The organism is Mesorhizobium sp. NBSH29 (assembly GCF_015500055.1).
GTDB lineage: Bacteria > Pseudomonadota > Alphaproteobacteria > Rhizobiales > Rhizobiaceae > Neomesorhizobium.
In genome coordinates this window covers 2,995,285-3,051,866 of record NZ_CP045492.1, presented here as the reverse complement: position 1 = coordinate 3,051,866, position 56,582 = coordinate 2,995,285, and the positions used below count along the sequence as shown (strand labels likewise).

Annotated in this window: 54 protein-coding genes (2 of these 54 only partly in view); 18 read left to right on the top strand and 36 right to left on the bottom strand. The window is 60.3% G+C overall.

Going from position 1 to position 56,582, the window contains the following annotated elements; all coding sequences use genetic code 11:
* Together folP and folK are read left to right on the top strand one after the other, a co-directional pair.
* Window positions 1-739, top strand: the 3' portion of a protein-coding gene (folP, locus tag GA830_RS15210; RefSeq protein WP_195162637.1) for a dihydropteroate synthase. 107 nt of this gene lie to the left of the window's left edge; the window shows 739 of its 846 coding nt (coding positions 108-846); the start codon falls outside the window, past its left edge; the stop codon is at window positions 737-739.
* Window positions 740-798: 59 nt separating this feature from the next.
* Window positions 799-1,308, top strand: a complete 510-nt coding sequence (gene folK / locus GA830_RS15205; protein ID WP_374939277.1) for a 2-amino-4-hydroxy-6-hydroxymethyldihydropteridine diphosphokinase — start codon at window positions 799-801, stop codon at window positions 1,306-1,308.
* Between the two features lie 7 nt (window positions 1,309-1,315).
* Here the strand turns inward: folK and GA830_RS15200 are convergent, their stop codons facing one another.
* The 4 genes from GA830_RS15200 to GA830_RS15185 form a co-directional block, all read right to left on the bottom strand.
* Window positions 1,316-1,855 (bottom strand): hypothetical protein, encoded by a 540-nt coding sequence (locus GA830_RS15200; protein ID WP_195162636.1) that lies wholly within the window; start codon window positions 1,853-1,855, stop codon window positions 1,316-1,318.
* Window positions 1,856-1,964: 109 nt separating this feature from the next.
* Complete coding sequence (locus GA830_RS15195; protein WP_195162635.1) at window positions 1,965-3,035, bottom strand: YcjF family protein; 1,071 nt, start codon at window positions 3,033-3,035, stop codon at window positions 1,965-1,967.
* Window positions 3,032-4,540: a YcjX family protein gene (locus tag GA830_RS15190; protein ID WP_195162634.1), complete on the bottom strand. Its 1,509-nt coding sequence runs from the start codon at window positions 4,538-4,540 to the stop codon at window positions 3,032-3,034. Before GA830_RS15190 ends, GA830_RS15195 begins: the two co-directional genes overlap by 4 nt.
* Window positions 4,541-4,627: 87 nt before the next feature.
* Entirely contained in the window at window positions 4,628-5,140 is a 513-nt protein-coding gene (locus tag GA830_RS15185; protein WP_195162633.1) for a SixA phosphatase family protein, read from the bottom strand.
* A 248-nt stretch (window positions 5,141-5,388) separates the two neighbouring features.
* Here GA830_RS15185 and dksA point away from each other — a divergent pair, with 248 nt between their 5' ends.
* A complete protein-coding gene (dksA, locus tag GA830_RS15180) occupies window positions 5,389-5,805 on the top strand; it encodes an RNA polymerase-binding protein DksA (protein WP_195162632.1) in 417 nt (138 codons plus the stop codon).
* A 65-nt stretch (window positions 5,806-5,870) separates the two neighbouring features.
* Here the strand turns inward: dksA and GA830_RS15175 are convergent, their stop codons facing one another.
* Both GA830_RS15175 and GA830_RS15170 read right to left on the bottom strand, forming a co-directional pair.
* Window positions 5,871-6,299 (bottom strand): hypothetical protein, encoded by a 429-nt coding sequence (locus tag GA830_RS15175; protein WP_258045466.1) that lies wholly within the window; start codon window positions 6,297-6,299, stop codon window positions 5,871-5,873.
* A gap of 11 nt (window positions 6,300-6,310) precedes the next feature.
* Entirely contained in the window at window positions 6,311-7,048 is a 738-nt protein-coding gene (locus GA830_RS15170) for a flagellar biosynthetic protein FliO (RefSeq protein ID WP_195162631.1), read from the bottom strand.
* Between the two features lie 224 nt (window positions 7,049-7,272).
* Between GA830_RS15170 and cckA the strand changes: the two genes are divergently transcribed.
* The 3 genes from cckA to GA830_RS15155 all read left to right on the top strand — a co-directional run bounded on the left by cckA (window position 7,273) and on the right by GA830_RS15155 (window position 10,487).
* A complete protein-coding gene (cckA, locus tag GA830_RS15165) occupies window positions 7,273-9,837 on the top strand; it encodes a cell cycle histidine kinase CckA (RefSeq protein ID WP_195162630.1) in 2,565 nt (854 codons plus the stop codon).
* Window positions 9,838-9,893: 56 nt separating this feature from the next.
* The gene (locus tag GA830_RS15160) at window positions 9,894-10,142 is read left to right on the top strand and encodes a ParB N-terminal domain-containing protein (protein WP_195162629.1); all 249 of its coding nucleotides are present in this window, start codon (window positions 9,894-9,896) and stop codon (window positions 10,140-10,142) included.
* Between the two features lie 144 nt (window positions 10,143-10,286).
* Entirely contained in the window at window positions 10,287-10,487 is a 201-nt protein-coding gene (locus GA830_RS15155; RefSeq protein ID WP_195162628.1) for a hypothetical protein, read from the top strand.
* Between the two features lie 125 nt (window positions 10,488-10,612).
* Here GA830_RS15155 and GA830_RS15150 read toward each other — a convergent pair whose 3' ends face one another.
* Both GA830_RS15150 and GA830_RS15145 read right to left on the bottom strand, forming a co-directional pair.
* On the bottom strand, window positions 10,613-11,350 hold the full coding sequence (locus GA830_RS15150; protein ID WP_195162627.1) for a hypothetical protein: 738 nt from the start codon (window positions 11,348-11,350) through the stop codon (window positions 10,613-10,615).
* 913 nt (window positions 11,351-12,263) lie between these two features.
* Window positions 12,264-12,467, bottom strand: a complete 204-nt coding sequence (locus GA830_RS15145; RefSeq protein WP_195162626.1) for a hypothetical protein — start codon at window positions 12,465-12,467, stop codon at window positions 12,264-12,266.
* Window positions 12,468-12,697: 230 nt separating this feature from the next.
* On the opposite strand from GA830_RS15145, the gene GA830_RS15140 reads away from it, so the two are divergent.
* Entirely contained in the window at window positions 12,698-13,345 is a 648-nt protein-coding gene (locus tag GA830_RS15140) for an OmpA family protein (protein ID WP_195164983.1), read from the top strand.
* Window positions 13,346-13,389: 44 nt separating this feature from the next.
* On the opposite strand, the gene GA830_RS15135 is transcribed toward GA830_RS15140, so the two are convergent.
* Both GA830_RS15135 and GA830_RS15130 read right to left on the bottom strand, forming a co-directional pair.
* A complete protein-coding gene (locus tag GA830_RS15135) occupies window positions 13,390-14,322 on the bottom strand; it encodes a pseudouridine-5'-phosphate glycosidase (RefSeq protein WP_195162625.1) in 933 nt (310 codons plus the stop codon).
* 16 nt (window positions 14,323-14,338) lie between these two features.
* On the bottom strand, window positions 14,339-15,286 hold the full coding sequence (locus GA830_RS15130) for a carbohydrate kinase family protein (RefSeq protein ID WP_195162624.1): 948 nt from the start codon (window positions 15,284-15,286) through the stop codon (window positions 14,339-14,341).
* Window positions 15,287-15,335: 49 nt separating this feature from the next.
* Here GA830_RS15130 and GA830_RS15125 point away from each other — a divergent pair, with 49 nt between their 5' ends.
* From GA830_RS15125 to alaS, 3 genes are all read left to right on the top strand, one after another.
* Complete coding sequence (locus tag GA830_RS15125; RefSeq protein WP_195162623.1) at window positions 15,336-15,617, top strand: hypothetical protein; 282 nt, start codon at window positions 15,336-15,338, stop codon at window positions 15,615-15,617.
* Window positions 15,583-16,674: a recombinase RecA gene (gene recA / locus GA830_RS15120; protein ID WP_195162622.1), complete on the top strand. Its 1,092-nt coding sequence runs from the start codon at window positions 15,583-15,585 to the stop codon at window positions 16,672-16,674. Before GA830_RS15125 ends, recA begins: the two co-directional genes overlap by 35 nt.
* A gap of 171 nt (window positions 16,675-16,845) precedes the next feature.
* Window positions 16,846-19,509: an alanine--tRNA ligase gene (alaS, locus tag GA830_RS15115; protein WP_195162621.1), complete on the top strand. Its 2,664-nt coding sequence runs from the start codon at window positions 16,846-16,848 to the stop codon at window positions 19,507-19,509.
* A gap of 226 nt (window positions 19,510-19,735) precedes the next feature.
* Here the strand turns inward: alaS and GA830_RS15110 are convergent, their stop codons facing one another.
* The 3 genes from GA830_RS15110 to GA830_RS15100 form a co-directional block, all read right to left on the bottom strand.
* Window positions 19,736-20,947 carry an NADP-dependent isocitrate dehydrogenase gene (locus tag GA830_RS15110; protein WP_195162620.1) on the bottom strand — a complete coding sequence of 404 codons (1,212 nt, stop codon included), beginning with the start codon at window positions 20,945-20,947 and terminating at the stop codon, window positions 19,736-19,738.
* Window positions 20,948-21,068: 121 nt separating this feature from the next.
* The gene (locus GA830_RS15105; RefSeq protein WP_195162619.1) at window positions 21,069-21,470 is read right to left on the bottom strand and encodes a ribbon-helix-helix domain-containing protein; all 402 of its coding nucleotides are present in this window, start codon (window positions 21,468-21,470) and stop codon (window positions 21,069-21,071) included.
* 64 nt (window positions 21,471-21,534) lie between these two features.
* Window positions 21,535-22,143: a DJ-1/PfpI family protein gene (locus GA830_RS15100; RefSeq protein WP_195162618.1), complete on the bottom strand. Its 609-nt coding sequence runs from the start codon at window positions 22,141-22,143 to the stop codon at window positions 21,535-21,537.
* A gap of 212 nt (window positions 22,144-22,355) precedes the next feature.
* Here GA830_RS15100 and GA830_RS15095 point away from each other — a divergent pair, with 212 nt between their 5' ends.
* The 3 genes from GA830_RS15095 to rpsD all read left to right on the top strand — a co-directional run bounded on the left by GA830_RS15095 (window position 22,356) and on the right by rpsD (window position 24,844).
* A complete protein-coding gene (locus GA830_RS15095) occupies window positions 22,356-23,198 on the top strand; it encodes an RNA methyltransferase (RefSeq protein WP_258045465.1) in 843 nt (280 codons plus the stop codon).
* Window positions 23,195-24,004: a glutamate racemase gene (murI, locus tag GA830_RS15090; RefSeq protein WP_195162616.1), complete on the top strand. Its 810-nt coding sequence runs from the start codon at window positions 23,195-23,197 to the stop codon at window positions 24,002-24,004. Before GA830_RS15095 ends, murI begins: the two co-directional genes overlap by 4 nt.
* Window positions 24,005-24,226: 222 nt before the next feature.
* Window positions 24,227-24,844, top strand: a complete 618-nt coding sequence (rpsD, locus tag GA830_RS15085; RefSeq protein WP_195162615.1) for a 30S ribosomal protein S4 — start codon at window positions 24,227-24,229, stop codon at window positions 24,842-24,844.
* 60 nt (window positions 24,845-24,904) lie between these two features.
* On the opposite strand, the gene GA830_RS15080 is transcribed toward rpsD, so the two are convergent.
* Complete coding sequence (locus tag GA830_RS15080) at window positions 24,905-25,384, bottom strand: class I SAM-dependent methyltransferase (protein WP_195162614.1); 480 nt, start codon at window positions 25,382-25,384, stop codon at window positions 24,905-24,907.
* A complete protein-coding gene (locus GA830_RS15075) occupies window positions 25,381-26,397 on the bottom strand; it encodes an NAD-dependent epimerase/dehydratase family protein (protein ID WP_195162613.1) in 1,017 nt (338 codons plus the stop codon). Before GA830_RS15075 ends, GA830_RS15080 begins: the two co-directional genes overlap by 4 nt.
* A 164-nt stretch (window positions 26,398-26,561) precedes the next feature.
* Between GA830_RS15075 and GA830_RS15070 the strand changes: the two genes are divergently transcribed.
* Entirely contained in the window at window positions 26,562-27,905 is a 1,344-nt protein-coding gene (locus GA830_RS15070; protein ID WP_195162612.1) for a UDP-glucose dehydrogenase family protein, read from the top strand.
* Window positions 27,906-27,973: 68 nt separating this feature from the next.
* Here GA830_RS15070 and GA830_RS15065 read toward each other — a convergent pair whose 3' ends face one another.
* The 7 genes from GA830_RS15065 to GA830_RS15035 all read right to left on the bottom strand — a co-directional run bounded on the left by GA830_RS15065 (window position 27,974) and on the right by GA830_RS15035 (window position 38,143).
* Window positions 27,974-29,353 (bottom strand): hypothetical protein, encoded by a 1,380-nt coding sequence (locus GA830_RS15065; protein ID WP_195162611.1) that lies wholly within the window; start codon window positions 29,351-29,353, stop codon window positions 27,974-27,976.
* 27 nt (window positions 29,354-29,380) lie between these two features.
* Entirely contained in the window at window positions 29,381-30,559 is a 1,179-nt protein-coding gene (locus GA830_RS15060) for an ABC transporter permease (protein ID WP_195162610.1), read from the bottom strand.
* Entirely contained in the window at window positions 30,556-31,554 is a 999-nt protein-coding gene (locus GA830_RS15055) for an ABC transporter permease (protein WP_195162609.1), read from the bottom strand. The genes GA830_RS15060 and GA830_RS15055 overlap by 4 nt, the downstream gene beginning before the upstream one ends.
* Before the next feature lie 2 nt (window positions 31,555-31,556).
* Complete coding sequence (locus GA830_RS15050; protein WP_195162608.1) at window positions 31,557-33,461, bottom strand: ABC transporter substrate-binding protein; 1,905 nt, start codon at window positions 33,459-33,461, stop codon at window positions 31,557-31,559.
* A complete protein-coding gene (locus tag GA830_RS15045) occupies window positions 33,458-35,353 on the bottom strand; it encodes an ABC transporter ATP-binding protein (protein WP_195162607.1) in 1,896 nt (631 codons plus the stop codon). The genes GA830_RS15050 and GA830_RS15045 overlap by 4 nt, the downstream gene beginning before the upstream one ends.
* Window positions 35,354-35,487: 134 nt before the next feature.
* Window positions 35,488-36,834, bottom strand: coding sequence for an adenylate/guanylate cyclase domain-containing protein (locus tag GA830_RS15040; RefSeq protein ID WP_195162606.1), 1,347 nt, complete (start codon window positions 36,832-36,834; stop codon window positions 35,488-35,490).
* A gap of 130 nt (window positions 36,835-36,964) precedes the next feature.
* Window positions 36,965-38,143 carry a DUF3095 domain-containing protein gene (locus tag GA830_RS15035; RefSeq protein WP_195162605.1) on the bottom strand — a complete coding sequence of 393 codons (1,179 nt, stop codon included), beginning with the start codon at window positions 38,141-38,143 and terminating at the stop codon, window positions 36,965-36,967.
* A gap of 95 nt (window positions 38,144-38,238) precedes the next feature.
* On the opposite strand from GA830_RS15035, the gene GA830_RS15030 reads away from it, so the two are divergent.
* Window positions 38,239-39,306, top strand: a complete 1,068-nt coding sequence (locus GA830_RS15030; protein ID WP_195164982.1) for a glycosyltransferase family 4 protein — start codon at window positions 38,239-38,241, stop codon at window positions 39,304-39,306.
* Window positions 39,303-40,058 (top strand): polysaccharide deacetylase family protein, encoded by a 756-nt coding sequence (locus GA830_RS15025; protein WP_195162604.1) that lies wholly within the window; start codon window positions 39,303-39,305, stop codon window positions 40,056-40,058. Before GA830_RS15030 ends, GA830_RS15025 begins: the two co-directional genes overlap by 4 nt.
* 4 nt (window positions 40,059-40,062) lie before the next feature.
* On the opposite strand, the gene GA830_RS15020 is transcribed toward GA830_RS15025, so the two are convergent.
* From GA830_RS15020 to GA830_RS14990, 7 genes are all read right to left on the bottom strand, one after another.
* On the bottom strand, window positions 40,063-40,911 hold the full coding sequence (locus GA830_RS15020; protein ID WP_195162603.1) for an MBL fold metallo-hydrolase: 849 nt from the start codon (window positions 40,909-40,911) through the stop codon (window positions 40,063-40,065).
* A gap of 111 nt (window positions 40,912-41,022) precedes the next feature.
* Window positions 41,023-41,475: a cyclic nucleotide-binding domain-containing protein gene (locus tag GA830_RS15015; RefSeq protein WP_195162602.1), complete on the bottom strand. Its 453-nt coding sequence runs from the start codon at window positions 41,473-41,475 to the stop codon at window positions 41,023-41,025.
* A gap of 24 nt (window positions 41,476-41,499) precedes the next feature.
* Complete coding sequence (locus GA830_RS15010) at window positions 41,500-44,214, bottom strand: ABC transporter ATP-binding protein (protein WP_195162601.1); 2,715 nt, start codon at window positions 44,212-44,214, stop codon at window positions 41,500-41,502.
* A gap of 197 nt (window positions 44,215-44,411) precedes the next feature.
* Window positions 44,412-45,542, bottom strand: coding sequence for a glycosyltransferase family protein (locus GA830_RS15005; RefSeq protein ID WP_195162600.1), 1,131 nt, complete (start codon window positions 45,540-45,542; stop codon window positions 44,412-44,414).
* A complete protein-coding gene (locus GA830_RS15000; protein WP_195162599.1) occupies window positions 45,542-46,792 on the bottom strand; it encodes a glycosyltransferase family 4 protein in 1,251 nt (416 codons plus the stop codon). Before GA830_RS15000 ends, GA830_RS15005 begins: the two co-directional genes overlap by 1 nt.
* Window positions 46,793-46,800: 8 nt before the next feature.
* Window positions 46,801-48,015 (bottom strand): glycosyltransferase family protein, encoded by a 1,215-nt coding sequence (locus GA830_RS14995; protein WP_195162598.1) that lies wholly within the window; start codon window positions 48,013-48,015, stop codon window positions 46,801-46,803.
* 203 nt (window positions 48,016-48,218) lie between these two features.
* Window positions 48,219-48,632 (bottom strand): GtrA family protein, encoded by a 414-nt coding sequence (locus tag GA830_RS14990; RefSeq protein WP_195162597.1) that lies wholly within the window; start codon window positions 48,630-48,632, stop codon window positions 48,219-48,221.
* 126 nt (window positions 48,633-48,758) lie between these two features.
* Here GA830_RS14990 and ttcA point away from each other — a divergent pair, with 126 nt between their 5' ends.
* Window positions 48,759-49,643, top strand: coding sequence for a tRNA 2-thiocytidine(32) synthetase TtcA (gene ttcA / locus GA830_RS14985; protein ID WP_195162596.1), 885 nt, complete (start codon window positions 48,759-48,761; stop codon window positions 49,641-49,643).
* Here the strand turns inward: ttcA and GA830_RS14980 are convergent, their stop codons facing one another.
* From GA830_RS14980 to GA830_RS14960, 5 genes are all read right to left on the bottom strand, one after another.
* Window positions 49,644-50,897, bottom strand: coding sequence for a multidrug effflux MFS transporter (locus tag GA830_RS14980; protein WP_195162595.1), 1,254 nt, complete (start codon window positions 50,895-50,897; stop codon window positions 49,644-49,646).
* 101 nt (window positions 50,898-50,998) lie between these two features.
* Window positions 50,999-51,337: a Grx4 family monothiol glutaredoxin gene (gene grxD / locus GA830_RS14975; RefSeq protein ID WP_195162594.1), complete on the bottom strand. Its 339-nt coding sequence runs from the start codon at window positions 51,335-51,337 to the stop codon at window positions 50,999-51,001.
* 100 nt (window positions 51,338-51,437) lie between these two features.
* Window positions 51,438-51,671 carry a BolA/IbaG family iron-sulfur metabolism protein gene (locus GA830_RS14970; protein WP_195162593.1) on the bottom strand — a complete coding sequence of 78 codons (234 nt, stop codon included), beginning with the start codon at window positions 51,669-51,671 and terminating at the stop codon, window positions 51,438-51,440.
* A gap of 13 nt (window positions 51,672-51,684) precedes the next feature.
* Window positions 51,685-53,910, bottom strand: coding sequence for a phosphoribosylformylglycinamidine synthase subunit PurL (gene purL / locus GA830_RS14965; RefSeq protein WP_195162592.1), 2,226 nt, complete (start codon window positions 53,908-53,910; stop codon window positions 51,685-51,687).
* 101 nt (window positions 53,911-54,011) lie between these two features.
* Window positions 54,012-55,427: an aminotransferase-like domain-containing protein gene (locus GA830_RS14960; RefSeq protein ID WP_195164981.1), complete on the bottom strand. Its 1,416-nt coding sequence runs from the start codon at window positions 55,425-55,427 to the stop codon at window positions 54,012-54,014.
* Between the two features lie 70 nt (window positions 55,428-55,497).
* Here GA830_RS14960 and GA830_RS14955 point away from each other — a divergent pair, with 70 nt between their 5' ends.
* Window positions 55,498-55,722, top strand: a complete 225-nt coding sequence (locus tag GA830_RS14955) for a DUF1127 domain-containing protein (protein WP_195162591.1) — start codon at window positions 55,498-55,500, stop codon at window positions 55,720-55,722.
* Here GA830_RS14955 and GA830_RS14950 read toward each other — a convergent pair whose 3' ends face one another.
* Together GA830_RS14950 and GA830_RS14945 are read right to left on the bottom strand one after the other, a co-directional pair.
* On the bottom strand, window positions 55,723-56,376 hold the full coding sequence (locus GA830_RS14950) for a Pr6Pr family membrane protein (protein ID WP_195162590.1): 654 nt from the start codon (window positions 56,374-56,376) through the stop codon (window positions 55,723-55,725).
* Window positions 56,369-56,582, bottom strand: partial view of a hypothetical protein gene (locus tag GA830_RS14945; protein WP_258045460.1) — the end only. The gene runs 227 nt beyond the window's last position; 214 of the gene's 441 nt are visible here — the last part of the coding sequence; its start codon lies off the right edge, out of view — the gene reads right to left on this strand; its stop codon occupies window positions 56,369-56,371. The genes GA830_RS14950 and GA830_RS14945 overlap by 8 nt, the downstream gene beginning before the upstream one ends.

Sequence of the window (56,582 nt, the reverse complement as noted above, 5' to 3'; positions counted from 1 at the left end):
GTTCGTAAAGGCGGACGACGCAGTCGCGCGTGCTTTGCAGATGATGGACGAAGGCGCAGCCATCATCGACGTCGGTGGCGAATCAACTCGCCCCGGTGCTCTGCCGATTACTGCCGTTGAAGAGCAGGCACGTATCCTGCCAGTGATCAGAGCGCTGGCAGTGCTCGGCAGAGTGATCATCTCGGTCGATACATATCGCGCGGAAACAGCTGCGTTGGCGGTCGCCGCAGGGGCTCATATAGTGAACGATATCAGCGGCCTGGGGGGCGATGCAGCAATTGCGCGCGTGGCCGCGGAAACCGGTGCGGGACTTTGCATCATGCATACCGGGCGCGACCGGCAAAAGCTTGCCGATATCATCGAAGACCAATTTCTGTTTTTGCGGCAATCTTTGGAGATCGCGGCGAATGCTGGTGTCGCGAAAAATCAGATAGTGCTGGATCCGGGGTTCGGATTTGCTAAGGACGGCGCGGAAAATATAGCGCTGATGGCGCGATTTTCAGAGCTTTTGCCGCTTGGTCACCCGTTTATGGTCGGGACGTCTCGTAAACGGATGATCGGCGAGCTCACAGGGCGTGATGCCGGCGGCCGTGATGCAGGAACCGCAGCTACCAGTCATTTTCTGCGGCTCCAGGGTGCGGTGCTTTTTCGGGTCCATAATGTTGCCATGAACGTGGATGCGCTGGCGGTGGCTGATGCTATGCTGAAATTCTCAGGGGAAGCGAAGAATGCCTATTAGAGGTTTGAAATATATTTGTTTTTACCGGTCGGCGGAAAAACGTTGGGCGCGGTGCGATCTTGAGCTCTAGAACGGAAAGGGTATTTCTCAGCCTTGGTGGAAATCTCGGTGACCCCGCCGAAGCAATGGCCACAGCGCTTGCTATGCTCGTTTCAGATCCCAAAGTTCGGGTCGTCGCGGTATCGTCGCTCTATCGCACGCCGCCCTGGGGGAAGATTGACCAGCCTGATTTTCTCAACGCAACAGCCGAACTCGCGACCGAGCATGCTCCGCGCGCACTGCTCGAACGATGCCTCCGCGCGGAACGGCGGCTGAAACGAGTTCGTGCCGAGCGTTGGGGGCCGCGTCTCATTGATATGGATATTTTGGTGTATGGGGACCGTACGCTGCACGAGGATGGTCTGGAAATTCCACATCCGCGCATGCTCGACCGTGCTTTTGTGATGGTGCCACTGGCCGAAATTGCGCCTGATTTCGAGCTTTCGGGGAAGTCCATCCGCGCGCATGTTGCCGGACTGGATGTTTCTGGCATCGACAGGTTGCCAGATCCGGACTGGTGGCGACGGTAGGAGCCGTCTATTTTTTTGCGATAGACCCTACGGCAGTGCTGTCAATCCGCTTGAGGCCCATGCCGATCACCGGCACCATCTGTTTGCCGACGCGTACCGAGATGGTAACATTCAATGTATTGTTGTCGGGCAGTCGCGCAAGCATGGCGCCTTTCAGCTGCGCGCGGTTGAGCGACAAAATAACCTTGTCGCCGTCTACATTACCGGCGATCACGTCCAGCCCCTTGCCGGCAGCGCCGTCCATAAATTTGCCCTTGTAGGTGCGCCCCGCCCGTTCGATGCTCGCGCTCATCTTTTGTGTGAACACGCCCACGCGGCAGGCTCCGTCGAGTGACATGCCAGCCTTGGCGGCCGGCGTGGCGCCGGTAAAAGTGCAGTTGAATTTGGTGCCTTTGTATTTGCCGGCGATGATCTCTCCTGGTCCGGCCCATTCGCCTTCCACCGAGTGAAAGAACGTCTTGTCACTTTCGTCGGCAGCGATTGCCGACGTGACGGGTGCCGAGAGTGCCAGAAGCGGCAGGAAGGCGAATAGCAATGCGCATTTCATCAAGGAACACCCGGCAACGGAGACTGGAAACCAACGTATAGACCATGGCGAAGAATGGTTAATGCTTCGTCTATCGCAGGGTGAGTTGCTTTCCAGAACCGGTGAAGCCCTAACTGTGTTTCCTGCGGTCGTCGGTCTGGCGTGCGGTCGCAAATGTGGTGAGTGCAGACAGGAAATCACCAATGCCGGGGCGCTTTACGGAGGCGAAGGGTAGGGGTCTCGCCGCTTCCATGGCAGCCAGCCCGATGCGTGCCGTCATCATGCCATTGACGATGCCTTCGCCGAGTTTTGCAGAGAGCTTTGCCGCCAGCCCGTGGCCTACAATTTGCTGGACTATGCTGTCGCCCATCGCGATGGATCCGGTGACAGCCAGATGTGCCAGCACACTGCGCGCCAGACGGAAGAAACCCAGAGTACCCGGCCTTCCACCATAAAGCTCCGACAGACGGCGGATCAGCCGCCCCGCTTCGAACATGACATAGCCGACATCTACAAGCGCGCGCGGGCTGACGGCGGTGACGAGCGAAACGCGCTTGGCAGCGTCGAGAACCAATTGTTTGGCGCGGGCATCAAGGGCGGAGAGAAGTTCCACCTCCGCGAGGCGCACCAGGTTGGCGCCGTCGATGATGTCACCGCCAAGGTCGGCCATGGCGCGTCGGCCGGCGGCGGTCTCGGGCTTGGCAGCAAGAAAGCTGCTCAGATCATCGACCAGCGCGCGCGCTGCTTTCGGGTCATCGCTGGCCAGCACCCCTGCGCCGCGCTCACGCAGGCGCTCCACCGATGCTAGCCGCGACAAGGCAAGAATTTCGCGCAGCAGGAGAACCAGTAATGCAGCGACTGCCAAAGCTGCCGCAACCACCGCCAGCCAACCCAGCCAGTCAGCCCGACTGAAAAGGTCCCGGATCAGCCTGTCCGTCCACAGTCCTAGCGCCAGTGAAACCAGCACCCCAAGGGCACCAAAGAACAATGCGGCCAGCCGCGAACGATGCATTTTTGTTGGCAAAGCAGGCGGCGGCACAGCAACTGCGAGGTCCGGCTCGTCGAAGATGTCGATCACGTCCATAGTGACGATGGGTTTTAACGCGCGCGGCTTGCGCTGCAACTCAGTGTCTGCCGAGACTTTTGCCGGGTGGAGTTCGGTCGGCAGACGGAAGGCCGCGGGTTTTCGGTCCTGGCTCATGCGAGATGATCTCCGATCAGGAACTGAAGCGCGCGATCTAGCCGGATATGGGGCAAGGAGAGTGTCAGGCCCTCAGCGGTTTTCTCCAGCCTGGGAGGGCGAAAGCGTACGAAACGCAGCGCTCTATCGGTGCTCGGTTCGCCATCCTGATCAAACAGCGCGTTGATGTTTTTAGGAAGATCGCCTGGGAAGACCGCAGTCTCGGTTTCACCGTCGAATTTCTCGCCTCCAATCGTCTCGCCAGCAAGCGGCGTGCCAATGATCACTGGTAGCGTCTCTCGGCCCTGCTTGACGGTGCCTTCGCGCGTGGCACGGATCGCTGCCATGGCAAGAACATCTACCTTCGCGCCCGAAAAGCTGGCCCGATCCACGGCCCGGTCGGCCAGTCTTCGTACAATCGCCTGCAGCCTGTCATGGCTTTCGTGGTGCAGGTGATCCGCTTTTGTTGCCGCAATGAGGATACGGTCGATGCGGCGGGCAAAAAGGTCCGTGAGAAAACTCCCGCGTCCGGGTCGAAAACAGGCAAGAATTTCCATCACGGCGCGTTCCAGATCGGCCACTGCGCCCGGACCAGCGTTTAGCGCCTGCATGGCATCGATCAGTACGATCTGTCGGTCGAGCCGGGCGATGTGTTCGCGAAAGAAGGGCTTGATCACGTGGGTTTTGTAAGCTTCGTAGCGGCGCTCCATCATGGCGTGAAGCGAGCCGGGTTTCGTACGGCCTTCACCGAGACCCGGGAGGGGTGCAAAGGTCAGAGCCGGTGACCCTTCAAGGTCTCCCGGCATCAGGAAGCGACCGGGCGGAAGCGTTGAAAGCGCGCGCTGGTCATCCTTGCAGGCTTTCAGATAGGTTGCAAAGCTCTCAGCAAGCGCGCGTGCCATCATTTCGTCAGCCGGGGCGGTGGCATCGACCGTTGCCGACAGGTCGCGCCAGGGCTGAGAGAGATCGGCGCGCACATCATGAACGGCCATCTCGAACGCTTCTGCCGAAAATGTCGTGTAAGATTTGCCCAGGAGCGGCAGGTCAAGTAGCCATTCGCCGGGATAGTCAACAATATCGAGCGACAGTTTTCCTCGTGAAAACAAACGGCTCCAGCCGGAGGCGCTTTCATATTCGATTGTCAGGCGCAGTTCGGAAATGGCGCGGGTGGAATCTGGCCATAGCCGGCTCTCCAGAAGTGCAGAAATGTGATCCTCGTACTGGAAGCGCGGCACTGCATCGTCGGGCTGCTCCTCCAGAAACGCGCGGGCGATGCGTCCGGATTTTTGCGCCTCGAAAAGCGGAAGCCGCCCACCATGAACCAGATTGTGCACCAGCGACGAAATGAACACGGTTTTGCCTGCGCGCGACAGCCCGGTGACACCCAGTCGAAGCGAGGGAGACATCAGTCCGGTGGCGCGGCCGGCCAGTGTATCCAGCGCAATCAGCGCCTCGTCGGTGTAGCTCGTGAGTGTTGCCAAATCTGAAATACTCCGAATGGGTATCGGTGACCCCGATATAGGCATCGACGCCGGCATTGGAAATGACGGAGGCGCACAAGACTATACAGCGCGATCGTGCTGCGGGGATAAAGTGGAGCACTGTCCACCGGCCTAGTAATCCGCAGGTGTTAGAAACGCCTCCAGGTACCCCTTGCCCGGAGCGGCATCTGTGAGCGTGGTGTCAAAGCGGAACACCGCCAGCCCAGCGGTGGGAAAGCCTCTCAGGATGGATGCGCGCGCACTCTCTTCGCCGTCGCCGGTCAGCGCCATGCCGAGATCTTCCATCATCGGGTTATGCCCGACCAGCATGAGGCTCGAATGCTCGCCGCCATAATCGTTGACCAGAGAGAGATAACCCTGAGCATCCTCGCTATAGAGCGCCTCCAAGTAGGAAACGCGGCGGCGATCAATGGCCGAATGGGTCAACAGCCCGTGCAATGTGTCGCGGGCCCGCACAGCGGCCGAACACAAAATAACGTCTGGCGTATAGCCTGCCATTCGCATGGCTGCGCCGGTCGCCACTGCGTCAGCCGCCCCGGCTGCATCCAGAGGCCGGTCAAAATCGCGCATGCCTGGCGCTGCCCAGCCGGCTCGGGCGTGTCTGAGTAGTAAAAGTCTCGCCATGATCACCGCCTAGTAGGTCCTGCACACGGTTTTGTGTAAAGCGCGTGGGACGATCCCGCAATACAGCCTTGACCGTGTGTCGATCGCACAGAAACCCTCTGATCGGTTGATTTTCCGCACAGCTGCCTACACGTTTAACGTCACTCGCAGGAAAACCCGGATGCAACCCTTGCGATGATTTGTTCTTGTGCGCTGCATGGTCGCCGAATATATAGCGGCCAATATTGGTGGTTGGGATAGTGAGTCGAATGAACGCAGTCGTCGATGCCAATTACATACCCACGGAAGACGAGCCGTTTATGAACGAACGGCAGAAGTCATACTTCCGCGCAAAGCTTGTCTCTTGGAAAAACGATATTTTGCGTGAAGCGCGCGAGACGCTTGAGATATTGCAGCAGGAAAACGCAAACCAGCCGGATCTCGCCGACCGCGCCTCTTCGGAAACGGATCGCTCGATCGAACTGCGCGCGCGCGATCGCCAGCGCAAGCTGATCTCCAAGATCGATTCCGCGCTCGCGCGTATCGATGAAGGCACCTACGGTTTCTGTGAGGAAACTGGGGAGCAGATTGCGTTGAAACGCCTTGACGCCCGCCCCATTGCAACCTTGTCGATCGAGGCACAGGAAAGGCATGAGCGCCGCGAAAAGGTTTATCGCGACGATTGATGTCTGATGGGCGTTGATTGGTTGAACATAGGGGCCTGCAGCAATCTGCGGGCCCCTATTTTGTCCTATTGCGCGCTATCGTAGGTGTAGGACGCGCACATGTCCTCGTCGCTTTGCGGGGGTTCTTCACCGGTGAAGACTGCGAGCGCCACGAGGCCACTGGAGCTTTCCCAATTGGCGACAAAGGTTACGTCGCCATTGCCGCACAGATTGTTGCCGTTTTCCAGTTCCGGGTCTGATGGTGTTTTCACGCTGTAGACCGAAGCCGGGACAGAGGCGCCGTCGACGACAAAATGATCCGCCACCAGTTCGCCGAACTCCAGGCTCTCGCCATTGGCGAAGGTAATGGAGAAGTCGTCGAGCTGGATATCGCCAGTGATGCTCATCGCTGTTTTGCTCACCGCGATGTAGCTGTCGCCTGGCTGGTAGGCGAAGCTGGAAGCCGCGCAGAGCGTCGCTGCGATGAACGTGGCAAGGGGAAGGTATGATCTCATGGCAAAATTCCTTAGCGCTTGCTCGAAAGCTCGCCCAACAGCTTGGTCATTTCGTCTTCAAGCGACATGTCTGGGCGTGCAGGCGCGCTTGCTGATGGTGTCTTGTCGAGGTTTATCTCAAGGTTATGTGCCAGCGTCTCATCCAGCTTGTCACGGTCCGGCTGTTTTGCCACCACAACTGGGGTAGGCCGCGGGGCGGCGGGGGTAGCTTGAGGGGCGGGTAAGATGCGGGCCGGTGCCGGGCGCAGTTCCGGCGCTGCCGCCGTCGCCGGACGCACCGGCTGCGGCGCAACCTGACGCTGCGGCAAGCGCTGCACCTGGGCGGTGGGATGCTGCGCGCGGGGCGGCTCGGGTCGATTTGCGGGGGCAGGGACGACCTCGGATATTCTTTGGTGCTCCTGGCGCGGCTGGTTGTCATGGTCTGGAGATTGCAGTGCGCGCCGCTGCTGCACGTGCATTCGGATATCCTGCTCCACCACGACGTCGGTCGGGCCGCCGATCAGGATGAGGTGTTCGACATCGTCGCGGCGCACCAGCACCAATCTACGATGGCTGTCGACAGCTGTCGCGTCCATCACCGCCAGTCTTGTCTTGCGGTTGCGTCCGCCCGCCACGAACGTGCCGAAGGTCAGGCTTCGAAAGACCTTGATGGCGAGCAGTACGAGCACAAGAAGCAGCAGCGCGCCGAGCGTCCATGCAAGCGCTGCCGTATATCCCGGACCTGCCAGTCCATCCAGCCATTCTCGCATCGCCAAGCTCCTCGGAATTTTCCCCTGGCGCACTCTATGATGGTGGCGTGACCAACCGCAAGTTCCCATTCGGTTGCAATGCGATCTGATTTAGCGCCGCATGCGGTGCGCTGGCGTCTTTTTCCCGGGCTTTTTCAGCGCAGGCCTTTTCGTGGCCGGAAGAATATGATTCAACCGCACCACGTCAGGGGACACCGGAGTGCCGGGAATCACAGGCAGACAGGATGGCGAGGGAAACCCGCAACGACTTTTACCCGGCGCCCATCGTCGATGAGAATATGCGGCCCGGCGTTATCGCGCGGCTCGTGGTGTTTATCGTCGTTCTGACTGGCTCGGCAATTATATTTGGCATCTTCCGGCAACGGCTGGGAGATCCGTTCCTGCTCGGCATGCTTGGTATCCTGGCGATGATCGGCGTTGGCTATCTGTTTGCCACGGCAGTTGGCTTCATCCAGATCGCGCCGCGCTCCACCGCAGATGAATTGTCGAAGTCCTATGTGGATTCCATGACGCATGGGCTGATTGTCACCGATGTCAAAGGGCGTGTGGTCTACGCCAACCGTGCGTACGCGACGATGACGGGGGCCACGACCGCAGCTGACGTCAAAACCGTGGAGGGTCTGCTTTCGGACGCGCCCGAGGCATCGCCGGTGATCTATCGGCTGGCGTCGGGGCTGCGCGACGGCCAGTCGGGTGACGGCGAGTTCCGCATGCAGCAATCGATACGGCCGGGTTCCGATGCCGGAGCGCATTGGTACCGGGTGGCAGCGCGCGCCTTCAACGTGCCGACCCAGCGCCAGCCGCTTCTGGCGTGGCAGCTCGCTGATATCTCGACCGAGCGCGCCGAGCAGGAGCGATTTTTCCTGGACCTGCAAAAGGCCATCGATCATCTCGACCATGCGCCGGCAGGCTTCTTTGCTGCCGACCAGGAGGGCCGCGTCACCTATATCAACGCAACGCTTGCCGAATGGCTGGGGCTTGACCTTGCCTCGTTCACGCCGGGATCTACCAACCTTGCTGATATCGTCGCCGGCGATGGCATTGCGCTGGTGCGCGCTGTCAAAGCCGATCCGGGCACGACACGCAACGCAGTAATCGATCTCGACCTTTCTACAGTCAAGGGCGAGGCGCTGCCGGTGCGCTTCATGCATCGCGTCAGCGCCACCCGCGAGGGTGCGCCGGGCCCTTCGCGAACCATTGTTCTGAACCGCACCCAGGGCGAGGATTCGTCGGCAGATCTGCGGGCTGCGGAAGTTCGCTTCACGCGCTTCTTTAACTCGACCCCGATGGCTATTGCCGGCGTCGACCATGATGGCCGCATCCTGCGGACCAACGCGCCTTTTCTGTCGCTGTTCTCGACCGTCGTGGACCGCGATGCTGTGGACCGTCGTGCGCGCCTTGACAGCGTCATCCATGAGCGCGACCGGGCGGCCTTCCAGGCGGCACTCGACAAGGCAAAATTGCGGCAGGCAGAAATCTCGCCCATCGATACCATGCTGCCCGGCAATGACGAGCGCCACATCCGTTTCTACGTCAACGCCATTGTCGATGCTGCCGGTGCCGAGGGCGCCGAGGAAGCAGCGATCGTTTATGCCGTCGAAACCACCGAGCAAAAAGCACTCGAGGGCCAGATGGCGCAGAGCCAGAAGATGCAGGCGGTCGGACAGCTGGCAGGCGGCATCGCGCATGACTTCAACAACGTGCTGACGGCGATCATCATGGCGTCGGACCTTCTGCTGACCAACCATCGGCCATCTGACCCGTCCTTCCCGGACATCATGAACATCAAGCAGAACGCCAACCGCGCTGCGTCGCTGGTGCGCCAGCTTCTGGCCTTCTCGCGCAAGCAGACGCTGCGGCCGGAGGTGCTGAACCTGACCGATGTTCTGGCCGACCTCCGGATGCTGCTGCAGCGGCTTGTCGGCACCGACATCAAGCTCAAGGTCGAGCATGGGCGCGACCTGTGGCCGGTGCGCGCCGATATCGGCCAGTTCGAACAGGTGGTAGTCAACCTGGTCGTCAATGCCCGCGATGCGATGCCCGGGGGCGGTGAGATTACCGTGCGCACGCGCAATCTGCCGGCGGCCGAATGCGCGTCCTTCGGCTTCCGCGAACTTGTGGACGCCGACTATTCGCTGATCGAGGTTGAGGATGGCGGCACCGGCATCGCGCCGGAGGTGTTGAAGAAGATCTTTGAGCCATTCTTCACCACCAAGGATGTTGGCAAGGGCACCGGGCTCGGCCTGTCGATGGTCTATGGCATCATCAAGCAGACCGGCGGCTTCATCTATTGCTCGTCGGAAGTGGGCAAGGGATCGGTGTTCCACATTTTCCTGCCGCGCCATATTCCCGAGGCGAAAACTGCCGGCGAGGTGGTCGCTGCCGCGCCCAAGGTTCAGGATACGGCAAAGGACCTTTCGGGTTCGGCCACCGTGCTTCTGGTCGAGGACGAGGATGCGGTGCGGATGGGCGGCGTGCGCGCGCTCCGGTCGCGCGGCTATACCGTCCACGAGGCATCTTCTGGCGTCGAAGCGCTGGAGATATTCAACGCGCTCGAGGGCAAGATCGACATCGTCGTCTCCGATGTGGTGATGCCCGAAATGGACGGCCCGACGCTTTTGGGCGAATTGCGCAAGCTGCAGCCCGACATCAAGTTCGTGTTCGTCTCGGGCTATGCCGAGGATGCTTTTGCCAGAAACCTGCCGGAAGAAGCGCAGTTCGGCTTTCTGCCAAAACCGTTTTCGCTCAAACAGCTCGCCACCGTGGTAAAGGACGTGCTGGAAGGCTGATTTGTCCTGGCCGGGCGGTATTTGCAGCGTAACACAGTGCCGGCGGAGGTGAATAAATGCTGCGTGTCGAACAGTTCGTCATCGATGAGATCTACATCCCGACGGCGCGGCGCAAGACGCTGCACCCGGACACCGTGCGCACGCTGGCCGAGGACATCCTGGAAAACGGCCTCACACAGCCGATCATGGTGCGCCATGACGGCAAGCGGTTTATCCTTGTGGAGGGGCTGCACCGGCTCGAAGCCTGCAAATGGCTTGGCGAGAAAACCGTCGCTGGCTACCGCGTCCAGGCCCGCCGCCATTAAGACATTTCCCGCGTGCGGACAGCCCTTGAACCCTGTCCCCGAAATGCAAGCTCTGGCTGTGAGAAAATCCGGTCTCGCGCAAGCCTCGCGCGCTAGCCTCGAATCAGGCATAGTGTGCCTGGAACTGCATCGAGAGGGACAGCGATGCTTCAAGATATTGACGACAGTGCAAAACAACGGCTCACCGAGCCTGCCGATATTCTCCACGCCATTCTGCTTCTGGTCGATCGCGGCTGTCCGGTGGACCTGCTGATCGTGGAAATGACCAAATATTTCTACGTCGACCTTGATGCCTTCGAGGCTGTGCTGGACGCTGAACAGGACCATTTCAGCGACGCTGCCTGACGTGGTTTTTGAATTTCTCTTTGGGGATTTTCGGTGTTGGCCGCGCGCATCAACAGCCACGCGCGCCGCATCCCGCAGCGTAGCGCAACGTCGTTCCCCGGAAAAAAAAGTACAAAAATAAAAGATCATGACGTGTCTGGGCGGGCCAGCGCGTCGAAGGCGAGACCGTGCAGGTCTGTCAGGGTGGAAAACACGTCGTGGCTCTGGCGCCGTCGCGTGCCGGGTGGCGGGCCGTTGCGTATCGGCCAGCGGCGTTGCTTCTTTTGCTGGATGACGGCTGCCTGCCGGCGCGCGAAACGCATGGCCTGGCGCGGCAGGTCCTCCAGCGTTGCATGAAGGCCGCGCAGGCGCAGCACCAGATTTTTGGCATCAAGCGCATCGTCAAAGGCCGGTGCGCGGCGCGGCGCGATGACAAATGGCACGGTGACGCCGGGCAACGAGATGCGCGGCACGCTGCCGGCTGCGGCCCGGCGCAACATATGCAAACGCCGCGGCGGATCGAAGAGCGGCAGGCTTTTTGCCAGTGGTGCGGGCCGCGATGGTGCGCCTGCCGCGGCCAGCCGCACCCCGGTGCCGCCCGGCCCACGCAGGAACAGCGCTGACGATGTTGGGCACATTCTGTTCCGCACTGCCTGCACCACAAGCCCGCGCGCCATGATGATGATCAATCGGCGCGTCGCCCATTCAGCTGGCCGCAACAGCCGCAACACGGCGCGGTGCAGATGGCGGGGCAGGGTGGGGGTTGGCATTTCCCCTTCATCGAAATGCAGCACCGGGCGCCGCAGCCCGGCCATGCTGATCAGCATGGCCAAAACGCAACTTAGCGCTTCGCGGTGTTTGTCGATCGCCAACTGCCAGTCCATCCACGCCTCCTGACCGCGATTGTGGTGCGGGCACCGGAGGGGGTGGATAGATTTTTGGGTATGTTGCTGGGCTTGGACGGCCGTTCCCCTCTCCGCCTCGCTACGCTCAGCACCTCTCCCCACTTTGTGGGGCGAGGAAATGGCCAATCGCGGGCGCTGTTTCCTCGCCCCCATGACAATGGGGGAGAGGTGCCGAGCGCAGCGAGGCGGAGAGGGGGTTCTTGTTGGTCTCTGTTAAACCACGGGGATCTTGTCGCTGGACGGTTGTTCCCCTCTCCGCCTCGCTACGCTCAGCACCTCTCCCCACTTTTGTGGGGCGAGGAAATGGCCAATCGCGGGCGCTGTTTCCTCTCCCCCATGACAATGGAGGAGAGGTGCCGAACGCAGCGAGGCGGAGAGGGGGTTCTTGTTGTTCTCTGTCAAACCACGGGGCGCTTGGCGCTGATCGGCCGTTCCCCTCTCCACCTCGCTACGCTCAGCACCTCTCCCCACTTTGTGGGGCGAGGAAATGGCCAATCGCGGGCGCTGTTTCCTCGCCCCCATGACAATGTGGGAGAGGTGCCGAACGCAGCGAGGCGGAGAGGGGGTTCTTGTTGGTCTCTGTCGAACCACGGGGCGCTTGGCGCTGGACGGTTGTTCCCCTCTCCACCTCGCTACGCTCAGCACCTTTCCCCACTTTGTGGGGCGAGGAAATGGCCAATCGCGGGCGCTGTTTCATCGCCCCCATGACAATGGAGGAGAGGTGCCGAACGCAGCGAGGCGGAGAGGGGGTGTGGCAAGTTGAGAGCAATGCGGCCAGCGCGCTCTTTTGCGGCGGCTTCTTTGCCATCGTCCTTTACGTCACCGGTCTTGTTGCCGGCGCAATGCGAATGGCGAATGGCTTACCGATCAGGTCGGCGGGCGATTTGGGCCCCTAGCTCCGATTGGCTTCACGCAGTTGCTCCCACTCATGCAAGAGGTCTTCTGTCTCGGCGATTAGCAGGTCTCGTTGGGTATCATACATGCGGCGAGCCGCTTCTCCACCTAGCAGATCGGGCTGAGCCTCTTCTTTCGCTATCACATCTAGACGATGGTGAATTTCCGCGAGGCGTGTCGTGATATGATCGTCGAATGCCATATGTTTTCTCCTGAGCTTTCCGCTTAAGCATATAGAGTTGGGGCCGGATCGCGACAGGTGAGGCTTCAGATTTCAAACTTGAGATGCGTCCCGGCAGTGCGCTAAAAAACCGCTCCCGCTTTTCGCCGCAATTCGTGTTACAAGGCGGCGGGACGTTTTTTGTCGCCTTTGTTTTCATTTTTGGCCGCGTATGGCGCGGCGACCATCATTCTCCGGGGAGTAGATTCATGTTGTTGAAGAAAACCGCAGCCGCGCTGATTGCCACGACCATGCTGGCGGCCTGCACCACAGATCCTTATACGGGCCAGCAAAAGGTATCCAATACCGCCGGTGGGGCGGCGATTGGCGCCGGGCTTGGCGCGCTGGCCGGCATGGCGGCAGGCGGCAATGACCGCCGCAATGCGCTGATCGGGGCCGGCATCGGGGCGCTGGCGGGCGGTGCTATCGGCGCCTACATGGACCAGCAGGAAGCAGAACTGCGGGCGCAGTTGCAGGGCACCGGCATTTCGGTGACGCGCTCAGGCGAGCAGATCATTTTGAACATGCCCTCCAACATCACGTTTGCCTCCGACCAGGATGCGGTGAAGGCAGGCTTCTACCCGACGCTGAATTCGGTCTCGCTGGTGCTGAAGAAATTCAACCGCACCATTGTCGATGTCTATGGCCACACCGATTCGACCGGCGACGACCAGTATAATTTCGACCTGTCGCAGCGCCGGGCGCTGTCGGTCGCCAATTATCTGTCCGGGCAGGGGGTTGACCAGCGCCGCTTTGCGGTGACCGGCTTTGGCGAAACGCGGCCCATCGCCGACAACGCCACCGCCGGTGGCCGCGCGCAAAACCGCCGCGTGGAAATCCAGCTCTCGCCGCTCGAATAGTTTTTGTCCCGGAGCGTCGTGCCGGGTCTTTCCGGTGCGGCGCCTCAGGAATTCTGTTCTGACAGGCTGATGGCGATTTTGGCTGCCAGCCGCGCATTGTTTTCCACCAGCGCGATGTTGGTTTTCAGGCTTTCGCCTCCGGTGAGTTCGAGAATCTTGGCGAGCAGGAATGGCGTGACATTCTTGCCGCCGATCTTTTGAGCGAGCGCGGCCTGTTGGGCGGCGGCGATGTGCGTTGCCATGATATCGGCTGGAATTTCGACATTGGCGGGAACCGGATTGGCAACCAGCATGCCGCCCTGGATGCCGAGTTGCTGGCGGGCGTTGTAGAAGGCGGCGATGGAGGCCGCATCGTCGAGGCGCAGCGGTGCCTGATGCGGCGACTGGCGCGACCAGAAGGCCGGCATCACATCGGTGCCAAAGGCCACCACCGGCACGCCGCGCGTTTCCAGCACTTCCAGCGTCTTGCCAATGTCGAGGATCGCCTTGGCACCGGCTGACACCACGACAACCGGGGTGCGCGCCAGCTCGTCGAGATCGGCGGAAATATCAAAACTCGTCTCGGCGCCCTGATGGACGCCGCCAATGCCGCCAGTGGCAAAAACCTTGATGCCGGCGGCGTGTGCGGCAATCATGGTGGCAGCCACAGTGGTGCCGCCGCTGAGCCTTTGGGCGATGGCAAAGGCGAGATCGGCGCGCGACAGTTTTAGGGCGCCGGTGGTTTGCGCCAGCGCTTCCAGCTCGGTGTCGGACAGTCCGATTTTCAGCCGCCCGCCGACAACGGCGATGGTGGCTGGCACGGCACCGCCCTCGCTGATGAGGGCTTCGACAGTGCGCGCCATTTCGACATTTTTGGGAAATGGCATGCCGTGGGTGATGATGGTCGATTCCAGCGCAACGATAGGCTTGCCGGCGGCAAGCGCTGCGGCGACAGGCGCGTGGAAATCGGTGAAGGCGCGGGCGGTTTCAGGCGTCATCTTGGGCAAACTCCGGTCAGGCGGGCGATAAAAGAGGTTGTGCATGGGGCACCAGCGCCAGTGCGGCGGCAAAGTCGTTTTCAGAAAAACTGGCGACGGCCTGGCGGCTTTCAACGGTCAGATAGGCTGCGGCGAGGCCTTCGCGCAGGGCCTCTCGCAGCGCAAGACCGCGCATTGCCGCGGCCACCGTGACGCCGGCCAAAGCATCGCCGGCACCGGTGACATCGGTGATGTTTCGGGCCGGGGGCGGGGCGATTGAAAACAGGCCGCCTGCGTCGAAGCCGGCAACCGGTGCGCCGCCTGCGGTGACCACTGCTGAGCCAAGGCCGATGGCGCGCAGGCGCTCAAGTGTCGCGGTGAGGGAGCCTGGATGGCCGGTAAGCGCTTCGGCCTCGTGACGGTTCATGAACAGGCAAGTGATGCATTTCAGCATACCGTGAAGCCGAACCACTTTGGCGGGCGAAATGGCAATGGCATAGACCGGCTTGCCGGTGGCCAGCGCCATGACCCGCGCCAGCGCTGCGGGCGGAAGATTGGCATCGCACAGGATGGCATCGCAAGCACCGGCAGACTTGCGCACCGAGGCGCGCGCCAGCTGCTTTGGAAACGCCATGTCGTAGAGCCCCATATCGGCAAGCCCGGCGATCAAATCGCCCTCATGGTCCAGCAGCGCGGTGTAACTCGGCGTGGGGCGGTCTAGGAATATGGCCGACAAATCCGTGATGCCGGCCTGGGCGATGGCGTGCGCCACCGCTGTGCCGGCGCTATCGCCGCCGCGGATCGAGACCAGCGATGCGCTGACGCCACGGCGCACTGCATTGCGCAGCGCATTGAATACCACGCCGCCGACTTCCTCATCGATGACGCCCGGATTGGAAACGCCGGGGACATAGGTTTTTGTTATCCGCCCGCGCCGGTCGATGTGGGCGCCGCCAATGGCGAGAAGATGCGGCATGGTTGTCATGGAAGGCTTTCACAGGCTTGGATGCTGCTGAAACGATAGGGGGGGCAGCGTGGCTGCGCAATTGCCGGATGCGATTCGTCGGTTATGCGAGATTTTGAAACATTGTGCCACCGGCACCGTCTTCGCAGGGCATTTTTGGGGAGGAAACGAAGGTGGCGGAACGGAAAAAGAACAAAGGAGATTTATCAAGACAAAGCAACAGGATGAAACCACTTGCAAAACAGGAACAAAGCAGGTACATCGAAATGAAGACAAGGGATTGGCCGGTCTTATTGACGACCTCGGGGTGATGTATCATGGCTCAGAATTCATTGCGGCTTGTAGAGGATAACTCAGTGGACAGAACAAAGGCGCTCGACGCCGCGCTTTCGCAGATCGAACGGGCATTCGGCAAGGGCTCGATCATGCGGCTGGGTGCCAATGAGCAGATCGTGGAGATCGCAACGGTCTCGACCGGATCGCTTGGGCTCGACATCGCGCTCGGCGTTGGAGGGTTGCCACGCGGCCGCATCGTGGAGATTTATGGGCCTGAAAGCTCGGGCAAGACGACGCTGGCGCTGCACACGGTGGCCGAAGCGCAAAAGAAGGGCGGCATCTGCGCTTTTGTGGATGCCGAGCATGCGCTGGACCCGGTCTATGCCCGCAAGCTGGGTGTCGATCTGGAAAACCTTTTGATCTCGCAGCCGGATACGGGCGAGCAGGCGCTGGAAATCTGCGACACGCTGGTGCGTTCGGGTGCGATCGACGTTCTGGTGGTTGATTCGGTGGCGGCGCTGACTCCGCGGGCTGAAATCGAGGGCGAGATGGGCGATTCGCTGCCCGGCCTGCAGGCGCGGCTAATGAGCCAGGCGCTGCGCAAGCTGACCGCTTCGATCTCGCGCTCCAACACCATGGTCATCTTCATCAACCAGATCCGCATGAAGATCGGCGTCATGTTTGGTTCGCCCGAAACCACGACAGGCGGCAATGCGCTGAAATTCTATGCCTCGGTGCGCCTCGATATTCGCCGCATCGGTTCGGTCAAGGACCGCGAGGAAGTCGTGGGCAACCAGACCCGCGTAAAAGTGGTGAAGAACAAGCTGGCGCCGCCCTTCAAGGTGGTCGAATTCGACATCATGTATGGTGAGGGTGTTTCCAAGACCGGTGAACTGGTCGACCTTGGCGTCAAGGCGGGTGTGGTTGAAAAGTCAGGTGCGTGGTTCTCCTACAATTCGCAACGGCTGGGTCAGGGTCGCGAGAACGCCAAGACATTTTTGCGCGACAACCCGGAAGTGGCCAAAGAGATTGAAACCGTCCTGCGCCAGAGCGCCGGCCTGATTGCCGAAAAATTCATGGAAGGCGGGCCGAGTGACGCCGATAGCGATGAAGATGATGTCGCCGAGATGTGATTTTTTCCGTCCTGATTGAGATGAAGCCGCTGGCATTGCATTGCCGGCGGCTTTTTCCTGGCTTCAGGTTGAGCAGCGCGTAGGTCGAGGTTTCTGGACAGCACAGGGTGCGAGCGATAAAAGGCGCTGTTCCTGCCGCCTGTTCGGGCGGACATTCACAAAGGCATCTGCATGAGTGGCGTCAACGAGATACGGTCGACTTTCCTCGACTTCTTCCAGAAGAATGGACATGAGGTCGTCGCCTCTGGCCCGCTGGTGCCGCGCAATGATCCGACGCTGATGTTCACGAACTCGGGCATGGTGCCGTTCAAGAACGTTTTTACCGGCCTTGAGCAGCGCCCCTATTCGCGCGCCACGACCGCGCAAAAATGCGTGCGTGCCGGCGGCAAGCACAATGATCTCGACAATGTCGGCTATACGGCGCGCCACCACACGTTCTTTGAGATGCTGGGCAATTTTTCGTTCGGCGACTATTTTAAGGAACAGGCTATCTCGCTCGCCTGGAGCCTGCTGACGAAGGAATACGGCCTGGCAGCCGAGCGGCTTCTGGTGACGGTCTATCACACGGATGACGACGCCGCACAGCTGTGGAAGAAGATCGCCGGGCTTTCGGACGAGCGGATCATCCGTATATCGACGAACGACAATTTCTGGGCGATGGGCGATACCGGTCCGTGTGGCCCGTGCTCGGAAATTTTCTACGATCATGGCGACAGCATTCCCGGCGGTCCTCCCGGCAGCCCGGATGAGGATGGCGACCGTTTTATCGAGATCTGGAACCTCGTTTTCATGCAGTTCGAGCAGGTGACGCGCGACGAGCGCGTGGCGTTGCCACGGCCTTCTATTGATACCGGGATGGGGCTGGAGCGCGTCGCGGCTGTGCTGCAGGGCGTACATTCCAATTATGAGATCGATCTGTTTCGGACCCTGATCCATGCCTCTGAAGAGGCGACCGGCGTGAAAGCAGAGGGCAAGTGGGCGGCCAGTCACCGTGTGATCGCCGATCATCTGCGGTCGGTGAGCTTTTTGATCTGCGACGGCGTTTTGCCATCGAATGAGGGCCGGGGTTATGTGCTGCGCCGCATCATGCGCCGGGCGATGCGCCATGCACAGTTGCTGGGCGCTGCTGATCCGCTGATGTGGCGGCTGGTGCCGGCGCTGGTGCGCGAAATGGGCCAGGCCTATCCCGAACTGGTGCGCGCCCAGGCGCTGATCACCGAAACGCTCAAGCTTGAGGAAACACGTTTCCGAAAGACACTGGCGCGCGGCCTTGGGCTGTTGTCGGACGCGACCGAGACGCTTGCAGACGGCGAGCGCCTCGACGGAGAAACCGCGTTCAAGCTTTATGACACCTATGGTTTCCCGCTCGATTTGACGCAGGATGCGCTGCGCCAGCGCAATATTTCTGTCGATCTGGATGGTTTCAATGCAGCGATGGAGAAGCAGAAGGCCGAGGCGCGGGCCAGCTGGTCCGGTTCGGGCGAGGCTGCCACCGAAGCCGTGTGGTTTGCCGTGCGCGATCTCGCCGGCGCCACCGACTTTCTGGGCTACGACACCGAACAGGCCGAGGGCGTGGTGCTGGCGATGGTGCGCGATGGCGCGATGGTCGAGCAATTGGCCACCGGCGAGGCGGGCGCTATCATCACCAACCAGACGCCGTTTTATGGTGAGTCCGGTGGGCAGGTTGGTGACCGGGGGAAAATTTCGGGCGAGGGTTTTGTCTTTGACGTCACCGATACGCAGAAGAAGGGCGAAGGCCTGTTCGTGCATATGGGCACTTTGGTGAAAGGGATGCTGAAGACTGGAACCGCGGTCGAGATGAAGGTGGACAAAGCGCGCCGCTCGCGCATCCGGGCCAACCATTCGGCCACCCATCTGGTGCATGAGGCGCTGCGCGCCGTGCTGGGCGACCATGTTTCGCAGAAGGGTTCTTTAGTGACGCCGGACCGGCTGCGTTTTGACTTTGCTCATCCCAAGCCGATTTCGGCGGAGGAGCTTGAGCAATCCGAAACCATCGCCAACGCCATCATCTTGCAAAACAGCCCGGTCTCAACGCGGCTGATGGCGGTGGACGACGCGCGCGCCGAGGGTGCGATGGCGCTGTTTGGCGAAAAATATGGCGATGAGGTGCGGGTGGTGTCGATGGGCACAGCGCTGGAAGGCGACAAGGCTGGGAAGCCTTATTCCATCGAGCTGTGCGGCGGCACCCATGTGGCGGCGACCGGCGATATCGGCCTGGTGCGGCTGGTGGCGGAAGGTGCGGTCGCGTCGGGCGTGCGGCGCATCGAGGCGCTGACCGGTGAGGCTGCACGGCGCCATCTGGACGAACAGGACCGCCGCCTGAAGGCTGTTGCTTCCGTGTTGAAGGTCGCGCCGGCCGATGTGACGGCGCGTGTCGAGGCGCTGGTGGATGAGCGCCGCAAACTTGAACGTGAACTGACGGAAGCCCGCAAAAAACTGGCGCTGGGCGGCGGTGGCGGCGAAAGCGGCGGCGAAACCGAAACCGTCGCCGGCGTATCGTTCATGGGACGCAGTGTCAGCGGTGTCTCGGCCAAGGATTTGAAGCCGCTGGCCGATGACGGAAAAAAGTCGCTCGGTTCGGGCGTCGTCGTGTTTGTTGGTGCGGCGGAGGATGGCAAGGCAAGCGTGGTGGTGGCTGTCACTGATGACCTGACGGCGCGCTTCAGCGCGGTCGAGCTGGTGCGCGTAGCGTCCGCCGCGCTCGGCGGGCAGGGCGGCGGCGGCCGGCCAGACATGGCCCAGGCCGGTGGCCCCGATGCCAGCAAGGCAGACGAAGCGATTGCTGCGGTGAAGGCCGCGATGGAAGCGGTCTGACGGCTCATTTCCTCGCCCCTCGAAGTGGGGGGAGGAGGCCCAGGACGGAGAAGGGAATTTTTCCCTGGTTCCGAACCGTTCGGATAAATTTCTCTAAACCCCTCTCCGCCTCGCTGCGCTCGGCACCTCTCCCCACTTTCGTGGGGCGAGGAAATGGCCAGTCGCGGGACGAAAAAAGCCGCGGATCGCTCCGCGGCTTTTGCAAACAGTGGTGTTCGGCGAAGCGTTATGCCATCGCTTTTTGTAAATTCTCGTCGATCTTGTCGAGGAAGCCGGTGGTGGAGAGCCAGGGCTGGTCAGCGCCGATGAGGAGCGCCAGGTCCTTGGTCATGAAGCCGCTTTCGACGGTCTGGATGCAGACTTTTTCCAGCGTGTCGGCAAAGTTTTTCAGGGCTTCGTTGTTGTCGAGCTTGGCGCGGTGCGCCAGTCCACGGGTCCATGCGAAGATCGATGCGATGGAGTTGGTCGAGGTTTCCTCGCCCTTCTGGTGCTGGCGGTAGTGACGTGTGACGGTGCCGTGGGCAGCTTCCGCCTCCACCGTCTGGCCATCCGGCGTCATCAGCACAGAGGTCATCAGGCCGAGCGAGCCAAAGCCCTGGGCAACGATGTCGGACTGCACGTCGCCATCGTAGTTCTTGCAGGCCCAGACATAGCCGCCCGACCATTTCAGCGCCGAGGCGACCATGTCGTCGATCAGGCGGTGCTCGTACCAGATTTTGGCTTCCTTGAACTTTTCTGCAAACTCAGCGTCGAACACCTCCTGGAAGATGTCCTTGAAGCGGCCGTCATAGACTTTCAAAATGGTGTTCTTGGTCGACAGATAGACCGGCACCTTGCGCTGCAGGCCGTAATTCAGCGAGGCGCGGGCGAAATCGGTGATGGACTCATCGAGATTGTACATGCCCATGGCAACGCCTGAGGAGGGCGCGTCGAAGATATCGTATTCGATCTCCTTGCCGTCCTCGCCAACGAATTTCATCGTCAGCTTGCCCTTGCCGGGGAATTTGAAATCGGTGGCGCGGTACTGGTCACCGAAGGCGTGACGGCCAACGATGATCGGCTTGGTCCAGCCGGGCACCAGGCGCGGCACATTGTTGGCGATGATCGGCTCACGGAAGATGACGCCGCCCAGAATGTTGCGGATCGTGCCATTGGGCGAGCGCCACATCTTCTTGAGGCCGAATTCCTCGACGCGTTGCTCGTCCGGCGTGATGGTGGCGCATTTGACGCCGACGCCGTGCTTCTTGATGGCATGGGCCGCGTCAATCGTCACCTGGTCGTCGGTTGCGTCGCGGTTTTCCATGCCCAGATCGTAATATTTGAGATCAATGTCGAGATAGGGGTGGATCAGCTTCTCTTTGATGAACTGCCAGATAATGCGAGTCATTTCATCGCCGTCGAGTTCGACGACAGGATTTTGCACCTTGATTTTTGACATTATAGGCTCCGGGAGAATGCTGAGGGGAGGGTCTGCCGGGTCCTATAGCATCGGTGCGCGCGCACGCAAATGCATCGTGGCAGAGTTTTGGTCAACCATGCCAGCGCGGGCGGCCCGTCGGTCAGTGCGACAGGGGAGCGTGGTCGGGTGGCGTGTCCTTGTGGCGGGGACGGCTGGTGCGTGCTGCTGCCTCGCGTGCCAAAATATCGGCAGCGTCGAGCGAGGCGATGGGCGCATGTTTGTCGGTTGGAATCATGCCGCCCAGTTGCAGCGCCAGATAGCGACCGCAGCAGACGCGCAGGAAGGAAGCGAAATTTTCGAGGTCATGGCCTTCGGCGATGGATTCGAGATACAGGCGGCCGATTAATTGTCCAAGCGAGAGCGTGTCGCGCGCGGCGATTTCTTCCAGCGCTGTCCAGAAGAAGGTTTCAAGCCTGACACTGGTTGCCACGCCGTCAATACGGACGGAGCGCGTGACGCTTTGCCAGAGCGCGGGGTCCGCGCCGATAAACAGCCTGCACATGGTTTTCCTCCCGAAAAAAGCACGGCCAGAGTGTACCTGCTGGCCGTGCCTTGCAATGCTTGTCTCAGGCAGCGTTTTTTACGGCCGGCTGGCTGTGGCGGATTTCGGTGCCGAGTACGGCCAAAAACTGCGACAGCCATTGCGGATGCGCCGGCCAGGCGGGGGCCGATACCAGATTGCCATCGGTGTGGGCCGCATCGATGGCGATATCGGCATAGGTGCCGCCGGCAAGCTCAACCTCTGGACGGCAGGCTGGATAGGCCGAGCAGGTGCGGCCTTCCAGCACGCGCGCTGCCGCCAGAATCTGCGCGCCATGGCAGACGGCGGCGACCGGCTTGTCCGTTTCGAAAAAGTGCCGGACCATTGCGATGACCTTTTCGTTGAGCCGCAAATATTCCGGCGCACGGCCACCGGGGATGACCAGCGCATCATAGGTTTCCGGCTTTATCTCGGCGAAGGTGGCATTCAGCGCGAAATTATGGCCGCGCTTTTCTGTATAGGTCTGGTCGCCCTCGAAATCGTGGATCGATGTGGCGATGGTTTGGCCGGCCTTCTTGTCCGGGCAGACGGTGTGGACGGTGTGCCCGACAGCGAGCAGCGTCTGGAACGGGACCATGGTTTCATAGTCTTCGCCAAAATCGCCGCAGATCATGAGAATGCGTTTTCCCGACATGTTTTTCTCCTCCGTGTGGGAGGGGTACTGTGCCATGGGCCGCAACGGGCCGGGTATTAGCTGACTACTACATGACACAAAAGTGCCGGCTCACTTCTCGCAGGCATTGTTTGCCAATGCTTCATTTTCCAATGGGAGTATGTCAGGGACGTATTTTTTTCCGGCAACCGAGAGCCAGCCCGTTCCGCATGTCAGCCCGCGCCCCATCAACCATGACCGCATCGCCCGGACCGGCCGTCATCCTGGTTGAGCCGCAGCTGGGTGAAAACATCGGCATGGTGGCACGCGCTATGGCGAATTTTGGCATGTCGAAACTCAGGCTGGTCAATCCGCGCGATGGCTGGCCGAACGAAAAGGCGCTGGCTTCCGCCAGCAACGCGCACCATGTCATCGACGGCGCGGAAGTGTTTGCAACGCTGGGTGACGCGATTGTCGACCTCAATTTCGTGATGGCGACGACGGCGCGCCAGCGCGACGGGTTCAAGCCGGTGTTCGGGCCGGTGGCAGCGGCACCTTTGTTGCGCGGGCGGGAAACAGGCGGCGAAAAGACCGGCATTTTGTTTGGGCGCGAGCGCTACGGGCTGAGCAATGAAGAAGTCGGTATGGCCGACGCCATCGTTACCTTTCCAGTCGATCCGGCCTACGCTTCGCTCAACATCGCGCAGGCTGTGCTTTTGATGTCTTACGAGTGGATGAAGTCCGGCATGGCAACTGAAACGGATACGCCGTTCACGGGTCCTGTGGTGACGCCTGCGCCCAAGCAACAGCTGCTCGGGCTGATCGGCCATCTGGAAGAGGCGCTGGAGGCGCGTGGCTATTTTCGGCCGGCTCCCAAGAAGCCCAAAATGGTCGACAGCCTGCGTGCAGTGCTGACGCGGGCGGGGTTTTCGATCGCCGAGATCAAGGTTTTGCGCGGGGTTGTTTCGTCGCTTGATTATTTCTCGCCGAAATCGCCGCGCGGCTCGGGCTATCCCGAACGCAAGGCCGAGGCCGATGAGGCGGCGGGCAGCGCCAGGCATGGCGGGGCCGTGAAAGGCAACAAGGAAGCGGAATGAACCAGCGCCCGATCCTGATGTTTGATTCCGGCGTTGGTGGCCTGACGGTGCTGCGCGAGGCGCGCGTCTTGATGCCCGACCGACGGTTTGTTTATGTCGCCGACAATGCGGCGTTTCCCTATGGCGACTGGGAAGAAGATGCGCTGCGGGCGCGGTTGATCCAACTGTTTGGCCGGCTTCTGGAAGAGCATCGGCCCGAACTTGCGGTCATCCCGTGCAACACGGCGTCGACGCTGGCTCTGGGAGATTTGCGAGCGGCATTTCCCGACGTGCCGTTTGTCGGCACTGTGCCGGCGATCAAGCCGGCGGCGGAGCGGACACGCAGCGGGCTGGTGTCGGTGCTGGCGACGCCGGGCACCGTGAAGCGGCAATATACGCGTGACCTGATCACCGACTGGGCCTCAAAGGTCGAGGTCACGCTTGTTGGGAGCACCGTTTTGGCGCGGCTTGCGGAAGTGTACATGCGCGAGGGGTTTGTCGACGAGCAGGCCGTGCGGGCCGAGATCGCGCCATGCTTTGTTGAGAAAGACGGGCGACGCACCGATATCGTGGTGTTGGCCTGCACGCATTATCCGTTCCTGGCCAATCGCATGCGCAAGATGGCGCCATGGCCGGTGGATTGGCTGGACCCTGCCGAGGCGATTGCGCGGCGTGTGCTGTCGCTGGTGGGCAGGGCGCCGACCGATGGTGATCTGCCACAAGGCCGCGATGCCGCTATTTTCACCGCCGGACGCCCGGATTTTGCTACCGCGCGGCTGATGCAGGGTTTTGGGCTGGACGTTGTGGCCGATACGGTAGCCGCCTGACAGCGACCCGTGGGTGGCGATGTTGACTCCAACCGCCTTCTCCACTAGTCACACCCCAGCGCCGGGCAGCAATGTCCGGCGTCTCTATTGACGTGTCCCGTGGGTCTTTTCCGCAAAGCGTGCGTGGAAGATCCTGTCAGGCCCCGAAAACGGGGGCCAGAGGAGGGCGCGTTTCCTTCCCCTGCAGCATAGGGCTGTGGGTGTTTTTTGAAAGGGAATGCGATGAGCAAGCGCGAATCGTCCAAATACAAGATCGACCGTCGTCTGGGTGAAAACATCTGGGGTCGCCCGAAGTCGCCGATCAACAAGCGTGAATATGGTCCAGGCCAGCACGGTCAGCGCCGCAAGGGCAAGCTTTCGGATTTCGGTCTGCAGCTGCGCGCCAAGCAGAAGCTGAAGGGCCACTATGGCGATGTTTCTGAAAAGCAGTTCCGCAAGGTCTATGACGAAGCTGACCGCCGCAAGGGCGACACTTCCGAGAACCTGATTGGCCTGCTCGAGTCGCGTCTGGATGCGGTTGTTTACCGCGCCAAGTTCGTGCCCACCATTTTTGCCGCACGCCAGTTCGTCAACCACGGCCACGTCAATGTGAATGGCCGCCGCGTCAACATCGGTTCGTACCGCTGCAAGGCTGGTGACGTGATCGAGGTTCGTGAGAAGTCGAAACAGCTGGTGGTGGTTCTGGAAGCCGTTCAGCTGGCTGAGCGCGATGTGCCTGAATACATCGAGGTCGATCACAACAAGATGGTCGCCACCTTCGCCCGCGTGCCCGCCCTTTCGGACGTGCCTTATGCGGTGCAGATGGAACCGAACCTGGTCGTCGAGTTCTACTCGCGCTAACGGTTTCAGAGACAGAGTTTTGAAAATGGCCGTCCTTTTGGGGCGGCCATTTTTTTGTGCTCAGGTTTTGCGGTAGAGGAAATAGCGACCGGGTGCCACGGATTCGGGCAGCGGCAGCGGCGACAGGTCCGGGTGGTCGAGCGGCAGGCCGCTGGCGGCAATGCCGCCGTGGCGCAACAGCTGCGCCGCCAGCTGCGGCAGCCAGGTAAGCGTCATCGCGTCCTGTTCCAGATAGCCCGTGCCGATATCGGCATGGACCAATGCAGCCTGCATCTCGCCCATGGCGGTGGCTGTCTCGCGGATTTCGCCGATCACCATGTTTTCGGGCTCCGGCGTCGACAGTGTATGGGCTGCAACGCCACGGTCGAATGCGATGATGCGGCGGCCTGGAAGATGCTCGCGCAGATGATCAAAGGTGCGGCCATTGCCAAGTCCAAGCTCGGCAACCGGCCCTTCGAGGGTGAGAATATCGTCACTCACCGCGTTCAGGATATCGCGCTGCGCAATGACCCGGCGGATAAAACTGTCCAGCCTGCTCATTTGTTTGGAGCCTTGTGCATTGACGCCTCATTGGTTTGGTTGAGTGAAGGCCAGGTTTTGAACCATTGTACGAAGTCGGCGATGCCATCGGCCAGGTGCGTTTTTGGGCGAAAGCCCAGATCGCGCTCGGCAAGGGCGATGTCGGCATAGGTCTGCAAAACGTCGCCGGCGGGTTTTGGCTTCATCACCATTTTGGCCTTGCGCCCGGCTGCGTGCTCAATGGCAGCGATGAAATCGAGCAGCGCCACCGGCTTGTTGTTGCCCAGATTGTAGAGCGGTGCCGTGCCATCCGGGTTGGATACGATGCGGTCTGCTGCGGCCACCACCCCGTCAACAATATCGCTGATATGGGTGAAGTCGCGCTGCATGACGCCGTGGTTGAAGACGTCGATGGAGTTCCCCTTGAGGATCGCATCGGTGAACAGCCAGGGCGCCATGTCGGGGCGGCCATAGCGACCATAGACGGTGAAGAAGCGCAGCCCGGTGGTTTTCAGCCCGTACAGTTCGCCATAGGCATGGGCCAGAAGTTCGCCGGCGCGCTTGGTTGCTGCGTAGACGGACACGGGAGAATCGGCACGCGCCGTTTCGGTGAAAGGCACCGCCTCGGCAGCCCCGTAAACAGACGATGACGAGGCATAGACGAGGGCCGGGCGCTTTGGCAGGTGCGCTGCCAGTTCCAGCAATGCGACCTGACCGGTGACGTTGGAATCGACATAGGCGAACGGGTTTTCGACCGAGTAGCGCACGCCAGCCTGGGCGGCGAGATGGACGATCAGATCCACATCTGAGACGCGGTCGCCGAGGATGGCGGCGAGATCGCGCTGTGCGACATCAAGCTCCAGAAATGCGAAGGCCGGATGGCGCTCCAACAGGGCCAGCCGGGCCTGCTTCAGGCTGGTGGCATAATAGGCGTTGAGGTTGTCGATGCCCAAAACCGTGTCGCCGCGCGCAAGCAGGCGCTCGGTGGTGTGGTAGCCGATAAAGCCGGCAGCTCCGGTGAGCAGGATTTTCATGGCGCTGCGTCAGTCTCGTTGCGCGCTAGGTGTGGCAAATCATTCGCGCGGCGTCTATCTAGGTCGAACGAACGGATAGGATTGTACGGTCAGTTTTGCAATGATTGGTTCCCTGCAGGCCGCTCTGGCTATCGCAGGATGCAGCCGATTCAGGGGCGGGGTTTATGAAGCTTACGATTTTTGGAACGGGCTATGTGGGCCTGGTGACGGCGGCCTGTCTTGCCGATGTCGGGCATACTGTCTGTTGTGTCGACATTGATGCGGCGCGGATCGAGCGGCTGAAAAAGGGCGAGGTGCCGATCTACGAGCCTGGCCTGACCGAACATCTGGTGCGCAACGCCGCCGCTGGTCGTCTGGTTTTCACCACCGACCCGGAATTTGGCATCCAGTTTTCAGATCTGATTTTCATCGCGGTCGGCACGCCGCCCAATGAAGACGGATCGGCGGATTTGCGCCACGTTCTAAATGTCGCGGCAACCATCGGCGAATACATTGATGGCGACAAGATCGTGGTCGGAAAATCGACCGTTCCCGTTGGCACTGCCGAGCGGGTGAGCGAGACCATCAAAGCGGCGATGCAGGCGCGTGGCGTGGCGCATGGGGTGGAAGTCTGTTCCAACCCGGAATTCCTGAAAGAAGGCAGCGCCATCGAGGACTTTACCAAACCGGCGCGCATCATCATCGGGACCGATTCGGAGACCGTGCGCAAACGGCTGCAGCAATGTTATGCGCCCTACAACCGCAACCACGACAAGCTGGTTTATATGGATGTGCGCTCGGCCGAGCTGACCAAATATGCCGCCAATGCGATGCTGGCCACGAAAATCAGCTTTATGAACGAGATGGCCAATATTGCCGAGCGGCTGGGCGCCGACATCGAACAGGTGCGCAAGGGGATCGGCTCCGATCCGCGCATCGGTTATCACTTCATCTATCCCGGCTGCGGCTATGGCGGCTCGTGCTTTCCCAAGGATGTGCGGGCGCTGGCAAGCCTTGCTGGCCAGGTGGGCGTGCCGGCCGACCTGCTCAATGCGGTCGAGCGGGTCAACGACGCGCAGAAGGCAACGTTGTTCAACAAGCTGTCAGTAGTGTTCGATGGTGACCTGAAAGGCAAAACCATCGCGGTTTGGGGGTTGGCGTTCAAGCCGAACACCGACGACATGCGCGAGGCGCCGAGCCGCACGCTGATGGAAGCACTGTGGGCAGCCGGCGCCAGCGTGCGCGCTTACGACCCCGAAGCGATGGGCGAAGCACGCCTCCATTATGGCGCGCGCGGTGACCTCGTTCTGGCGGCGAGCGCCGACGATGCCGTGGAAGGCTCTGACGCACTGGTGATCTGCACCGAATGGAAACAGTTCCGCATCGCCGACTTTGCAAAGCTGAAAGCAACACTGAAAAGCCCGGTGATTATCGACGGGCGCAATCTCTACGACCCCGAACAGGTGCGGGGGCATGGGCTGCTGTATTATGCGGTCGGACGGGGGGATTCTGTCGGGATGGTGGCGTAGGGACTGGTCGGTTAGGTCGTAGACTTGAAAATAGGGAACGCCGGCTCTTTTGAGACGCAGAAGTTGCTTTAACTGGGATACTTGGCAAGGTTATCTGCAACGGCCTGTTCACCTTCGGCAAACACTTGATCGGCATCGCTACGAAACAAGGTTCGGGGGAGCGCCTCGGTGAGCGTTTCTTCCGTAATAACAAGCACACCTAGCCGCTGAGCTTGTTCGAGGTCTGCGCGAACATCTTTGAGACGCTTCGTCGTGACGATGGCTGGAAGGACCCTCAGGTGCTGATTGCCAGATGCAACTAGGCGCTCCCTGATAGTTGCGCTGCGCTCGACAAGGAGCGAAAGCTTGTTTTCGGTCTTGAGCAGCCCGGTTGTGCATTCCACCACTACGACATGCCCAAATGGAGTAGTTGCGACGATGTCAGGAGCCTCTTGCAGGCGTGTAGTGTTGCCGAGATGTGCCGGACTAAACCCGAGCATCCACAACAGCCAAGAAACACCGGCTTCAAGTTCGCGAGCATTGCCGCGCCCTGGTGGTTTCGATAGTAGGTCTCGTAGTATCGCCAATTCGTGATCAAAGGCAGCGTACGCTGCGCGACGTGGACTCTGGCCTGTGGTAGGATCATTAATCCAAGCTTGGTGAAGCACAGTCCCAGCATAGCTGGCGTACGCTTGCACGACTGCAGCATTTGGCACAGTGATCGTGGCGGCACCGCGCTGCAAGCCGCCATCAATAGCAGTCCACTCCAGATCCGTCGTTTCGATGCGCCCTCGCAGCGTTTGGTTGCCATTGAGAATGCGATACCCTATCCCTACGAGTTTAGGATTCCCGAGCTTAGACATTCGAACCGCTACTTCACATTCGGTGCCGGTTATACTGGTGAACAAGTCGACCGCGAGAATACCGAGCGCAGCAACTTCGACGGTTGCAATGTCGGTTCTAACCGCGCTTAGCCCAAAGCGACCGTAGAGCTCTTGTAGCGAGTCGTAAGGATCTGTGGCACCCTTGAGCTCCCAATCCAGACTGAGAACTCGCGGCTGAAGTTCGAGCTGGCGGCCTAATAAAGTGACCACGCTAATCCGCTCACCTCTCGCCATGCCGTCGGGATGAAAAGGCTGGTACTGGCTTTGGTAAATTCCTGAGTCTGTTTTCCCAAAATAAACGTCATCATTTGGGGTAGGGCAAACGCCTTGCAATACACGCTCTAGGTACTGCTCTGGGCTCAATCGAACATCGCTAAGCAGAAAATGTCCCGCTCGAACATTATCTGAAGTGAAAAAACCAAACGGTGCAAAAGGCGTAATAGTCCCGACCAATAGCCGGGCCTGTGTCACCTCAAACCGTTCGCCATTTTTGACCGCAGCGAAAATAAAACTGGGCTCGCCGATGGCATCACCCCAATGCGCAACTGACGCAAAAAATGCCTCGATGTGATTCTTCAAACTCATTTGCTCGGCCTCGCAGATGAAGTCTTACTACCGATACGGATCAGCGGCATCCCTTAATCCGTCGCCGAGGAAATTGAACGCCAGCACGACCAGCACGACCGGGATCATCGGGTAGAGCAGCCACGGGTAGAAGACGATGACCGAGACGCCGCGGGCTTCGGTGAGCAAAATGCCCCAGCTGGTGATGGGGGGGCGCAGGCCGAGGCCGAGGAAGCTGAGGGCTGTCTCGCCCAAAATCATGCCGGGGATAGCGATGGTGGCTGAGGCGATGAGGTGCGACATGAAGCCGGGGACGAGATGGCGGCCGATGATGCGGCTGCTTTTGGCGCCCATCAGCTGGGCGGCCAACACGTAATCTTCCTCACGCAGTGCCAGGAGTTTTGAGCGGACGGCGCGCGCCAGCCCGGTCCAGTCGAGCAGGCCGAGGATCAGCGTGATGCCGAAATAAATGAGGATGGGGCTCCAGGTGACCGGCATGATGGCGGCCAGCGCCAGCCAGAGCGGAATGCTTGGGATCGATTGCAGCACCTCTATGACGCGCTGAACGATGAGATCGAAGACGCCGCCATGATAGCCGGCCAGACCGCCGATGACGATGCCGAGCACGAAGCTGAAGGCGATGCCCAAAAGGCCGATGGTGAGCGAAATGCGGGCGCCGTAGATGATGCGTGACAGCACATCGCGGCCCAGCCTGTCGGTGCCCAAAAGGAACATTTCGCCGCCCTCAGCCGGGCAGGCGAGGTGGAGATTACTCTCGAATAAGAATCCCCAGAACTTGTAGTCGTCACCGCGGCAGAAGAAACGGATCGGCTGCACGGCGCCCTTGACGTCGGAATAGTCGCGCTTGAGGTTTTCCATGTTGAGCGTCATCTCGCGCCCATAGACGAAGGGCCCGACAAATTTTCCCTCGTCAAACAGATGCACGCTCTGGGGCGGGGAATAGATGAAATCCATGTTGCGGGTATGCAGATTGTAGGGTGCGAGAAATTCGCAGACCAGGATCAGCAGATAGATGATGGCGAGAAAAATTCCTGACACCAGCGCCAGCCGGTGGCGCTTGAATTTCCACCACATCAGACGCAGTTGCGACGCCTGATAAACGCGCGCCTGCGCATCGGTCATCGTCTCGGTCGCCATTGGATCGAACGGGGCCGTCGACACGAAATGGCCCATGGGAGCGCCGGAGGCGGGCAGCGGCGTCTTCATTTCGTACTGCCTCCCTGCAGGCGAATGCGCGGATCAAGGGCTGCCAGCGCCAGATCGGACACCAGAACGCCGATCACGGTGAGGAATGCCAAAAACATCAGAAACGAGCCAGCCAGATACATGTCCTGGCTTTGCAACGCCTTGATGAGCATGGGGCCAGTGGTTTCCAGCGACAGCACGATGGCGGTGATCTCGGCGCCCGAAATGATGGCGGGAAGGATCGAGCCGATGTCGGCCATGAAGAAGTTCAGCGCCATGCGCATCGGGTATTTGATCAGGGTCTTGAAGGGATGCAGGCCCTTGGCGCGGGCGGTGACGACATATTGTTTTTGCAGTTCGTCCAGCAGGTTGGCGCGCAGCCGGCGGATCATGCCGGCGGTGCCGGCGGTGCCGATGATGATGACCGGGATCCACAGATGTTCGAGGATCGATTTGGTCTTTTCCCAGCTCATCGGTTCGCCAAGATATTTTTGGTCCATCAGATGGCCGATCGAGGTGCCGAACCAGATATTGGCGAAATACATCAGGATCAGCGCCAGCATGAAATTCGGGATGGCGATGCCAAGCAGCCCGACGAAGGTCAGGCCGTAATCACCCCAGCTGTACTGGTGGGTGGCTGAATACATGCCGATCGGAAAGGCGATGATCCAGGTGAAGATGATGGTGACGAAGGAGACCAGGATGGTCAGCCACATGCGGTCGCCGATGACATCGCGCACCGGCAGTTCATATTCGAAGGAATAGCCGAAATCGCCCTGCAGCATCCCGGTGACCCAGTAAAAGTAGCGGACGACAACAGGCTTGTCGAAACCGTATTCGGCCCGCAGCGCGTTGAGCCTGTCCATGTCGACGCCTTCGCCCTGGGCGCGCAGTTCAGACGCGTAGCTGTCGAAATAATCGCCGGGCGGCAGTTCGATGATGGTGAATACCAGCATCGAGATCACCACCAGCGTGGGGATCATGACAGCGATGCGCCAAAGAATGTAACGCAGCATGATCAGCCCTCATCTCCGAGCCAGAACGTATCGGGCATATAGACACCGAAATAGCTCGTCGGGTCGAACCCGTAGAGCGCTTTGTCAGGCACGTTGCGCAAATGTGCGGAGGCGAGGATCGGCTGCAGCGTGGCGTTGACTAGGCCGATGGTGAAAACCTGGTCGGTGTAAAGCGCCAGCATCTGCTGCCAGACTTTTGCGCGCTCCATGGTGTTGGGCGACTGTTTCCACTGCCCGACGAGGCGAACAAGCTCCGCTGCTTCGGGAAGGTCGGGCTCCGCGCCCATCTTGCCTGCACTGTAGAAATGGACGCCCCAGAGCGGCCATTGCAGCTGTTCTTCGGAGGTGGGGGCAAGTTCGCGTGGGTTCATGTCGGCGGTGGGCACGCCGTTGTCGAGGCCCGGTCCCATCGACATGACGATCTCGCCGCCCATGCCACGGCTGCGCAATACCTCGCGCTGCGAGGTGCGGATGAACAACGCGATGCCAACGTCGCGCCAGTGATCGGTGATCAGCTCCAGCACATCGGTTTCGTCGGTGCTTTCACCAGCGGTCTCGACGATGATCTGCGCGGGGCGCCCGTCCGGCAAGAGGCGGATGCCGTCGTCATTGCGCTTGTCGAGGCCAACGGCGTCGAGCAGGGTGTTCGCCTGCTCGGGATCGTAGGCGATCCACGCATTGGCGAATTCGGGCTTGTAGAGCGGGCTTTCGGGCAGCACCGTATCGGCGCTTTCGGTGCCGAGCCCGTAAAATACGGCCTTGTTGATCTCGCGCCGGTTAATCGCCAGAGACAGCGCGCGGCGCATCCGCACGTCGCGCATCAGATCGCGCCAGACCGGATCAGAGGTGTTCAGGTTGGGCAGCAATGCCAGCCGGGAGCCTTGCGTACGCTTCCACAGCTTGACGCTAATGGGGTGGCGCTTCTCGGCATCCTTCAAAAATGTGTAGTCGGTGAAATCGAGCCCCATCGCCTGAAGATCGGTCTCGCCGGCACCCGCCTTGGCGGGGATGATGGCGGCCGAACTGACACTCAGCACGACCTGATCGATGTAGGGCAATTGCAGCCCGTTCTCGTCGACGCGGTGGTAGAACGGGTTACGCTTGAAGATGAATTGGGATGCCGGCGGCCGGGTGGTGTTGGTCCACGGATCAAGCATCGGCAGATCCGGGTTTTCAGGTCGGTACTGGCGCGCCATGCGAATGTGGAGGGTTGTCCACTTCTTCGCCTTGTACTGGCGCATAAGGCCGGCAAGACGTTGGGAATCCTGATATTTTTCGTGAAACTGCTTCAGATATTCTGCCGGCAGGACGATCGAGAGCGGTGCGGCAGAGGCGAGGCTGGGCAGGAAATCCGGATTGGCGCTCTCCCAGCTGTAGCGAACGGTTCTTGGATCGAGGATCTCGAAGAGCGGACCTTTGCCGTTGACCAGCAGCGAGGTCGAGAGCCCACCGGAAGTCAGGTCCTCGTTGAGCCAGACGTCTTGCAGGCTGTAGCGGAAATCTTCCGGGGTCAGCGGGCTGCCGTCAGACCATTTGTGGCCCTCGCGGATGGTGAAGGTGAAGATGCGGTCCTCCACCACCTCAAAACGCTCGAGAATATCCGGCTGGAGGGCAAAATCTTCGTCGTAGCCGACCAAACGGGCATAGCCGTAGATGGTCATCATGCGGATATCGCGCTGGCCGCCGACGAGGGTGCGTATGATGCCGCCATAACGCCCGGGCTGGCCGCCGCCTTCTGCGACGCGGATGATGCGCGGTGTTTTGGGCAGGCGCTCTGCCATAGGTGGAAGGCTGCGCGCGGTCAGTTCTTCCTGCAGGAAATCCGGCTCAACGCTGGTGGCACGCGCTCCAAACGGCAGCATTGCGGTTGAGGCGAGGGCGCCCAGAAGGGTTCTGCGGCGGATCATGCGCGCAACTCCCGTGCATCGGCATTGCGCCTTGCCAGGACGAAATGACCATCACCGAGATCGGCCGGCGCCAGAGCCTCGCTGTCGTCCGAGCGAAACTGCGGTCCCCATGACTGGGTGTCGGATGCGCCGCTGGCACTCAACGCGGCGAAGTCGAGCGGCCTGTCGAGATCGGGGAATGGCACAGCGCTGAGAAGCGCGCGGGTGTAGGGATGCACCGGCGCACGCATTAGCGTTTCGCGGGGGGCCAACTCGACGATACGGCCACCGCACATCACAGCGATGCGGTCGGCCATATAGTCGACCACGGCCAGATTGTGCGAGATGAACAGATAAGTCAGGCCAAGCTCTTTCTGCAAATCCTTGAGAAGGTTGAGGATTTGAGCCTGAACAGAAACGTCGAGGGCCGACACTGGCTCATCGCAGACGATCAGATCCGGGCCGAGCGCCAGTGCGCGCGCGATGCCGATGCGCTGGCGCTGGCCGCCTGAAAAGCTGTGCGGATAGCGGCTCAGCGCATGTGGATCCAGGCCGATCGCCTGCATCAGGGCCCTGACTTTTGCCAGCCGTGTGCCGGCATCGCCGCGGCCGTGGATCTCAAGTGGCTCGCTCAAAATGTTCTGCACCGTCATGCGTGGCGACAGCGACGACACAGGGTCCTGGAAGACCATCTGGATTTTAGTGCGCAAGGTGCGCAGTGCATCACCTTTTGCGTTGAGGACATCTATCGGACCTTCGGTACCGTTGTAGGTGATCGACCCGGTGTCGGGCGTGAGCGCGCGCATGATGATCTTGCTGACAGTGGTCTTGCCGCAGCCGCTTTCGCCGACAAGGCCAAGACACTCGCCACGGCGGATGTCGAAGGAGACGCCGTCGACGGCGCGAACCTGATGCTTTTCGACCTTGCCTAAGAAGCTGGATTTGCGGGTGGTGAACGTCTTGCCGAGGTTGTTGACCGAGAGCAGCACGTCGCCATCGGCCACCGGGCGGGAGGGCACGTTCTGCTTTCCCAGCAGTTCTTCGAGGTTGACCGGCACATCGCGCAGGCCCTTCAGGCGCTCGCCCGGCTTCATGTCGAAATGCGGCACCGCCGCCATCAGGCCTTTCAGGTAGGGGTGTGTTGGATTGCGGAAAATGTCTTCGACAGGACCGGCCTCGACGATTTCGCCATGATAGATGACGACAACCTCGTCGGCGACATTGGCGACGACGCCGAGATCATGGGTGATCAGCAGCATGGCCATGTCGAGCTTTGCCTGGAGATCACGCAGCAATTGCAGGATCTGCGCCTGGATGGTCACGTCGAGCGCGGTTGTTGGCTCGTCGGCGATCAGAAGTGCTGGACGGCAGATCAGGGCCATCGCGATCATCGCGCGCTGGCGCAAACCGCCCGACAGTTCGAACGGATAGGTGTCGTAAGCGCGCTTTGGATTGGGAAACCCGACAAGGCCGAGCATTTCTTCGGTGCGGGCACGCTGCTCCGACACAGACAATCCGGCGTGGATTTTCAAAACTTCACTGATCTGGTTGCCGATGGTGTGGAGCGGCGACAGCGACGTCATCGGCTCTTGAAAAATCTTGCCGATGCGACGCCCCCGGATAGAGCGGATTTCGCGCCCATCGCGCGGCATTTCGAGAAGATCGACACAACTGCCGGGACTTTCTGGGTCAGCAAACAGAATGCGACCGCTTGTCTGCGCGATGTTCGGGAGAATTCCCATGACGGCCTGGCTGATGACGGATTTTCCGGAGCCTGATTCGCCGACAAGCGCGGTGACCTTGCCGGGCAGGACGCGAAGACTGGCGCCTTTGACGGCGCGGATAGGTCCGCCGACCATGGCAAAGGAAATGCCAAGGTCCTCGATCCGCAACAGGTCCGTGCCAGCTTCCATCCGGTCCCAACTCCCACCGCAGACATGGCTACGTGCGAGCTTTGGTTCCGTCAAGCGCAAGACGGATCAGACGGTGGGAAGTCCGCCGCCCCGACTGTGGTAAGGGCGGGACAAAAGCTTCCACTTAATCAGCATTATTGAATGTTTGCAGTGCGTTCTGACGGAATCTGAATGCGGCGGGCGTCGCGATGCAGCAAAATAACCTGTTCAGCGTCGGAACGCCGATCCTGCGATGCTTCGAGGCTGGCCTCCTCGTTGAAAGAGTCGATGTCGGCCATGTCGGGTGCCAGCACCGTGACCTTGTTGGCAACGCCTGCCAGTTGCTCCCTGCCAAGCGTTGTCCAGCTGGAGCCGGCATAGTCTGCGAACTCCTTGCTGGCGATCAACTGATGGGGGTATTTTTTGGTCAGCATTTGCAGCCGCTGAACCTCGTTAACCGCCGCGCCGAAGGCCGAGAAGGTCAAGCGGTCGCTCAGGCCGACATTGCCGAACATGACATTGCCGACATGGAGCCCGATGCCGAAACCAATTTCATCGAGCCGCGCATGGCGGCGGCGCTCGTTAAGCTCATTCATGCGCCCGGTCGCCTTGAAGGCTGCGTCAAGCGCCGCCTGGCAGGCGATCTCGGATGGACCCTGATGGCGCTCACAGGGGAAGACAGCAAGAAATCCATCGCCGAGGAAGCTCAAAATCTGGCCACCGGAACGATTGAAGGGTGCCGCAATCGCGTCAAAAAACTGGTTAAGAGTGTCGATATAGCCTTCCCGGCCCGCGGTCTCAGCAAGTTTAGTCGAGCCGCGCATGTCGGCCATCACCAGGGCGGCGCGAATGGTCTCGCCTTCGCCGCGTTTGATCTGGCCGTTCAGAACGCGTTTGCCGGCATCGCCGCCTAGGTAGGTGGTGAGCATGTTGTCGGCGAGCTTGTTCAGCACCGCCATTTTTGTGGCAACGGCAAGGCTGCTTTGAATCTTAAGCAGCGCTTCAACCATGTCATCGCTAAACCCGCCTGCGGCATCGGTCGCCCATGAGCCGATCATGCCGCGCGTATTGTCTTCGCCAAAGGGCTGAAGATAGGCGATGTAGTCCGTCACGCCCATCGGTTTAAGGTCTTCAAAAATCGGGAATTCTGCGGGTCCTGAGGGATCAATACGCCGGCGTAGATGATCAAGTTTGTTGGCGAGCAGGTGATAGTAGGGGCTGTTGACGAAGCGATCGGACGAGGCGAGCGCCATTTTGCGAAACCCCTCGACCTCCAGACCGCGACCGCGCTCCCAGGTGAAGCCCATGGCATCGTAGAGGGGATGGAGCATCGAGACGCTGATATGGACACGTACAAGCGGCATTCCGGCGGCAGCAAGACGTTCGCAAAAACCGCGCATCATGGGTTCAAGATCATGGCCGGCAAGCGAGGATCTGGTCAGCCAGTCGGCCACCTTGTCGAGAAGGATGGTCGAGACTTGCGCCTGGTGAGCTGCTGCCATGTGTTGCTGATGCCATTGCTGCTGGGGATGAGGGCCGGTGCGTTTCGAACGAAATAGTTCCTCGCGTGCCGTGGTTCGGATGCGGTGAACCGGCTTACGAAAGGTCACATATGGTTCGAGCACGTCAGGTTCAAGGCGCGCCGGTGGTGGCACCTGACATCTTGGATTTCAGCGCTGCTGCCGCCATGGCGTATCCGCCGGCCGCTCCGTCAACAAAATGGACATGGTCGCGTTGCAGCGGCGAGGCTACCATGCATGTCATCAAAGCCAGATCCTGCCGGTGCATGCCAAACTTGCAGACACCAGACTTTTCGCCCGTTTCGAGCAATTTTTCGATCTCGTCCGCAGTTGCGGTGTCGACATCGATGGTCATTTTCAGACCGTCATCGAATTTGCGAAAGTCGGAATTCTGCACGACATCCTGCCTGTATTGCTTGGGATCGAAGCTCCCTATCGTCATTCCCAGAGCGTCGGCCACCTTCATAAGGGTGGCAATGCCGATGATCTTCAGCTTTTCAACAAAACGTGATTGTGGAGGTGCGGCTGCGCGCGCCTCAAGGTCGAGACCTTTGGGCGGAATGCTGTAGCTGCCACCGTCAGCGGGCACCGGATGGCCGGCACGGTTACTGCCGCCCGCGACTTTCACAATGTCGGAAACCAGGTCCGCAAATGCTTCGGCGTCGGCATTGTCGCCCGGTGTGGCAATGATGGAGACAATAGCGCCGTGGCTGGACTTGATCGGGTCCCAACGGCAGGAGAGGCCGGTGAGGTCGGGGCGCGTCCCGGCGGGCGCAGCCGGCACCCGGTATTTACCGGCCTTCATCTCGCTTTCAGCCCAGCTCGATCCACCGCCTGAAAACATCGCGTAAAACACTTCATCAGCCGCCTGAAAGCGTGCCACACGCACATCGAGGCCGTGGGCGCGGATATCGCCGAGCGGCACGATGGCGGCACGCAGGACAAGGTCAAGTTCCTCGCCCACCCAGGTCTGCACAGCGGACAGGGCCTCGGTGGTTGGTGTTTTTAGCGACAGGGGAAAGGCCACCATGGCGCCGTCACCGCCGAAAATGAAAGGCAGGTCGCGGCGTCCGAGTGTATTCAACAATGCTGATATAACACTCGCACCGGCCATATTGACCGATTTGTAGCGCCCTTTTGCGACCGCATCGGTAGAATTGACGATATCGGCGACAGCCAGCGCCCAGTCATCGGGCAGAGGGCGATAATTGCGTGTGTCGGCCACGCCACCAAATTCCGAAAGAATAGGGAGCGTGTCGAAAAAACTGCCTGCGGCGTGGGAATTGTCCATCGGCAACTGGTAACATGATTTGGGCCCGCGCCGCATCACATGCGCGTGGGTGAAAATTGACTCGAATGCCGATTGAGACGATAGGCTCGCTGCCGATGCATATCGCTTTCTACGCACCGCTGAAATCGCCTGAGCATCCGGTACCCTCGGGTGACCGGTTGATGGCGCGGCAGTTGGTCAAAGCCCTGACGCTTTCCGGCCATTCTGTGGAGCTGGTATCGGAAATGCGGGTGTTTCTGCCTAACCCGGATGACACGCAGAGCTACGATGCTGTTCTCGCGACAGCGCGCGCCGAGACAGTGCGGATAGCGGCGTTGCCGAAAAAGCCCGATCTCTGGTTCACCTACCATCCCTACTACAAGTCGCCGGACCTTCTGGGACCGGCAATGGCTGCGCACTTCGGCATCCCCTATGTCACAGCGGAGGCTTCCTATTCGCCGCGCCGTAGCAGCGGCATCTGGGCTGAGACGCAGCAGCGCGTGGCCGATGCCGTGGCTGGTGCGGCGATCAATTTGTGTTTTACCGTGCGCGACCGGGCAGGGCTCTTGAATGCTCTGCCGGCTGCGAAACTGGAGATGCTGGCACCTTTCATCGATACGGCGCCGTTCACGGAAGTGGCCTCTGGCACACATCTGATCACGCTGGCGATGATGCGATCCGGCGACAAGCTGGCAAGTTTCGTCATGCTTGCACGCGCGCTGGAACATCTTGGCGACCGGGAATGGACGCTGAATGTGATCGGTGACGGACCGGCGCGGGGGGCGGTAGATGATGCTTTTGCGCATCTGCCTGCCCATCGCATCACATGGCTTGGCGAGGCCGCGCCTGACACTGTGCCAAAACTGCTGGCTGAGGGCGGCATCTATGTCTGGCCGGGATGTGGGGAAGCCTACGGCCTCGCCTATCTCGAAGCGCAGGCTGCCGGCCTGCCGGTCATCGCGCAGAATACCGCTGGCGTGCCGGACGTCGTGTGCGACGGGGTTACCGGAATTTTGACGCCAGAGGGCGACGTGCCAGCCTTTGCGGGCGCAATTGCAGCGCTGCTGGATGATGTTGAACGTAGAAATGTCATGGGCGCTGCGGCACGGCGGTTTGTGACGGCGGAGCGTTCGCTGGGAGCGGCAGCATGGCGGATTGATGATCTTCTTGGCGGGTTGCGATGACGGATATGAGGCTGTGGTCACCGCTGGTGGATGCGCTTGGACGCTGGGAGCGGGCCGGCCGGGTCGCACCGTTCTGGTTGCGCGACGATGATGCGGTGGAGCCGACCGCGGCGCTTGATCGTCTGCTGAGGCTGTCAAACATGTATGCGGTACCGCTGAGCCTTGCGGTTATTCCCGCGCACGCCGGAAAAGCCCTGGCTGGGCGGCTCGCAGATGAACCTCGGGTTCGCGTTTCGGTGCATGGCTGGGCGCATGAAAACCACGCGCCGGCTGGCAGCAAAAAACAGGAACTCGGCCTGCATCGCCGCACAGACCTCGTGCTGGACGAGCTTGGACGTGGTCGGCTGGTGCTCGCCGAATTGTTCGGGCAGCACTGTTTGCCGGTATTGGTGCCGCCGTGGAACCGGATTGATGATGATCTCATCGAAGCGCTGCCAGCGCTCGGCTTTGTGGCGCTTTCCGTCTATGGGCCGGCGAAACCTGCGGCGCTTCCGGTCATCAACACGAATGTGGATGTGATGGACTGGCATGGCACGCGCGGCTGCCGCGACCATGCCGCGCTGGTGGCTGATATCGTGGCGCAGCTGGACCGCTCTTTTGCAGGCGGCGATGCGGTGGGGCTGCTGACCCATCACCTGGTGCATGACGAGGCGGCATGGACGTTCATCGATCGGCTTTTCGCGATAACCAGCCAGAGCCGCGCGGCTGTATGGACCGAACTCGGCGCGCTGGTAAAAAACGCGCGCCGGTGAAATGTCAGCTCTTGGCTGAAGGCTCGATGTCCACGACCTGATCGTCACGCGCAGCGAAGGACCCGGAAAGGGCTAGTGCTGCCTCACGCTCGATGGCGTCGAGCTGATCGTCGGTGCGGGCCGGGTCGTGGTGGAAGAGCGCCAGCCGAGTTGCACCGGCTGCCTTGCATAACTTGACGCCCTGCTGCCAGGTGGAATGGCCGTAGCCGCGCCTTTTGACCATCTCGTCTTCGGTGTAGGTGCAATCGTAAACGACGAGGTCGACGCCTTCAATCAGAGCCAGAATGTTTGCGTCAAGCTTGCCGGCAGGATCATGTTCGGTGTCGGTGATGATGGCCATGGCGCGGCCATCCCACTCGATCCGGTAGCCGATGCAGCCACCCGGATGGTTCAGGCTTCCGGTGCGGATCACCACGCCCTCGCGCGGCTGCAGCACATCGCCTGAAGCGAAATCACGGCATTCGAGATTGGCCTTGCAGATGTCGAGACGAACCGGAAACCATGGCGGGCGCATGAATTCATGCAGCATTTCAGCGGTCGTCAGCCAGCCAGAGAGATGGCCGGACCACAGCCGGACCTTCGTCCTTGGATTGTAGAAGGGATAGAAGAATGGCAGGCCGATCATGTGGTCGTAGTGGGAGTGGGTGAAGAACACGTCGAACTCATCGACAGTGGGCCCCAATGTCTCGCCTGCGGGACGAATGCCGGAGCCGGCGTCGAAGAACAGCGTGTGCGGGCCGCACTGGACCTGGATGCAGGCGGTGTTGCCACCGAAGCGCGCATATTGAGGTCCGGAAACCGGTACGCTACCTCGCGTGCCCCAGAACCGGATCTGGAACGTCTCGTCCTTCATTCTACCCCTCGCGGCGTCCCTCAACGCCCTGATCTTTGTATCTTTCTTCAACGAGACACTTATTTCAGATGTTTTTCAACCTTGGCCGAATGACGCAGCGGAAGCGTTTGATCAATGCTTGTTGCTGCGCGCGTCGATAAGTTCGGCCGTGGTGGTACTCAGCCGGTTGGCCAAGACTTTCACGATCTCAACGGTCATCTCGGGAAATTCGGTCAATAGCCGGAGGAAATGGTCTTTGCGAATGCGCAGAGCTTCCAGCGGAACGGCGGCGCGGACTGTCGCGGTACGTGATACGTCGCAGAGGATGGCGATTTCGCCGACGATTGAGTTGGGCTCCAGTTCGGCGACCTTGATCTCGCCGCCATCGGACTCGACCAGGATGTCGGCGGTGCCCGAAAGGATGACATAGGCTGCGTCGCCCTCATCGCCCTGACGGAACAGGATCTGGCCGGCGCTATAGCTGACGCGGTCGGAGGTAAAGGCGAGCAGCTTGAGCTTTGCAGGCTCGACGCCCGAAAACAGCGGCACCCGCTTCAGCATTCCCACTTCATCTTTGAGGAGCATGTTCAATCCCTCGTTCTGCTACTCTTATGCCAGCAGATCCTTGAAGATACCGTTTCTTTTCACCAGTGTCGCGTGGGTTCCATCCTCCACCACTCTACCAGCATGGAAAACGACGACGCGTTCAAAGCTCTCGGCCATTGCAGGTGCGGTGACTACCCAGACAATCGTCGGTTGGCGCTCGTCCCGGGTCGCCTCCTTAAGCACATTTTGCAGGATAGCCTCCTGCTGTCGTTGATCGAGCGCTGAAAGCGGTCGGTTAAAGATCATGAAGTCGGCGCGTTTCAACAATACGCGCGCCACTTCCAGCTTTTGCCGCTGGGCGCCGGTAAGCCGCCGCCCGCCAACGCCGACGTCAAAGCCCAGCCCCACATCGAGAACGTCGTCATACAGGCCGAGTTCGCCCAGGATGGAATAGACGATGGCGCGGATACGCTCGGGGCCTTCGGGGTGATTGTGGGCGATCCTGCCGAACAAAACATTGTCCATAACGCTGGCGGTCGCAGTATAGCGCTCTGGGTCATAGGGCTGGATGGATCCCTGTAACGTCTCCGGCAGGTTGGCATAAAACAGTTCACGCGCGGTGACGATCTTTGCCATCAGTTCATCGCTCAGAAGGCCGAAGCGGTGGCGCGGCTCGATATAGGAGAAGCTGAGGCTGACAATGGATGCCCTGTCTGCTGGCACGACAGACGCATAGGGTTTTCCCTTCAGGCGCTGGACGAGCTGTTCATAGTCCGGGATTTCGTCCGCAGTCATGAAGGACAGTTGCTGGAAGAACGGATGGTCCGGAGGCAGGTCGCTAAACAGCTCGATGGCCTGCTCGGCAATTTCCAGCCCCATCAGATAGAGCGCTTCGTCAACGCCGGCGTCGCGCAGGATCGACACAAAGTAAGGGTTGGCCGACAGCGCGCGGGTGGCCAGTTCGGGGCCATTTGCAGCGCCGAAGAGCAGGTTTTCGCCCACCGTGGCTTCGCGGTTGTATGAACCCGTCTCGAAGGGAACGATGAGCCCGGTAAGACTTTCGGCCTCGAGACGTTGCTGTAGCGCGTCTCGCAGTTCCACGATGCGACCGACCAATTGTGGGTGACGGGTCGGGCTGGCCGATTTTCTCAGTCCAAGGTCGAGAATATCGCTGGTGAGGACCACCGCATCGAGAATCGGCCTTATCACGCGGAACAGGTCGTCTGGTCCCGTTGCGCCGGCGGACTGATAGTCGACCCAGTCGCTGTTGAGATCGAAGTCCGGGTTTCCCGCAAGTCTCGCTTCCTCGACATCCCAGGCGCGGGCGCGGCCCAGTGCGCCGTCGTAGCTGACGCTGGTCAGCGGTGCGTGCTTGAGCCCGTAGAGGAGGTTATCGCGCAGGCTCGTCTGCGCCAGATGCGCATCCGATGATGCGTATGACATACGCCGGCCCTTAACGGCTTCGGGAAGGTCGACAATATCGGTCTCGCCAATGCTCACCTTGCCACTGGTTGGCCAGACAAGGCCGACCAGTGCTTCCGCAAAAGCTTCGCCGCCGCCGTTCGAGCTGGTGACGATGGCGACTGTCTCACCGGGTTCGATGCGCAGCGATATCCGCTCGATCACGGGCGCGCCGCTGTCGTCGATCACCGAGAGGCTGGAGACTGCCAGCGGCGCTTCGAGCGGGGGTGTCGCATCGGTACTGAGGAGCTGCATTTTTGGATCGATCAACGGTTCGACGCTGAACTGCTCGACGACCTGTGCATATTTGACCTGAACGTCCTGGCGCGCCTGGTCCCAGTCGATCAGTTCCTTCATCGGGCCAGGAAGGTCCTTGTAGGCGGCGATGACGGCGACCAGTTGGCCGACATCGAGGCGACCATGCAAGGCAAGGTAGCCGCCGATCAGGTAGAACAGGAACGGTGTCACCTGAGCTAGGAAATTGTTGATGAATTTAACCAGGAACTTCCACTGATAGAGATCGTAGCGGATCTGGAAGATACGACCGAGGCGGGCTGCAATGTCGGCGCGCTGGTAGTTCGAAGTGTCATGGATGTGGATCGCGCCAATACCGTCAACAATCTCACCGACACGCCCCGACAATTCGCGCGCGGTGAGTTGGCGCTCACGCCCGAGCCGGATCAGCCGCTTGCGCATGCGCGGGATGATAATCAACTGGATGGCAACGATCAGTGCTGCGATCAGGCCGAGCCACACATTCTGGACGATGATGAAGATCATCGCCGTCAGCGCCTGCCCACCGAGCAGCGCCGGCTGGACAAAAGCATCGCCGATGAAGCCACCGAGCGGTTCGACTTCATCCTTCACCATGGTGGCGACTTCGGCTGACTTGACCCTCTTGAAATGATGCGGGGGGAAGCGCAGCACGCGGTCGACAAGCTCGAAGCGCAGGCGGCGCAGCATGCGCTCGCCAAGCCGGCCCTTGTAGGTGTTAATGTAGAACTTGAAGAGCCCGTTGATCACGACCAGCAGTAAAAATACCATGCTGAGAGCAAAAAGCGTCGCCTCGCGCTCAAGCTGAAAGCCTGGGAACACGTCGATTCTGCCAATAAAGGGCAGCGAAAAACCGAAATCGAGGAAGGTGCTGGTCGCGCCTGGTGTTTCGAAGCCCTTGCCCTGAATGGGACCGTTGACGATCAGCTTTGGCAGGTCGAAGGCCAGGTAATAGGGGATCATCGACACGGCTACGACAGCTAGAATCCACAGCTGCTGACGCCAAGTGTGTTTCCAGATATATCGGGCTAGGCTGGATTCCATCAAGGGATGCTGACCGTTCGGATTGCAGGCTGCCAAAGCAGTGCACGGTTGGGAATGAGGTTGCTGCCGGCTACTGGAAGAATGCAGTTCGCGGCGACTGAACGATCCAGAATCATATCAGGCCCCCTGATAGCCGAGGGCTGCAACATACAACATGCCCTTGAGCGACGCTACCCGCACGCCCACGCTCATGCGTCTCAGCCAAGAAGCTGCCGTAGCAGGTGCGCCGTGCCCGCGGCGCCGTCCAGATTGAGCGGTTGCGCGTTTGGACGGGGATGGGAGAGCGCGGTGGTGATCGCGCCAGCCAGGGTTTCGGGCGTCAAATCCGGTTCGATGAGCATGGTTGCAAGGCCTTCCGCTGCCAGCCTGCCGGCTCGCACGGTCTGCTCGGTCTCGCCGCCAGCTGAAAATGGCACGAGTATCGTGCGGCAGCCAGCAACCAGGATATCACAGACCGTGTTGTAGCCTGCCTGCGATACAGAAAGGTTTGCGCCGCTGAGAAGCTGCCCAAAATCGTTGCGGAACCTGAAAAGCGAGACATTTTCTGGCGCCTGTGCGGCAGCAGCATCGAACTGAGCCTTCGGCAGGTTGGGACCGGTGATGAGGCACCAGGAAAGGGCAGGGCCGCAAAGGTGGGCAGCAGCCGCCGCCGCCTGTACCAGTGCGCCGCCTGCCGCTCCGCCGCCGGCCGAAACGACAACATCAAAGCGGTCGGTTCCCGGTTCATGCGCCGGACCGGTGACGAGGCCGGTATATGCAATCTTGTCAGCGATAGCACCGGCAAGGCGAAAACTGTCTTCCAGCCTTATGAAAGCCGGGTCGCCGTGAACCATGACACTGTCGAAATGGGTGTTGACGAGGTCCACGGTCTCCTCGTCGCGGCCGGGCTTGGTGCGCTCCTGAAGGATGTCGCGAAGTGAGGCGACCAGCAGTGGCTTTGGCCTTGCGTGCCTGATCGCATCGAGCAGGGGCAGAAGCTCAAAGCGCATCTGCCGACGGCCGAACGGGAACGCCTCGGTGATGACGATATCGGGGGCAAAATCTTTGAATGCGCCAAGCAGCAATCGTGTTCGGTTTGCCTGAAATATCTGGTCGACAGGATTTCCATCGAGGTCGGCCAACCCGGAAAAGCCTTGATCATTGGCCGCAACAGGCGGCAGGGCAACATTGCGGATGGACGTGTCTGGAAAACCAGGAACAGGCATCCCGCCGGTCACCATCAGCACCTCAAAACCGTCCGCGTTGAGCGCACGCGCGATGTGGGTGGCGCGGGCAAGATGCCCGATGCCAAGCAGGTGCTGAACGTAGAAAAGAACACAGGGTGCCATCACACAGGCTCCGTCCGCCACGCTTTCTCGAACAGGGTTTTGAGCTGGCGGATGCTGGCCGAGTGGTCGAATTCAGCGCGGACACGCTTTTCCGCCGCCTCGCCGAGATTTTTGCGCAAAGCCGGATCGCGGATCAGTGTTTCGAGGGCGTGGGCGAGCGCTTCGGGGTCTTCCGGTTCCACGACAAGGCCGTTCTCGCCGTCGTTGAGCAGTTCCGGGACGCCAGAAATGTTGGTCGATACACAGACAAGGTTTTGGCTCGACGCCTCGACCAGCACATTGGGCAGCCCATCGCGGTCGCCATCGGCGGCGATACGGCAGGCCAGCGCAAAGATATCGGCGCGGCGGTAGTGCGCGAGAACGTCTTCCTGTGCCAGTGCGCCTTTCCAGAGGATGCGATCTCTGATGCCGAGCGATTGCGCCAGCTCCTTCAGGCGCGCCAGTTCATCGCCGCCGCCAATATGCTCGAAGCGCCAATGAAGATCAGGCGGCAAGGTCGCAAGCGCACGCAGGAGAAGATCATAGCCTTTCTTTTCCACGGCGCGCCCGACGCTCAGCATAACCACAGGGTTGGCAGCGTCGGTCCCATCGCGCGGTACGCGCTGGCTCTCCACATGGTTGAACCGAGTGAGATCGAGGCCGTGATAGCTGAGATGAACGCGCTTTGGCTGGGCGGCGAGCGTTTTCAGGTGCTCGTATCCGGAGCGGGTACAGGTCACCATCCAGCGCGCCGCGTTGAGCTTTTCGGTGAGCTCCCAGTCGGGTGAGGTCCAGATGTCCTTGGCATGTGCAGAACAGGTCCATGACACGTTTGTCAAAAGGCTGGCATAGCGGGTGACCGAAGCCGGCGTGTGGGCAAAATGTGCATGCAGCCAGCCACCGCCATCGGGCCATTCATGGGCAAGCACCAGCGCCTGACCAAAGCGACGAACACGGTTCGGCGTCGGATCGCGCCGCAGATCGGCGCAGAACGCCCTCAGCGTTTTACAGAATCCTTTGCGCCAGATGCCTGCAGCCAGCGCCCGCAGCACCCTGACCGGCTCCTGGTAGAGATATTCAGGGAGATAATGCACTGCCGCGCGGATCTCGTCATGCACCGGGTGCCGCTTTTTGTCGGTAGGATGGCGCATGGCGATCAAGGTGAGATCGAACCCGGCACGCTCCAGCCCCAGAAGTTCCTGCGCGATAAAAGTTTCCGAAAGGCGCGGATAGCCCTTCAGCACGACAACGATCTTGCGGCGTTCAGGCAAATTGGTTCTCAGTTCTTGGAATCGACAATGGAAAGGTGCGGACTTACGCGCTCGTCGAGCAAGTCCCCGACAATCTCGGAGATGTGGACCAGTCCTTCAAGCGTCAGGTCCGGACTGCTTTGCGAAGGGCGAGGCCGGTCGGGTAGGGCCTTTAAAGTTTCAGCGAGGCGGCCGGCATCCTCAGCTTCCTCCGGCAACAGCATGTCGACCAGGCCAAGTTCGCTGGCGCGGCGGGCGCGGATCAATTGTTCTTCACGTGGCTTGACGCGGGGCACAATCAACGCTGGCTTGTCGAAAGACAAAATCTCGCAATAGGTATTGTAGCCTCCCATCGCGACGACTGCCTTGGCGCCGGCGATCAGCTCTTCCATGCGGCTGTCAAATTCGATGATTTTTATGTTGGGCACGGCGGCACCCTTTTTGATCAGCTTTCGGCGCTGCTTGGTCGGCATATAAGGACCAAGAACAATCAGTGCCTTGTGTTGCAAAGTGGGGTCGTGCCGATAGGCGTGGATGACCTGATCAATAAGTTCGGCACCATCGCCACCCCCGCCCGTCGTGACCAGAATATAGTCGCCCTCAGGACGGTTTTCGGGCCGCTGTTCGTGCGACAGGCTGCGCTGCAAAAACCCGACGAATTTCATTTTGTTTCTCACCGAATCCGGGACGTCGAGGCCGGTCAATGGGTCGTAGAATTCAGGTGGACCATAGGCCCAGATCATGTCGTAGAAGCGGTCGATCTTACGCATCGTGTCGCTGCGCTTCCATTCCGCTTCCAGAAGGTGCGGCGCATCCATGACCTCGCGCAGGCCCAGCACCAGTGTCGTGCCCCGGGTCTTGAGATAGGCGAGGGTTTCTTCCACCTCGCCGCGCAGGCCCATCGGCTCCTTGTCGACGATGAAAATGTCCGGCTGAAACGTTTCAGCAGTGTGACGGATGCTCGACTGCCGCATTTTCAGCGTTTCTTGCAGGTCGATATGGCGCTCAAGCGAGGTATAGTCGCCGTTGTGCAGCTTGATCACACTGGGGATTTTGACGAAGTCGACCCGGGCCCGGTAGTCGAACGCGCCGGCAATGGTTGCTCCGGAAATGATGAGAATATTCAGGCCGCGAAAATCCTCCACGAGGGAGTGCGCGATAGTGCGACAGCGGCGCAAATGGCCGAGCCCGAACGTGTCGTGGCTGTACATAAGGATTCGAGCGTTTTCGAAGCGCCGCATCATGGCCACATAAACCTTCAGTTTGCCGTCGGACCCGTCTGAGCGCCCGTTGCATAGACCCGTAATACCGAACCGAGTGCTCGACCGGCTTCCCCTGAACCAACAGCAGTCTGGTAAAGGCGAGCGACCTTAGCCCACGGGCCAGGACATGCCTAGACCACGCCACCGGATCAAATTAAGACGGAAATACAACCGGGCCTTGTCCTTTACCGGATGCGATCCTCAATCGCCCAGCGGGCCGCCAGAAAATTAAATATAGCCGCGACAATCAGCCCGGCAATCTTGGCAGGAAAAGTCCCGATGAGTGGGCTTAGTGCGACCAGGGCCAGGCTCGATACACACAGCGTGATCAACGCGCCGAGCATAAAGAAGCGTACGACCGAGCGGCGATCGCCAAGTGCCTTGTCGCGTTCAAACGACCAGCGGGAATTGACGACGTAGGAAAAACAGATCGCCGCAAGCCATCCTATCCCATTGGCTGCAAGCGCGGGGATCGCGAGCATTTTCCAGAGCAGCGAAAACACCGAAAGGTCAATGATGCTGTTGGCAACGCCAACGATGCCAAAGCGCGCAATCTTGGTCAGCAACGAAAGCTCGGACGGCTGGTGGCGGGATGCCATTTATTGGTCTTTCGCGCGAGATCGGTTTTGTCGACGTTAATTTGCTTCATCGAGGCTGGAAATGCAGGTACTAGCGGTTTGGCGCGGGCGCTGACAAGCGCATGAGTGCCTACTGCAGGGGTTGAGATGAACATCCAGTCGACAGTCGAGCAATCATCATTGGACGGGGCAGCCATCGATCCGGCCGTCGGAGCGGAGTTTGCGCTGTTTCACACCGCGCCATCGTCGGTCGAATTCAACAAGCTGCGCAAGCGCTTGCTGCGCCAGGCGCGCGAGACGATAGAAGCCTACGCCATGGCGCGAGCAGGAGAGCGCTGGCTGGTGGCGCTTTCGGGCGGCAAGGATTCGTACGGCCTGCTGGCGATCCTGCTTGATCTGAAATGGCGCGGGCTTTTGCCGGTGGAGCTGCTGGCGTGCAATCTCGACCAGGGTCAGCCGAATTTTCCAAAGCATATTTTGCCCGACTATCTGACTAAGCATGGCATTGCGCACCGTATCGAATATCGCGACACCTATTCGATCGTCACCGACAAGGTTCCCGTAGGGGCTACTTACTGTTCGCTGTGCTCGCGGTTGAGGCGCGGTCACCTCTACCGGGTGGCGCGTGAAGAGGGATGCTCCGCGCTGGTGCTCGGCCACCACCGCGAGGATATTCTGGAAACGTTCTTCATGAATTTTTTCCATGGCGGGCGGCTGGCAGCGATGCCGCCGAAGCTTTTGAACGATGAGGGCGACGTGATGGTGCTGCGGCCGCTGGCGCATTGCGCCGAGGCCGACCTGGCCAAATTTGCGGATGCGATGCGGTTTCCCATCATTCCATGCGATCTGTGCGGCAGCCAGGAAGGGCTACAGCGCAATGTGATGAAATCGATGCTCGACGATATCGAGAAGCGGATGCCTGGCCGCAAGGACAGCATGATCCGGGCGCTGGCCAATGTGCGGCCCTCGCATCTGCTCGACACCGGGCTGTTTGATTTTGCCGGTCTGGCGGCAGCATCCCCCGAAGATTGATCAGCGTGCGGGCGGTTTGCTTTGCGCCTGAAAGAGTTTCCCGCGTTCGCCGATCAGCACCAGCACCAACCCGACAATCGACACCGCGCAATATCCCGCGGCAAGCGGGGTGACTGTGCCATCAAATGCCTGGCCAATGGCCGCGCCGATCAGGCCGCCGCCGAGAGTTTGCAAAAAGCCGATCACCGAGGATGCGGTGCCCGCGACATGGCCCAGTGGCTCCATGGCGATCGAGTTGAAGTTGGAGCCGATCCAGCCGAATTGTAGCATGGCGAGCGTGAACAGGCCGACGAAAAGCGGCAATGGCATCGGCCCGAGCAGCGACAGGCCAAACAGGATGCAGTTGACGATCACAAAGCCGATCAACGCCCCATGCGAGAGGCGGCGCATGCCGAAGCGGCCTACCAGCTGCGCGTTGGCGAAAGAGGAGACAGCCATCATGCTGGCGACCACTGCAAAGATAACCGGGAACATGGCGCCGAGCCCGTAAATTCCGACATAGATCTGCTGGGCGGAATTGATGAAGCCGAACAGGGCGCCGAAAACGACCATGGTTGCCAGCGTGTAGGCCAGCGATATGCGGTTGGTGAGCACGATGCGAAAGCCGTCGAAGATCGACCTGGCGGTAAACGGACGGCGGTATTCCGGGTGCAGCGTTTCGGGAAGTCGGAGCGCCGTCCAAATGGTGACGAGCAGTGCGATGCCTGCCATGAACACGAAAATCATGTGCCATTCGGCAAACACCATGACCAGTTGACCGATACCGGGCGCGACGACCGGGATGACCATGAACACCATGAAGACCAGCGACATGACCTCGGCCATGGCGCGGCCGCCAAAGACGTCGCGGATGACCGAAACCGCAATAACGCGTGTTGCAGCTGCGCCAACACCCTGCACGAAGCGCAGTGCCAGAAGAGACGTGAAGCTTGGTACGAACGAGCACGCCAACGCGGCCAGCACATAGATGCCAAGGCCGAAAAGCAACGGTCCACGGCGCCCGAACCGGTCGGAAATGGGCCCATAGGCAAGCTGTGCCAGGCCGAAGCCGGCGATATAGGCGGTGATCACATATTGGCGGTGGTTTTCGTTCTCGACGCCAAGGCTTGCACCAATCTGCTGCAAGCCGGGAAGCATGATATCGATGGCCAGCGCGTTGAGCGCCATGAGGGCGGCGGCGAGCGCGATGAATTCCCAACGCGGCAGCGACAGTTTTGCCGGCGCGGATTGCGGTGGCGCGATATGGTCAGCCATGGCCCGTCCCCATTTTGACTAGAAAGAAAAAAATGCGCCAGAAACCCGGCGCATTTCATCATGCGATGCCGCAAGCGGCGATCTGCAGGATTATAGGGAAGTCAGGCGGCAGCACCCTTGGCGTCAATGCCTTTTTCTTCCAACAGGGATTTTAGTTCGCCAGCCTGGAACATTTCGCGGATGATATCGCAGCCGCCGACGAATTCGCCCTTCACATAAAGCTGGGGGATCGTAGGCCAGTTGGAATACTCCTTGATGCCCTGGCGCAGCTCATTGGAGGTGAGAACATTCACGCCCTTATAGTCGACGCCGAGGTAGTCGAGGATCTGGACAACCTGTCCGGAAAATCCGCATTGTGGGAAGCCCGGGGTGCCCTTCATGAAGACCACCACGTCCTGGCTCTTCACTTCGCTTTCGATGTATTCGTTCATACCGCTCATGTTTTCGTCGTCCTTTCGTGCCTGGGGAGGTCAGGCCGGAACATGCACTTCAAATAAACCCAAAGGCGACCCGAAACAAGAACCAAGCCGGGATTCTTGTCTATTCGGGGGCGCTGGTCTGCAGGGCGAGCGCGTGCAGGACGCCACCCATATTGCCCTTTAGCGCGTTGTAGACCATCTGGTGCTGCTGCACCCGGCTCTTGCCGCGGAAGCTTTCGGCCACCACTTCGGCCGCATAATGGTCGCCATCGCCGGCAAGATCGCGGATCGTCACCTTAGCGTCCGGAATGCCTTCCTTGATCATGGTCTCTATGTCGTGAGCATCCATAGCCATCGCGCGGTCTCCGTCAGGTGCCCATGAAAGCAGGGAACCATGATTCGTGGGCGGATTTGAGTTCGCTCACAGATATCGCACGAGCCTTGCCGAGTTTCAATTCAATGCCGCCGGTCGTGCCGATCCACGGCGCGAAAATGCCAGCCTGTGCGACCCGGGCCATGAAGATTTCGAGGTCTGCCACTTCGGCGAACGCCTTGATGGTAACGACATAGCGGCCCTGATCCTCACCGAAGAATTGCGGGATCGGATCGCCGGCCTCGAGTTCGTTCACCGTCGCTCCAATACCCGAAGCCATGGCCATTTCGGCCAGAGCCACGGCCAAACCACCATCGGAGCAATCATGGACGGCCGTCGTCACGCCTTCGCGGATAAGGCTGCGGACGAAGTCGCCGACTTTCTTTTCGTGGCCAAGATCAACCGGCGGTGGCGGGCCGTCAGCGCGGCCGTGGATGTCGCGCATGTAGATGGACTGTCCAAGATGCGTGCCCCACCAATCGGGTGCGCCGAACAGAAGGATGAGATCGCCTTCACCGGCAAAGCCGATGCGCGCCATTTTTGACCAGTCCGGTATCAGCCCGACACCGCCAATCGTTGGCGTAGGCAAAATGCCCTGGCCGTTGGTTTCGTTGTAGAGCGAGACATTGCCGGAGACGATGGGAAATTCGAGTGCCCGGCAGGCTTCGCCGATGCCTTTGATGGCGTGGACGAGCTGGCCCATGATCTCGGGGCGTTCGGGATTACCGAAATTGAGGTTATCGGTGGACGCCAGCGGCTCGGCGCCTGTAGCGGTGAGGTTGCGCCAGCATTCGGCGACAGCCTGCTTGCCGCCTTCAAACGGGTCGGCCTCGCAGTAGCGCGGCGTCACGTCGGAGGAGAAGGCGAGAGCCTTGGTGTCGTGGCCTTCAACCCGCACCACGCCGGCATCGCCGCCGGGCAATTGCAGCGAGTTGCCCTGGATCAGCGTATCATACTGCTCCCAGACCCAGCGGCGACTCGACAGATCCGGACCGCCCAGCATTTTCAGCAGCGCGTCAGCGATGTCGGCCTGGGGGATATCGGTTGCAGCGAGCGGGATCGGTGTAACTGGCTCGATCCACGGACGGTCATATTCTGGCGCCTGATCGCCCAGATCCTTGATCGGCAAATTGGCGACTTCCTCGCCCTGATGGAGGACGCGGAAGCGTAGATCGTCGGTCGTGTGGCCGACGATGGCGAAGTCCAGCCCCCATTTGTGGAAGATCGCCTCTGCCTGCTGTTCTTTTTCAGGGAGCAGCACCATCAGCATGCGCTCCTGGCTTTCCGACAGCATCATTTCATAGGCCGACATGGCGTCTTCGCGCACCGGCACCTTGTCGAGATCGAGCTCGATGCCCAGGTCACCTTTGGCGCCCATTTCAACGGCAGAGCAGGTGAGCCCGGCAGCACCCATGTCCTGGATGGCTATGACGGCGCCTGAGGCCATGAGTTCGAGGCAGGCTTCAAGCAGGCATTTTTCGGTGAACGGATCGCCGACCTGTACGGTTGGGCGTTTTTCGTCGATGTCGTCGCCGAATTCGGCAGAGGCCATGGTGGCGCCGCCGACGCCATCGCGACCGGTCTTTGCACCGAGATAGACCACCGGAAGCCCGACGCCTTTGGCCTCGGACAGGAAAATGCCATCGGCTCTGGCAATGCCGGCAGCGAAGGCATTGACCAGAATGTTGCCGTTGTAGCGGGCGTCGAAATTCACTTCACCGCCAACTGTCGGCACGCCGAAGGAATTGCCGTAGCCGCCCACACCGGCGACCACACCCGCCACAAGATGTTTTGTCTTGGGATGATCCGGCGCGCCGAAGCGCAGCGCGTTCATGGCCGCGACGGGCCTTGCGCCCATGGTGAAGACATCGCGCAAAATGCCCCCAACGCCGGTCGCCGCGCCCTGATAGGGCTCGATGTAGGAGGGGTGGTTGTGGCTCTCCATCTTGAAGATGACGCAGTCGCCATCGCCGATATCCACAACGCCGGCGTTTTCACCGGGACCCTGGATCACGCGCGGGCCGGTGGTGGGCAGCGTACGCAGCCATTTCTTTGAGCTCTTGTAGGAACAGTGCTCGTTCCACATTGCCGAAAAAATACCGAGCTCGGTGAAGGACGGTTCGCGCCCGATCAGATCGAGAATGCGCTGATATTCATCGGGCTTCAGGCCGTGCGACGCTATCAGTTCTGGCGTGATGGCAATGGTGTTGCGGATGTTCATGGCCGGCAAAATCCGTAAAACAGGGAAGTGCACCCCTTAGCGCGCCGCGCGCCTGCGATATACCCGCAAATGTTGGAAAAACTGTTGGATTCGATAAATAATCAACCGTAGCTGTCATATCCCGCGATACCATTGTCCAGCAGCGAGAGGATGCGTGCAAATCCGCCTTCGACCTGGCTTCTTTGCGGGGCTGAGAAGCCGATGCGCACCCGATGGAAGGTCTTTTCGGTGCGACCGCTTTTGAACTCGTCTTCATCGTCGATCAGGACGCCCTCATTGAATGCTGCCTGGCGCAGGGTTCCAGACAGCCAGGGCTCCGGCAGCTTGAGCCACAGGAATGGCGCGCAACGGTGAGACTGGAAATCATAGTCGCCAAGAGCGCTGCGCGCGATGGTGACACGACTGGCGATCTCAATTTTCACTTTCTGTCGAATACTGTCGGCATAGCCCGAAAGAACGAGCCGGGCCGCCAGTTCCGACATCAGGAAGGGCATGCCTCCGGTGACCATTTTCTGTGCCGTCAAAACGCGGGCAGCCAGATGCGGGGGGCAGGCGACCCAGCCGCCGCGAATGCCGGCGGCGACAGATTTTGAAAGACTGCTGACATGGAAGGTGCGCTCGGGCGCCAGTTCGGCGATCGATGGCGGCCGCTCTTCATCGCTGAGCAGCGCTCCATAAATGGCATCTTCGATCAGCCAGACATTGTGGCGTCTGGCGATGTCGATAATCTCGCGACGCCGCGCCTCCGGCATGATGGTGAGGGTAGGATTTTGCAAGTCAGGCACCAGGAACAGCAGCTTGGGATGCTGTTGGGCGCAGACGCGTTCGAGATCGTCCGGATCGGGCCCGAATTCATCCATGCCGACGGCGATGCTGCGGCGTCCGATCAGGTTGGCGCTGCGGGCCATTGAGGAATAGGTGAGCTGCTCGAAGGCGATCCGGTCGCCCGGTGCCGTGACGGCGGCGATAACAGCCAGGATGGCAGCGTGTCCACCCAGGGTTGGCACCACGTCTGATGGGTTTGGTTCCCAGCTGCCGACTTTCAGCCAGCGTTGACCTGCCTCCTGCCACGAGGCGGGAAGACGCCTTGTATAGCTCGCGATTTCGGACGGGTGGTCACGGGTAATCTCGGTGGCCAGACGACCCAGCGCCTCGGCCTGCCCGACATCGGGCGCTGCCGTGCTGTCCATGATCAGCTTGCCTTGCGGGACGAATATTTCGCGCGAGCTGGAATAGGGGTGGGCCTCGGATGATGGTCTGGCCGGAACTGTCCCGCCATTTTGCACGAACGTGCCGCGCCCGGTCTCGCCACTGACCAGTCCGCGCTGGCGCAGCAGGGAATAGGCCCGGCCGACCGTGCCGACGGTAATTCCCAGATCATAGGCCAGATTGCGCTGTGGTGGCAGTTTCGCGCCGTGCGGCAGCGTGCCTGCCGCAATTGCAGTTTCGGCACGGTCAGCCAGCCTAAGATAGAGCGGGCCGGAGCCTTCGTTCAGGTCGGGGAGCCAATTTGTCATCATGACAATTTGGTACATTGCGTCTATTGCTCCGTCAATCCATATGAATTGTACCAATTGATGAGGTGCAATGATGGGTGCAATCGAAGAGTGCGAGAGTGTGCCGATACGCAGAAAGCCGCTGCGCGGTTTGGTCTACGGATTGAACATGATTGCGAAGCGGGTGGACCGTCAGGTGGCAATACAGCGGAGCCGCAAGGCGTTGAGCAGCATGAGTGATTGGCAGTTGCGGGATATTGGTGTGACACGCGAGGATGCCGAAGCCGAGGCGATGCGGCGTTTCTGGTCGCGGTGATCAGGCGGTCGAGCCGCGACGCTGCATCCGCGCGATGCCGTGGTCGGCAAGGATCGCCACAACGCCAAGGATGATAAACAGGCACGAAATGCCGGCAGCGGCTATGATCACGCTTGGCCAGCCGCCAATCGACGCGTCAAGGAACGGGTAGGGCACTTCGCCGGCATACGGCGCGCGCGCCAGGACATAGACGAGGTAGATCAGCGGCGCCCCGCCGAACGCCAAGAGATGTTTCCAGCGGGTGCGCCCATCGGTGCCATAGCACAGCCACCACACGACATAGAGGACCGGGGTGACGTAGTGCAGAAGTATGTCGCAGAGATAGAACAGGCCTTGCGGTTGCCATTGCTGCGACAGAACTATTGCATAGACGAGAAACACCACGGTAATTGCCACCGCAACGCCGGCACGCATTGCCGGTGAGGCGAAAAGGGCAGGACGCAGCGACTTTTCGCCGGTGACGGTGCGGGCATAGACCAGAACCGCAGCGATGTTGGTCAGGATCGTAAAATAGCTGAAGAACCAGATGATCGAGCCGCCGAGGCTGCGCCCAGCGGCCATGCTGGCTGGAATGCTGATCGAAAACTGCAACGCTATGGCGGCCAGGCCAATGGCAAGGCCGGCCCAAGGCAGAATTTTTCGACGGTCAGGCATTGCTGGCGCAGGCATTGTTGCCACTGGACCAGCGGGCGATGTCGCCCGTAATCCGGCCACCGAGCTTGTCGTCCAGCAACGGGCCAAAATATTCGACGCGGCGTGAGGCTCCTTCGGCCTGGACGACCAGTAGAGGTTTTGCCTCATAGTTTTTCGCCGGAACCAAAAGAAAGCGTGGGCGCCCGCTGAACGAATTCAGTTCATTG

Bases quoted from the DNA above. Each gene is read 5' to 3' on its own strand.
- GA830_RS15200 (WP_195162636.1), bottom strand. From the start codon at position 1,855: ATGAAATGCGCATTGCTATTCGCCTTCCTGCCGCTTCTGGCACTCTCG.
- GA830_RS15195 (WP_195162635.1), bottom strand. From the start codon at position 3,035: ATGAGCCAGGACCGAAAACCCGCGGCCTTCCGTCTGCCGACCGAACTC.
- GA830_RS15190 (WP_195162634.1), bottom strand. From the start codon at position 4,540: ATGCCTATATCGGGGTCACCGATACCCATTCGGAGTATTTCAGATTTG.
- GA830_RS15185 (WP_195162633.1), bottom strand. From the start codon at position 5,140: ATGGCGAGACTTTTACTACTCAGACACGCCCGAGCCGGCTGGGCAGCG.
- dksA (WP_195162632.1), top strand. From the start codon at position 5,389: ATGAACGCAGTCGTCGATGCCAATTACATACCCACGGAAGACGAGCCG.
- GA830_RS15175 (WP_258045466.1), bottom strand. From the start codon at position 6,299: ATGAGATCATACCTTCCCCTTGCCACGTTCATCGCAGCGACGCTCTGC.
- GA830_RS15170 (WP_195162631.1), bottom strand. From the start codon at position 7,048: ATGCGAGAATGGCTGGATGGACTGGCAGGTCCGGGATATACGGCAGCG.
- cckA (WP_195162630.1), top strand. From the start codon at position 7,273: ATGGCGAGGGAAACCCGCAACGACTTTTACCCGGCGCCCATCGTCGAT.
- GA830_RS15160 (WP_195162629.1), top strand. From the start codon at position 9,894: ATGCTGCGTGTCGAACAGTTCGTCATCGATGAGATCTACATCCCGACG.
- GA830_RS15155 (WP_195162628.1), top strand. From the start codon at position 10,287: ATGCTTCAAGATATTGACGACAGTGCAAAACAACGGCTCACCGAGCCT.
- GA830_RS15150 (WP_195162627.1), bottom strand. From the start codon at position 11,350: ATGGACTGGCAGTTGGCGATCGACAAACACCGCGAAGCGCTAAGTTGC.
- GA830_RS15145 (WP_195162626.1), bottom strand. From the start codon at position 12,467: ATGGCATTCGACGATCATATCACGACACGCCTCGCGGAAATTCACCAT.
- GA830_RS15135 (WP_195162625.1), bottom strand. From the start codon at position 14,322: ATGACGCCTGAAACCGCCCGCGCCTTCACCGATTTCCACGCGCCTGTC.
- GA830_RS15130 (WP_195162624.1), bottom strand. From the start codon at position 15,286: ATGACAACCATGCCGCATCTTCTCGCCATTGGCGGCGCCCACATCGAC.
- recA (WP_195162622.1), top strand. From the start codon at position 15,583: ATGGCTCAGAATTCATTGCGGCTTGTAGAGGATAACTCAGTGGACAGA.
- alaS (WP_195162621.1), top strand. From the start codon at position 16,846: ATGAGTGGCGTCAACGAGATACGGTCGACTTTCCTCGACTTCTTCCAG.
- GA830_RS15110 (WP_195162620.1), bottom strand. From the start codon at position 20,947: ATGTCAAAAATCAAGGTGCAAAATCCTGTCGTCGAACTCGACGGCGAT.
- GA830_RS15105 (WP_195162619.1), bottom strand. From the start codon at position 21,470: ATGTGCAGGCTGTTTATCGGCGCGGACCCCGCGCTCTGGCAAAGCGTC.
- GA830_RS15100 (WP_195162618.1), bottom strand. From the start codon at position 22,143: ATGTCGGGAAAACGCATTCTCATGATCTGCGGCGATTTTGGCGAAGAC.
- GA830_RS15095 (WP_258045465.1), top strand. From the start codon at position 22,356: ATGACCGCATCGCCCGGACCGGCCGTCATCCTGGTTGAGCCGCAGCTG.
- murI (WP_195162616.1), top strand. From the start codon at position 23,195: ATGAACCAGCGCCCGATCCTGATGTTTGATTCCGGCGTTGGTGGCCTG.
- rpsD (WP_195162615.1), top strand. From the start codon at position 24,227: ATGAGCAAGCGCGAATCGTCCAAATACAAGATCGACCGTCGTCTGGGT.
- GA830_RS15080 (WP_195162614.1), bottom strand. From the start codon at position 25,384: ATGAGCAGGCTGGACAGTTTTATCCGCCGGGTCATTGCGCAGCGCGAT.
- GA830_RS15075 (WP_195162613.1), bottom strand. From the start codon at position 26,397: ATGAAAATCCTGCTCACCGGAGCTGCCGGCTTTATCGGCTACCACACC.
- GA830_RS15070 (WP_195162612.1), top strand. From the start codon at position 26,562: ATGAAGCTTACGATTTTTGGAACGGGCTATGTGGGCCTGGTGACGGCG.
- GA830_RS15065 (WP_195162611.1), bottom strand. From the start codon at position 29,353: ATGAGTTTGAAGAATCACATCGAGGCATTTTTTGCGTCAGTTGCGCAT.
- GA830_RS15060 (WP_195162610.1), bottom strand. From the start codon at position 30,559: ATGAAGACGCCGCTGCCCGCCTCCGGCGCTCCCATGGGCCATTTCGTG.
- GA830_RS15055 (WP_195162609.1), bottom strand. From the start codon at position 31,554: ATGCTGCGTTACATTCTTTGGCGCATCGCTGTCATGATCCCCACGCTG.
- GA830_RS15050 (WP_195162608.1), bottom strand. From the start codon at position 33,461: ATGATCCGCCGCAGAACCCTTCTGGGCGCCCTCGCCTCAACCGCAATG.
- GA830_RS15045 (WP_195162607.1), bottom strand. From the start codon at position 35,353: ATGGAAGCTGGCACGGACCTGTTGCGGATCGAGGACCTTGGCATTTCC.
- GA830_RS15040 (WP_195162606.1), bottom strand. From the start codon at position 36,834: ATGGCAGCAGCTCACCAGGCGCAAGTCTCGACCATCCTTCTCGACAAG.
- GA830_RS15035 (WP_195162605.1), bottom strand. From the start codon at position 38,143: ATGGACAATTCCCACGCCGCAGGCAGTTTTTTCGACACGCTCCCTATT.
- GA830_RS15030 (WP_195164982.1), top strand. From the start codon at position 38,239: ATGCATATCGCTTTCTACGCACCGCTGAAATCGCCTGAGCATCCGGTA.
- GA830_RS15025 (WP_195162604.1), top strand. From the start codon at position 39,303: ATGACGGATATGAGGCTGTGGTCACCGCTGGTGGATGCGCTTGGACGC.
- GA830_RS15020 (WP_195162603.1), bottom strand. From the start codon at position 40,911: ATGAAGGACGAGACGTTCCAGATCCGGTTCTGGGGCACGCGAGGTAGC.
- GA830_RS15015 (WP_195162602.1), bottom strand. From the start codon at position 41,475: ATGCTCCTCAAAGATGAAGTGGGAATGCTGAAGCGGGTGCCGCTGTTT.
- GA830_RS15010 (WP_195162601.1), bottom strand. From the start codon at position 44,214: ATGGAATCCAGCCTAGCCCGATATATCTGGAAACACACTTGGCGTCAG.
- GA830_RS15005 (WP_195162600.1), bottom strand. From the start codon at position 45,542: ATGGCACCCTGTGTTCTTTTCTACGTTCAGCACCTGCTTGGCATCGGG.
- GA830_RS14995 (WP_195162598.1), bottom strand. From the start codon at position 48,015: ATGATGCGGCGCTTCGAAAACGCTCGAATCCTTATGTACAGCCACGAC.
- GA830_RS14990 (WP_195162597.1), bottom strand. From the start codon at position 48,632: ATGGCATCCCGCCACCAGCCGTCCGAGCTTTCGTTGCTGACCAAGATT.
- ttcA (WP_195162596.1), top strand. From the start codon at position 48,759: ATGAACATCCAGTCGACAGTCGAGCAATCATCATTGGACGGGGCAGCC.
- GA830_RS14980 (WP_195162595.1), bottom strand. From the start codon at position 50,897: ATGGCTGACCATATCGCGCCACCGCAATCCGCGCCGGCAAAACTGTCG.
- grxD (WP_195162594.1), bottom strand. From the start codon at position 51,337: ATGAGCGGTATGAACGAATACATCGAAAGCGAAGTGAAGAGCCAGGAC.
- GA830_RS14970 (WP_195162593.1), bottom strand. From the start codon at position 51,671: ATGGCTATGGATGCTCACGACATAGAGACCATGATCAAGGAAGGCATT.
- purL (WP_195162592.1), bottom strand. From the start codon at position 53,910: ATGAACATCCGCAACACCATTGCCATCACGCCAGAACTGATAGCGTCG.
- GA830_RS14960 (WP_195164981.1), bottom strand. From the start codon at position 55,427: ATGACAAATTGGCTCCCCGACCTGAACGAAGGCTCCGGCCCGCTCTAT.
- GA830_RS14955 (WP_195162591.1), top strand. From the start codon at position 55,498: ATGATGGGTGCAATCGAAGAGTGCGAGAGTGTGCCGATACGCAGAAAG.
- GA830_RS14950 (WP_195162590.1), bottom strand. From the start codon at position 56,376: ATGCCTGACCGTCGAAAAATTCTGCCTTGGGCCGGCCTTGCCATTGGC.